We start from the raw sequence: 54,636 nt of genomic DNA, 5'->3' as shown, positions 1-54,636 counted from the left end.
GAAATGCGAAGGCCCTGCCGACCTGGACCGGGTGGCGCATTACCTGGCCGCCTTCGAGGCCACCCATGCCCTGCCGCCGACGCCGATCCTGGCCATCGTCACGGAAACCGCCGCCTCGCTGTTCACCATCGGTGACTATGCCAAGGCGGATCAGCGGCTTTGGGGCATGATGTGGGGCGCCGAGGATCTGGCGGCCTCGCTGGGGGCCAAGGAAAACGGCGCCAAGCAGGGCTATCACGAACCCTTCCGCCTGGCGCGCAACCTGTGCCTGGCGGGCGCGGCGGCGGCGGGCGTGGTGGCGGTGGATTCCATCTGCGCCGTGCTTGACGATCTGTCGGTGGTCGAGACAGAGGCCCTGGAGGCGCGGCGCGACGGCTTCGGCGCCAAGGCGGTGATCCACCCCAAGCATGTGGCGCCGGTGAACACCGCCTTCACCCCGGGCGAGGAGGAGCTGGCCTGGGCACGGAAGGTGCTGGACGCCTTCGCCGCCGATCCCGCCGCCGGGGTCGTGCGCATTGATGGCCAGATGATCGACAAGCCCCATGAACGGGCGGCGCGCAAGATCATGGCACTGGCCGGACAGACAGGCTGAGGGGAGGAGACCATGGCCGCACCGGGAGGAAACCAAGAACCACTGAACGCGCCATCCGCCTGGCTGGCGCGTCTGGAAACCGCGCTGGTCGTGCTGTCGGCCCTGTCGATGGCGGCGATCATGTGCATCGTCATGCTGGACGTGATCCTGCGCTATGTCTTTGCCGCCCCGCTGATCTGGTCCTTCGACCTGATCGGTCTGTATCTGGTCGGGGCGGTGTTCTTCTTCGCCCTGTCGGACACGATGCAGCAGCACGGCCATATCGCGCTGGACGTCTTCGTGCCGCTGATCCCGCACCGGCTGCGCCATGCGGGCCAGGCCCTGGGCTTTGCCGCGGGCACCGTGTTGTTGGCGGCGATCACCTGGCTGGAGTTCTGGCAGGCCGAAGAGGCCTTCATGGCCGATGACCGCATCGCGGGCGTCGTGCCCTTCCAGACCTGGGTGGCCCATGCGGTGCTGGCCCTCGGCATGGGGGTGCTGGTGCTGCGCTGCCTCTACCGCGCCCTGTTCCACGCGGCCTCGGCCGTCAGCGGCCGCGACATGGTCGAAACACCCCCGCCGCCGGTCACCGCGCGGCCCGCAACGGAGCACGCAGAATGACCGTGACCATCGCCCTTGTCGTTCTCGTTGCCATGCTGGTCTTCGGGCTGCCGGTCGCCCTGGCCATGGGCGTGTCGGGTGCCGTCGGCCTGTACCTTTTCGGCGGCTGGCCGATCCTGCGCGGCATCCTGGAAACCACGCCCCTGTCCACCGCCAATGATTACGAGATCATCACCATTCCGATGTTCCTGCTGATGGCCGAGTTCGTCATCATCTCGGGCGTGGCCAATGACCTCTTTCGCGCCGCCACCGTCTGGGTCGGGCGGCTGCGCGGCGGCGTCGCCATGGCCACCGCCCTGGCGGGGGCGGGCTTCGGCGCCATCTCGGGTTCGTCCACGGCGGCGGCGGCCACCCTGGCCTCGACCTCGATCCCGGCCATGCTGAAGGAAGGCTACGAGCCCAAGCTGGCCTGCGGCGTGGTCGCCATCTCGGGCACGCTGGCCATGCTGATCCCGCCGTCGATCGCGCTGATCCTCTATGGGATCATCGCCGATATCCCGATCGGATCGCTTCTGGTGGGCGGCGTGATCCCCGGCATCATCGTCACCCTGACCATCATCCTGACCATCGCCTTCCTGGTCTGGCGCGACCCCGAGGCAGCCCCGGTCGGCAAGTCCTATTCCTTCGGCCAGAAGTTCGCCTCGCTGAAACGGGTCTGGCTGGTGCTGGTGCTGTTCTTCGCCGTGACCGGCACGATCTATTCCGGCATCGCCACCCCCACCGAGGCGTCGGGCATCGGCGCCTTCTGCGCCATGCTGATTGCCGCCTGGGAACGGCAGCTGACCCCGGCCAATACCCTGCGCGCCCTGCGCTCGGCGGCGCAGACCACCTGCATGGTGCTGTTCATCATCCTGGGCGCCCATATCTTCGGGTATTTCTTCACCCTGACCCGGGTGACCAACGACATCACCATGTGGGTCGGCGGCCTGGAAACCTCTCGCTGGGTGATCCTGGCGGTGATCCTGCTGGGCTATCTGATCCTGGGCTTCTTCATGGATCAGATCGCCATCCTGATCCTGACCGTGCCCGTGGTCCTGCCGCTGATCCTTCAGATGGGCTATGACCCGATCTGGTTCGGCGTGCTGGTGGTGGTGACCGCCGAGGTCGGCATGGTCACGCCCCCCCTGGGAATGAATGTCTTCGTCGTGGCCCGCTACACCGGCCGCCCCCTCGGAGAGCTGTTTCGCGGTGTCGCCCCGCACGTCTGGGCGCATCTCATCGTCATTGCCCTGCTCGCCGCATTCCCGGCGATCACCCTGTGGCTGCCATCCACGATGCACTAGCCACGTCACCTGTTCGACTGAGGAGGAACGAACAATGACCAAGACGACGACCAAACGGGGCCTTCTGGCCGCCCTGCTGCTGGCCACAACCGCCGCGCCCCTGGCCGCCCAGGACATCACCCTGCGCCTGGCCGACAGCCTGCCCGTGGGCCACTACATGACCACCGGCGTGGGCCAGCCGCTGATGGACGGCACGGTCGAGGCGACCGGCGGCGCCGTGGCCTTCGAACATTTCCCGGCGCAACAGCTGGGCAAGGCCAAGGACATGCTGTCGCTGGTGCAATCGGGCGTGGCCGACATCGCCTATGTCGGCGCATCCTATTCCGCCGACAAGCTGCCGCTGAGCTCGGTCGCGGAACTGCCCGAGGCCTTTACCAATTCCTGCGAGGGCACCATGGCCTTCTGGGAAATCGCCAAGCCCGGCGGCGCCCTGGACCAGGCCGAACTGGCGCCCGAGGGCATTCGCGCCCTGGCCGTGCTGGTGCTGCCGCCCTATCAGCTGTTCTCGGCGAAAGAGATCACCAGCCTGGCCGATGTCGAGGGCTGGAAGGTCCGCGTGACCGGCGCCCCCAAGATCGCGGGCATCCAGAAGCTGGGCGGCGTGCCCGTCTCGATCTCCAGCCCGGAAACCCGCGAGGCCCTGTCGCGCGGCACCGTGGATGCCATCGCCTTCCCGATCGGCTCGATCAAGCCCTATGACCTGGCGCCGCATATCGCCTCGGCCACCCAGGGCACCAACTTCGGCTCTTTCGTCGCCACCTGGATGATCAGCCAGAAGAAATACGACAGCCTGCCGGCCGAGGTGCAGCAGGCCCTGACCGAAGCGGGCGAAGCCGCGACGCGCAACGGCTGCGAGGTGACCGATGCCTCGGCCGCCGCCGACAAGGACTTCGTCGCCAGCGAGGGCGTCGACTTCATCGACCTGCCCGCCGAGGACATGGCCAAGCTGGAACAGCTGATGGCCGATGTGGGCGACGAATGGGCCGCCGATCTGGACGCGCGCGGCAAGCCGGGCACCGAGATCCTGACCGCCTTCCGCGAGGCCCTGGCCAAGGGCATGTAAGCCCCGCCCGACCCGTACCCGACCAGAAAGGGGGCGTCCGCCGGACGCCCCCTTTTCGTTGCGCCCCCCTTTGCCTTGCGACCCTTTGCCTTGCGTCCCCCGCACCCCCTGCCCCGGACCGGCATTGATACATCTTCGAACCTTGTTTTTTCGCCACGCGTGATAAGCTGACCCTGCGTCAATAGCGCGCAGCCACCGCAGACACGCTCGACAGGTATCGGAGGAAGCCCATCCATGCGTATGCCCAGCCAAAGCCTATCCACCCTCGCCGGGGCCCTGGCCCTTTCCGCAACCGGCCTTGCGGCCGAAACCCCGCTGGACCGCGGCGCCTATCTTGTCGAAGGGCCCGCCGCCTGCGGCTCTTGCCATACCGCGCCCATGCCCGGCGCCGCGCCCCTGGCCGGGCGCACCCTGGTCGAACCGGCCTTCACCGCAGAGGTGCCCAACATCACCCCCGGTTCCCGCATCGCCAGCTGGACCGACGCCGAACTGGTCCGTGCCATCCGCGAGGGCATCCGCCCCGACGGCTCGGTCATCGGCCCGCCGATGCCGATCCCACTCTACCGCCAGCTGTCCGACAGCGACGTCACCGCCATGGTCACCTACCTGCGCACCGTCCCGGCGGTAGAGACCGAGTTCAAGGCCTCGACCTATCCCTTCCCCCTGCCCCCGGCCTATGGCCCGCCCATCGACAGCGTGGCGGATGTCCTGCCCGAGGTCAGCGTCGCCTACGGCGCCTATCTGGCCGGGCCGGTGGCCCATTGCCTGGAATGCCATTCGTTGAAGGACGGAATGCCCGATCTTGCGGGGCATCTGGGCGGCGGCGGACATGCCTGGGAAGGGCCCTGGGGCGTCTCGGTCGCGGCCAACCTGACCAGCCATGAGGACGGACTGGCGGGCTATAGCGATGCCGAGATCGCGACGATGATCACCCAAGGGATTCGCCCCGACGGCTCGGCGATGTCTCCGCCGATGTCCTATCGGCACTATGCCAATATGACCGAGGACGACGTGGCGGCCCTCATCCTCTACCTGCGCAGCCTGCCGCCGATCCCCGACGGCGGCTGAGGCGCGCGAACCGCTGGCCTTCGCCCCGCCGCCTGTCCTATAGCGGCGGGGACCCCAAGGAGGCCCGCCCATGTTCACCGTCACCCTGCTGACCGCCCCCAGCTCGCCCAGCCTGGAAACCGCCCTGGTCACCGCCCTGCGCAATGCCTGGGGCGGCGGCGAGATCCGTGTGCTGGCCGATGGCGAGGCGGTCGAGTTTCCCGTCGACACCGCCCCCGCCAATTTCGAAGAAACCTGGGCCGAGCTGCAACAGCAGGGCGTCGACCTGTGCCTGCAAGCGACCGCAGGGCGGCGCAAGAAGATGCTGCTGGCGGATATGGATTCGACCATGATCCAGCAGGAATGCATCGACGAGCTGGCCGACGAGGCAGGCGTGGGCGCCCGGGTCAAGGACATCACCGCCCGCGCCATGAACGGCGAGCTGGATTTCGAAGGCGCGCTGACCGAACGGGTGGGCCTGCTGAAGGGCCTGCCGGTCTCGGTCGTCGACCAGGTGCTGGCGACGCGGATTACCCTGATGCCCGGAGGCCCCGAGCTGCTGGCCACGATGAAGGCCGCTGGCGCCTATTGCGCGCTGGTTTCGGGCGGTTTCACCATGTTCACCGCCCAGGTGGCGGCCAAACTGGGCTTTGACGAGAACCGCGCCAACACCCTGCTGACGACGGGCGACACCCTGTCGGGTGAGGTCGCCCGCCCGATCCTGGGCCGCGAGGCCAAGGTCGAGGCGCTGGTCGAGATCACCGCCCGTCTGGGCCTCACCGAGGCCGAGGTGCTGGCCGTGGGCGATGGCGCCAACGACCTGGGGATGCTGACCCGCGCGGGCGCGGGCGTGGCGCTGCACGCCAAACCCTCGGTCGCGGCGCAATGCCAGCTGCGGGTAAACCACGGCGACCTGACCGCGCTGCTGTACCTGCAAGGCTATTCGCGCGAAGAGTTCGTCGCCCTCTGATCCTGCCCTCTGATCCCGGCGCCGCCCCGCCTCTTCGGCGGGGCCCGGCCCGCGACCTTGCCCGAATCGCGCAAACCGCGTCCCCTTTGCCTGCGCATCGCAAGGGAGGACGCCATGCCCCGCTACCTGCTGATCTACAAGGCCGAGACATCCCAGGTTCCGCAGACACCAGAGGCCGCCACCGAGGCCATGGCCGCCTGGGGCGCCTGGATCGAGCGACTGGGCCCCAAGCTTGTCGATCCGGGCAATCCTGTCGGCAAAAGCTGGACCGTGACCGCCGCGGGCGCGCGTGAGGGCGGGAACAACCCGCCGATCATGGGCTATTCCATCCTCGACTGCGCCACCCTGGAAGAGGCCTGCGCCCTGACCGCCGACAATCCGATGGTCGCGGGCGGCGGCGAGGTCGAGGTCACCCCGCTGGTCGAGATGGAGATCTAGGCGCCTTGTTCCGGTCACCGCCCAAAGCCGCGCCGCCCGGCCCGCCAGGGGCCCTGCCGGGGCGGCCCTGTCATTGCGGCCCGCCGCCCCAGGGCCTACCCCTTGGCGCAGATTTGACCGAACGGACAGGACCGCCGCCATGGCCGCCGACATCTCCCTTACCTCCGGGACGCTGACCGCCCGTGTGGCCGCGCGGGGCGCGGAACTGCAAAGCCTGTGCCATGAGGGCGCCGAACTTCTGTGGCAGGGCGATCCGGCCTATTGGTCGGGGCGCGCGCCGCTGCTCTTTCCCATCGTCGGCCGCGCGCCGGAGGACCAGATCGCGGTGGACGGGGCGCTGGCCCCGATGAAGCAACACGGCTTTGCCCGCCGCGCCGACTGGATCCTGGCGCGGCGCTGCGAAAGCGCCTGTACCCACATGCTCAGCGACAGTGCCGAGACCCGCGCGGTCTCCCCCCGGGCCTTCCGCCTCAGCCAGACCCATGCGCTGGCGGGGGCCACCCTGTCGGTCACGGTCGAGGTGGCCAATACCGGCGATGCCCCCCTGCCCTTCGGCCTGGGGTTCCACCCCGCCTTCGCCTGGCCCCTGCCCGGCGCCACCGGCCCCGCCGAGATCCAGCTGGACAATGGCGCCGAACCCGCCCTGGCGCGGCTCGATGGCGCGGGTTTGCTGGCACCCCAGACGCTGCCCTCGCCCTTCCGCGCCGGGCGGCTTACCCTGGCACCCGATCTGTTCGAGGCCGATGCGATGATCTTTCCCGAAGGGGCGGGCCCGGGCCTGAGCTATTCCGCCCCCGGGGCGCCACGCCTGGCCTTCACCTTCGACAACTGCCCGGCCCTGGGGATCTGGTCGAAACCCGGCGGCGCGCCCTTCGTCTGTGTTGAGCCCTGGCACGGCATGGCCGCCCGCCAGGGCGCCGGCCCCGAGATCGCCGAACGCCCCCTGTCGCAGACCCTCGCCCCGGGCGAGGCGACGCGGTTCGGCTGGTCGGTGACGGTGGGCTGATACGTCTACCTGCAAATGAGACGCATTTTTAACCACATGTTTTTGTTTGACTTTCCCGGCCTGCACCCCCATCTGACGCCCCACGGGGAGTAGCAACCGCCGGGCCCGGCCCGGCGCGCGGCGCGTCAACATTCTCGCGGCTCATCCGCGTGGCGTGACCGGCCCAGTGCGGGGCTTGCGAGACCGTGGCGCGGCGATCCGAAAGGGCGGGATCGTGGTGCCGCCGGCCTGTCCGGCACTCTCCCCGTCCGCGCGAAAGTCTGATCTCATGACTCCGATCACCATCGGCATCCTTGCCGTTTCCATGTCCGTTGACGCCTTCGTTGCCTGCCTGGGCAAGGGCGCCGCGCAAAGCCGCGCGGGCCTCGGCCAAGCGCTGCGCACCGGTGCCATCTTCGGCGCGGTCGAGGCGATCACCCCGCTGATCGGCTGGGGCGCAGGCGTTGCCGCCAACCGCTATGTCGAAGCGGTGGATCACTGGATCGCCTTTGCCCTGCTCACCGCCGTGGGCCTGCATATGCTGTTCCAGGCCCTGTCGCGCGACACCGGGGCCGCCCCCGCGCCCTCGACCCTGTGGCGCACGCTGCTGACGGCCATCGGCACCTCGATCGACGCCATGGCCGTTGGCGTGTCGCTGGCCTTTCTTCAGGTGAACATCCTGTGGATCGCCCTGGCCATCGGGGTGACCACCATGACGCTGAGCACCTCGGGCCTGCTGGCCGGGCGCCTGCTGGGCCGCCGTTTCGGGCGGATCGCGGAAATGTTCGGAGGGGCTGCACTGATCGGCCTGGGCGGCTCGATCCTGCTGCGGCATCTGGGCGCCGCCTAGGCGGCACCCAGTCTTTAGATCGGGTCGGGGCGCCGCCTGAACGGCGCCCAGAAGTCTTTCAGATCAAATCACGCGCCGTAGGGCACCCAGACCGTCTTTACCTCGGTGGCCTGTTCCAGGAAGGCGCGGCCCTCGGCGGTCTCCCAGTCGGTGGCCAGGCCGTTGTTGACCCAGGTGCGTTTCAGGCTGGCGGCGCTGCCCGCCTCGATTTGCGCGCTGATTTCCGAGGCAGAGAAGCTCCAGACCGCGTCGATGTCGAAATGCTGCGCCATGGTGGGCGCCAGTTCGGCGTGCGACCCGGTCAGGATGTTGACCACACCGCCCGGCACGTCCGAGGTGTCCAGCACCTGGTAGAAGTCGGTGGCGGTCAGCGGCGCGGCCTCGCCCGCCACCAGCACCACGCGGTTGCCCATGGCGATGGCGGGCGCCAGGACCGAGATCAGGCCCAGCAGGGGCGCCTCATCCGGGCAGAAGGCGCCGATCACCCCCACGGGTTCGCGCACCGCAAGGGCCATGCCCCGCATCGGCACCTGCCGTAGGTCGCCGCCGAACTTGTCGGCCCAGGCGCCATAGCTGAACAAGCGGCTGACCGCGGCCTCGACCTCGGCCTTGCCACCCTTGCCGGTGACCGCGTCGATACGCGCGGCGAACTCCTCCGCCCGGGCCTCCAGGTTCTCGGCGATGTAGTAGAGGACCTGGGCGCGGTTATGCGCCGTGGCCCCCGCCCAGCCCCCGGCGCCGCGCGCCGCCTCGACCGCGTTGCGCAGATCCTTGCGGTTGGCGATGCCCACCTGGCCCAGGGCCTTGCCGCCCTTGCCGTAGACATGGCGCACATAGCCGCCATCGGGCCGCGCCTGCTTGCCGCCGATATAGAACTTCGCGGTGCGGTCCAGCCCCTCGGGCAGTTCGGGTTCGCCGACCACCGGGGTGGCAGCCTTCAGCGCCTTCCGCTTGCCCGTGGGCTTGGTGTAGGCCTGAAGCCCTTCCCAGCCGCCCTCGCGGCCAAAGCCGCTTTCGCGCACCCCGCCGAACCCGGCGGCGGCGTCGAACATGTTGGTTCCGTTGATCCAGACGACCCCCGCCACCAGCTTGGGCGCCACGTCCAGCGCCACGTTGACGTTTTCCGACCAGACCGAGGCCGCCAGCCCGTAACGGGTGTTGTTGGCCAGCTGCACCGCCTCCGACGGCGTGCGGAAGGTGGTGGAGACGAGGACGGGGCCGAAGATCTCTTCCTGCATCAGCGGATCGGCGGGCTCCAGCCCCTCGATCAGCGTCGGCGGGTAGTAGCAGCCCTCGGGCGCCGTGCCTTGCGTCACCACGCCGCCCGATCCGGCGACCAGCCCCTTGATGCGGGCCAGCTGCTCGGGGTGGACGATGGCGCCGACGTCGATGCATTTGTCCAGCGGATTGCCGACGCGCAACGCCTGCATCCGCAGCTTCAGCTTCTCATGGAACCGCTCGGCCACGCCCTCCTGCACCAGCAGGCGCGAGCCCGCGCAGCAAACCTGCCCGCCGTTGAACCAGATGGCATCCACCAGCCCCTCGACAGCCGAATCCAGATCCGCATCCTCGAAGACGATGAAGGGCGACTTGCCGCCCAGCTCCAGCGTCAGGCCCTTGGCCTGGCCTGCGGTGACTTCGCGGATCTTGCGGCCCACCTCGGTGGAGCCGGTGAAGGCCACCTTGTCGACCCCTTCATGGGCGACCAGCGCGGCCCCCACGGCCCCATCGCCGGTGACGATATTGACCACGCCCTTGGGCAGACCGGCCTGACGGCAGATGTCGGCAAACAGAAGGGCTGTCAGCGAGGTCCATTCGGCGGGTTTCAGAACCACTGTGTTGCCCATGGCCAGGGCGGGCGCAATCTTCCAGGCCAGCATCAGCAGGGGGAAGTTCCAGGGCACCACCTGGCCGCAGACGCCCATGGCGGCGCGGCCCGGCAGTTCCGCCTCCATCAGCTGGGCCATGCCCGCGTGATAGTAGAAATGCCGCGCCACCAGGGGCACGTCGATGTCGCGCGCCTCGCGGATGGGTTTGCCCGAGTCGAGGCTTTCCAGCACGGCGAAGAGGCGGGCGTGTTTCTGCACCAGTCGTGCCAGGGCGTAGAGGTGCCGCGCACGGCCCTTGCCGCCCAGCTTCTCCCAGCCATCCTGCGCCTTGCGCGCCGCGGCCACGGCGGCGTCCACATCGGCGGCGCTCGCCTGGGTCACCTCGGCCAGTACCTCGCCGGTGGCGGGGTTGAAGGTTTCGAAGGTGTCGCCGGGGGCGGTGAAATCGCCATTGATGAAGGCGCCGAACCGGCTGCCTTGATCGACGATCCAGGCCAGCGCATCACCGGCGGCTTCGGGGGCGGGGCCATAGTCCATGGTCTCGAAGATACTCTTGATGCTCATGCCAAAGCCCATTTTCTGCCGGACAGTTTCAAGCGGTTTTGTTTTCTCAACCACTCTGCCGCCCAACGCATGTCGTACTGCCAAGTGTAGAAAAGATCTCCAGAGCTTCTCAGATCCGCTTCATGCTTTTCCCAGATTACTTTCGCAACTTCAGCCACCGATGCCTCACCGTCGAGCTGTTTCACTGCGTCAAAAACCCAGTCCTGCAGATCAGTTTTCACCGCCATAGCACCCTCCACTCTGTTTGGATCGAAAGTTTCATATCCCAGCCCTCAGCTTGCGGCGTGGCGCCAGGCGGCCGAATAGGCGCCGGTCACGTGATGTTCCAACTGCCGCTCGATATCGCCAAGCAGCGAAGAGGCCCCGAAACGGAACAGGTCGGGCCGCAGCCAGCGGTCGCCCAGCTCTTCCTTGATCAGCGACAGGTAGACCAGCGCGTCCTTGGCCTTGCTGATCCCCCCGGCGGGTTTGTAGCCGACGTGGATCCCGGTGCGCTGATGGTAGTCGCGGATGGCGCGGATCATCACCAGGCTGACGGGCAGCGTGGCGTTGACGCTTTCCTTGCCGGTCGAGGTCTTGATGAAATCGGCGCCCGCCATCATGCAGACCAGGCTGGCGCGGGCGACGTTTTGCAGAGTGCCCAGCTCGCCGGTGGCCAGGATCGCCTTCACATGGGCCTCGCCGCAGGCGGCGCGGAAGGCCTTCATCTCATCATACAGCGCCTGCCAGTTGCCTTGCAGCACGTGGCGGCGGGTGATGACGATGTCGATCTCCTCGGCCCCGGCTTTCACGCTTTCGCCGATCTCGGCGACGCGCAGGTGGAAGGGCGAAAGGCCTGCGGGGAAGCCGGTGGAGACGGCGGCAACCGGGATGCCCGAACCCGCCAGCGCGTCATGCGCCGTGGCCACCATGTCGTGATAGACGCAGACAGCGCCGGTGGTCAGACCGGGCAGGCCGAGCGCCTCCAGCAGGTCGGCGCGCACCGGCTGGCGGGCCTTGGCGCAGAGGCGCCGCACGCGGCCCTCGGTGTCGTCCCCCGCCAGGGTGGTCAGGTCGATACAGCTGATGGCGCGGGCCAGCCAGGCCGCCTGATAGTCCTTCTTGACCGACCGCCGCCCCGGCAGCGTGGCCGCGCGGCGTTCGATGGCCGAGCGATTGGCACGGGCCGACATCACCCAATCCATGTCCAGCTCCATCCCCGGATTTCGGGGCAGGGCGTGGGTGTCTACGGTCTGGGGCAGCTGCGCCGCGTCGGCGCGCACCCCCTCCTGGCTGATCTGCATGGCGGCTCTCCTGATCTCGCGCGGACCTTTCCACGGGCGCTGCTGCCGCGCAAGCGGCTCCCGACTCTGGCGCATGGGAAAATAGACCAAATGGTCAAATTTTGTGCCATCCCCTGCGGACAGACGGCAGGCCTCCCCCACCGGAGGGCACCGCGTGGCGCAATCGCTCAGGCGGCGGGCAGAAATTTCCGCGCCAGCGCGCGGAATCCCTCGCGCAGAAGGGCGTCCTCGGCGGTTTCGGTCACCGGCACGTAAAGGCCCTGAAGCGCGGCCAGATAGGCGCGCGACAGGGGCACCTGGCCCACCAGAACCGCCTGCTGGCCCAGCCAGAGGCTTTTGGCGGCGGCCATCTCGGCGCCCAAGAGCAGGCCAAGGGCCTGGGCCGGGGCGGCCTCGGCCAGCTCGAAGGGCAGCGCATCGGCCCGCGCCATGGCCTCATCAAGCCCTTGCGGTTTCTCTTCGGCGCAGCCCAGGGCCTTGGCCAGGCGCGGCGTGGCGCTGGCGCGCAGGTGGATCGCCTCGCCCGCCGACAGGGTGACCCAGAGGGTCTCCCGCACCCCCGGCAGCACCGCCAGCCCGTCCCAATGGGGGTTCAGGGTCTGAAACCCCAGCAGGCGCAGGCGCTGGCCCGCGCTGAGGGCACCCAAGGGCGGCAGGTGGATCCCGTCGGGGGCCTGCTGCATCTGCTCGGGCATCAGCTTGCCCGGCAGGTTGTCGCCCGGCACGCCGGGGGCCCCCACCAGGATCCGCGCCTCGGGGGCGCAGGGGTGGTCTGCGGTCGCCCCGTCCGGGCCCCAGGCACGAGGGGTGCCGATTTCCTGTCCGATCCAGCTCATGCCCCCGTGATAGGGCGCGCCGGACCGAATGGTCAATCAATTGCAAGGGGCCTGGGCCTAGCCCTCGCCCAGATAGCGGCGCAGCCCCGGCGGCGGGTCGGCCAGAAGCGGCCCCGTGGGCGCGGGCGGCGCCGCCCGGCCCTCGTCCACCAGCACGATCTGCCCGGCGATCCGCGCCGCATCGCCGGGGTCGTGGCTGACCATCAGCAGGGTGGCGCCGGTCTCGTCCAACAGCTCGGCCAGCAGGTCCAGCATCTCGGCCCGCAGCGCCGGGCCAAGCGCGGCAAAGGGTTCGTCCAGCAACAGCAGCGGGCGCGCCTGCACCAGCACCCGGGCCAGGGCGGCGCGGCTTTGCTGGCCGCCCGACAGCTCGGCCGGGCGGCGCGCGGCCAGGCCCGTCAGCCCCACCCGGTCCAGCGCGCGGTCGATCCGCGCCCGCCCCGCCGCATCGACCCGCCCCCGGGGCGAGATCCCCAGGGCGAGGTTGCGCGCCAGATCCAGATGCGGAAACAGGTTGCCGTCCTGAAACAGCATCCCCAGGGGCCGCGCCCCCGGGGCCAGCCGGTCGATACGCGCCCCATCCCACAGGATCTGCCCCGCCACCGGATCGAGGAACCCGGCGATGGCGCCCAGCAGGGTGGACTTGCCCGCCCCCGAGGGTCCCAGCACCGCGACCCGCGCCCCTGCCTCCAGGGTGAAATCGGCTGACAGGTGAAAGTCGCCCTGCATCAGCTCCAGCTTGCGCAGCTGCAATCCGCGCGTTTCAGGCATCGCGCCCTCCCATCCGGTCGAACATGGCAAAGACCCCGAAGGACAGGACCAGCAGGACCAGCGCCGCGCCCCAGGCGGCCTCGGTCCGGTAGGCGCCCATCAGGCGGTACATCAGCAGGGGCAGCGTCTCGCGCTCGGTACTGCCGAACAGGGTGATGACACCCAGATCGCCCATCGACAGGGCGGCGGCGATCCCGGCGGCAAAGCCCAGGGGGCCGCGGATGCGCGGCAGGATCAGCCAGCGCAGCCGCGCCCGCCCCCGCAGGCCCAGCTGATCGGCCAGGCGGCCGTGATCGGCCTCGGCCCGGGCCCAGGCGGGGGCGATGACCCGCAGGCAGAAGGGCAGCGCCATCAGCACGTTGACCAGCAGCGTCACCGGCAGGGCGGCACGGGCGGGCGGCATATAGGGGTTCAGGATCAGGAAGACCCCCGTGCCCAGCACCAGCGAGGACAGGGCCAGCGGCATCAGCCCTGCCCCCTCGGCCCAGCGGGCCATGGGCGCTGCCAGGGCCGAAGCCAGGGTGACGGTCAGGCCCGCGCAGCCCAGCGACACCGCCAGCGAGTTGCCCACGGCGGGCCAGGTCCGCGCCGGCAGATCTGCCAGCCCCGGCAGCCCCTTCAGCACCAGCGCCACCAGCGGCAGCACCACGAAGAGGCCCGCCAGCGCCAGCCAGACCGCATCCAGCCCCCGCCGCCAGCCCCCCGGCGCATCGCGCCGCTGGCCCGCGCGGTCCAGCCCGCTGCCCGACCCGTCCATCCGCGTCAGCCACAGCGACAGGGCGGCGGCCCCGGCCACAAGGCCCGCCTGCATCAGCGCCAGCACGGCGGCGCGGCCCAGGTCGAAGTCAAAGAGGAAGGCCTGATAGATCGCCAGCTCCAGCGTGGTGGCGGACGGCCCGCCGCCCAGGATCAGCGCCACCGAGAAACTGCCGAGGCAGATCGCAAAGATCGCCGCCAGCGCCCCGGGCACCGCCTGGCGCAGCATGGGCCATTCCAGCAGGCGGAAGACCTGGCCCGGCGGCAGGCCCAGGCTGGCCGCCAGGCGGAACCGTTCCGCCGGGATCGCCTGCCAGCCCTGCAACAGGATGCGCACCGCCAGCGGCATGTTGAAGAAAACATGGGCCAGCACCACCCCATGCAGCCCGTAGATGCGCCAGGGGCCAAGCCCGACGGTGCCCGCCGCCGCGTTCAGCCAGCCGCGCGCACCGAAGACTGCCAGCAGCCCCATCACCGCCACCGCCACCGGCAGCAGGAAAGGCGCCCCGGTCAGGGTGATGAAGAGCCGCCGCCCGGCGAAGCGCCGCCGCGCCAGCGCCCGGGCCACCGGCACCGCCAGCGCCACCGACAGCAGGGCCGACAGGCTGGCCTGTTCCAGGGTGAACCACAGCGCCGACAGATCGTCGGGGCCGGGGCGCACCCCGCCGCCCGCCGCGCGCAGGATCGCCCAAAGCGGCAGCAGCAGCATCACCAGGACCAGGGCGGCCCCGGCGATGCCCGCGCTGCGGCCTAGCGTGCCAGCGCCGCGCGCCATTCCGCCAGGGCCTCCTCGCGCAGGGCCTCGGCCTCGGTCGCGGGCAGCAGCAGCGCCTTGTCAGGGGTCACCACCTGGTGGAAGCCCTCGGCCAGACCGCCCTCGGGCAGCACGGCGGGGTACATCCAGTTGGTTTCCGGCAGCACCCCCTGGGCCTCGGCCCCCAGCAGGTACTGAAGGAAGGCCTCGGCCAGCTCGGGCTGGTCCGAGGCGGCCAGACGGCCCGCGATCTCGACCTGCATGTAGTGGCCCTCGTCGAAGGGCAGCGCGACCTTGCTGTCATCCCCTTCGGCGATGATGTGATAGGCGGGCGAGGTGGTGTAGCTGAGGACCAGATCCGCCTCGCCATCGAGGAACAGGCCATAGGCCTCGGACCAGCCGGGCGTCACGGTCAGGATATTGTCCGCCAGCCCTTCCCAGATCTCGCCCGCGCGGTCGCCATAGGCGGCCTTCACCCACATCAGCAGCCCCAGCCCGGGGGTCGAGCTGCGTGGGTCCTGGATCACCACCGACAGGTCCGAGGCCGCCAGCGCCTCGAAATTGGCGGGATGGGCGTCCCCGGCATTGCCGACAAAGGCGAAATAGCCCCAGTCGAAGGGCACGAAATCGGGATCCTCCCAGGGGATCGGCAGGTCATAGGCGGCGCTGGCCTGGGTGGGCGCGAACAGCCCCGTTTCCCGCGCCCGGGCCATCAGGGCGGTATCCAGCCCCACCACCACGTCAGCCTCGGAACGGTCGCCCTCCAGCCGCACCCGCGACAAAAGCGCGGCGCCGTCGCCGATGCCGGTGAAGACGACATCGCAGCCGCATTGCGCCTCGAAGCCGCTCTCGATCTGCGGACCCGGGCCCCACTCGGAGGTGAAGCTTTCATAGGTGTAGACGTTCAGAACGGGGGTCTCTGCCACGGCTTGCGTGGCCAGAAGACAACCCGTGGCAAGTGCAAGATGCTTCATCGCATCCTCCTTTCTGCTACGGGCGGAGTTTGTTCAGCGACACCGGGGCGCGCGACCCGCGCGTGCCTTGGCTGTCTGACCATCCCTCCGCCGGTATTAACCGGATCAGGTTCAACGGGTTCGCAGGACGCATCTCAGCCCGGCACATGGCCTGGCACCCCGAGGTAAGGCCGACCCTAGCCCCCCGCGCGACGGGCCGCAAGCGGGGGCTGTCGTCGGGGGTGGAGAGGGCCGCCACCACGGGACGCGTGGCCCCGGCGCGCAATTGCACGGGGGCACGGGATCGGGTAACCGAGGCACAACCAGCCCCGGAGAAGCCCCATGTCCCTGAACACTTTCGGCCACCTGTTCCGCGTCACCACCTGGGGCGAAAGCCACGGGCCGGGCCTGGGCGCCACCGTCGATGGCGTGCCCCCGGGGATCGACGTCGACCCCGAGCTGCTGCAATTCTGGCTGGACCGCCGCAAGCCCGGCCAGTCGAAATACACCACCCAGCGACGCGAGCCGGACCAGGTCGAGATCCTGTCGGGCACCTTCGAGGGCAAGACCACCGGCACGCCGGTGCAGCTGATGATCCGCAACACCGACCAGCGGTCGAAGGATTACGGCGAGATCGCCGAGAAGTTCCGCCCCGGCCATGCCGACATCACCTATTTCCAGAAATACGGCATCCGCGACTATCGCGGCGGTGGCCGCAGCTCGGCCCGGGAAACCGCGGCCCGCGTGGCGGCTGGCGGCCTGGCCCGCGCCGCCCTGGGCGCCCTGGCACCCCAGGTCGAGATCAAGGGCTACATGACCCAGGTTGGCCCCCATGGCATCGACCGGGCCAATTTCGACCCCGAGCAGATCGAGCAGAACCCCTTCTGGTGCCCCGACGCCGAGGCCGCCACCCTTTGGGCCGACTACCTGGACGGGCTGCGCAAGTCGGGCAATTCGGTCGGCGCCATCTGCGAGATCGTGGCCCGCGGCGTGCCCGCAGGCCTCGGCGCGCCGATCTACGGCAAGCTGGACACCGACCTGACCGCCGCGATGATGTCGATCAACGCCGTCAAGGGCGTCGAGATCGGCGAGGGCATGAACGCCGCCTGCCTCACCGGCGAGGAAAACGCCGATGAGATCTTCCTCGGCAACGATGGCCAGCCGGTCTACAGCTCGAACCACGCCGGCGGCATCCTGGGGGGCATCTCGACGGGGCAAGAGATCGTGGTGCGCTTCGCGGTCAAACCCACCTCGTCGATCCTGAAGACCCGCCAGACGATCACCAAGACGGGCGAGCAGACCGACATCATCACCAAGGGTCGCCACGACCCCTGCGTCGGCATCCGCGCGGTGCCCGTGGGCGAGGCGATGATGGCCTGTGTCCTGCTGGATCACCTGCTGCTGCATCGCGGCCAGGTCGGCGAGGCTGGCGGTCGGATCGGCCCGCAGCTATAGCAACGGCACGGGAGGGGACGAACAGGCACGAAAGACGACATGCTGGCGATTCTCTCCATTACCTTCCCGATCTTCGCCCTGATCGGGCTGGGCTACCTTCTGACCTCGCTGAAGGTCTTTGCCGCGCGCGACATGGCGGTGCTGGGCAAGTTCGTCATCCTGATCGCCCTGCCCGCCCTGCTGTTCCATGCCACCGCCACGCGCAGCTTCTCGTCGCTGGTCGACCCGGCCTTCATGGGGCTGCTGGTGCTGGCGGCCTTCACCACCCAGGCGCTGATGTGGACGGCCCTGCGCCTGCGCGGCGTCGGCCCCGGGCGGCGCGCCATCGGGGTGCTGGGGGCGGCCACGCCGAACTCGGCCTTCCTGGCCTTCCCGATCATGCAGATGGTCTATCCCGAACAGGCGCCTTCGATCCTGGCCATGTGCCTGCTGGTGGAAAACTTCCTGCTGCAACCCTTCGGCCTGACCCTGATCGAGGCGGTGAACCCGCGCGCCGAGGGCACCTCGGCGCTGCGCCAGATCGGCCAGGTGGCCCTGTCGGTGCTCAAACGCCCCTTCATCATCGCGATAATCCTGGGCACGGTGTTCTCGGTCTTCGCCCTGCCGCTGCCCACCGGGCTGGATCGGGCGCTGGACCTGCTGTCGCGCGCCGCCTCGCCGGTGGCGCTGTTCTTCATCGGCGGGTCGCTGGTCGGGCTGCCGATGAAGGGCAACCTGGGCCTGGCCGGGGCGATCGCGGCCTGCAAGCTGCTGTTGCATCCCACCATCGCCTTCCTGTGGCTGTCGGTCTTCACCCTGCTGGCCCTGCCGCTGCCGCCGGGCGACCTGCCCCATGCGCTGATCCTGGCCACGGCGATGCCGGTCTTCGGGATCTTCCCGATCCTGGCGCAGGGATCAGGCCACGAGGGGGCGGCGGCGCTGACAGTGACGATCTCGACCGCCGCGGCATTCATCACCCTGACCAGCCTGCTGGCGCTGCTGGCCTGACCGGCCCCGGGCCGAAGTTTGCGCAATCTTAACACTTCCTGACCAGCATCGGGGGAAAGCCCCCCGCCGCGCCTTGGCCGAGGACGCGGGGCGCCTGAGAACAGGAAGAGGAGATCGCCAATGTCCGCAGAGACCCGTTCCGGCCCGCAGGCCAGGCGCGCCGAAACCGCGCGCCTGGCCGCCCATGGGTTTTTCGACGACCTGGCCCCCGAGGGCGACCGCCCCCTGGGGATGGGTCTGGCCGGGGTCGCGCTGCTGGCCGGTCTGGTGGGCCTCAGTTCCGGCTGGTTCGGCGCCCCGCCACCGGGGCGCGACGCCCTGCTGCGCCCCCAGGGCGAGCTGCGCGGCGCCGAAAGCACCGCCGCCATCGCCACGCTGCGCCCCTAGAGGCTGCGGTCACGACGCCCGGCCCGGGGCAGATCCGGCACATCCGATGGGCGGCGGCCCCAGGGGTCAGCCCGCCGTGGCGGCGGCCAGGGCGGTGTCCATCAGGGCGCGGATCTTCTCTTCGCGGGTATCGGCCACCAGGCGGCCCAGCTCGTCATCGCCCTTCAGCACCACCAGGGTAGAGCGGCGCGGGATGCGCATCCGCCCGGCCATCTGCGAGCGACCGTAGGTGTCCCAGTCGATCTTCATGAAGGTGACATTCTCCAGATAGGCGGGGTTTTCCGCCTTCAGCTTGTCCATCACCCGGCTTTGCGCGGCGCAGGTGGTGCACCAGTCGGCCTTGAAATCCAGAAAGACCGTCTCGCCCGCCCGCAGATGCTCGGTCAGCAGGCCGGGCTTGTATTCGATGGGCGCCGGAACCGCCTGCGCCAGCAGGGCCGAGGGGGCCAGCGGCAGGGTCAACAGCGCCGCCCCGGCAGAGATGAAATGACGTCTTTTCATAAGGTTACCTTTCCTCAGAACGCGACCGACAGGTCCAGAAGCCAGGGCGGCAGGACGGACAGCGCCCAGGCCTCGGCCAGATGATGCAGCCGGAACAGGATCGCCGTTCCGACCAGGATGAACAAGCCGCCCAGCAGGGGGCGCGCCACATTGGCCAGGGCCTGCATCGCCCCGCGATGCCGCGCCAGCAGCCCGCGCGCGCCATAGCCCAGCCCGATGATCAGGGTCGAGACCCCGGCGGCGAACCCGATCATGATCACCGTGGCCCGCAGCAGCCCCTCACCCGAGGCCGCCAGCGAGATGGCGCCCCCCAGGGTCGGGCCGACGCAGGGCGACCAGACCGCGCCCAGCAGAAGCCCGCCCAGAAACTGCCCCCGCGCGCCCCCGGCCTCGAGCCGCCCGATGCGGGCATCGGCCCCGGCGGCCAGACCGCCCGTGGCGCTGGCGAAGGCAGACGAGAAACGCGGCACCAGCAGCACGGCGCCGAAGGCGATCATCAGCACGGCGCCCGCCTGGGCCACGACCTCTTCGGTCAGGCCGAGGGCATAGCCGAAGCCCGCCACGCTGACCCCCAGCCCGACGAAGGACAGGCTCATCCCTGCCGCCAGGGCCAGGGGGCCGCGCGGGCTGGCCTGAAGGGCGCTGCCCAGGACGATGGGCAGCACCGGCAGAACGCAGGGATTAATCAGGGTCAGCAGACCGGCGAGATAGGCGAACAGAATTTCCATGGCGCATCCTGTCCGCGCGCGCCGCTCACTGTCACCCGAACTTCGCGTGAGATCCGGGGGGCGATTTGTTACAGCGCCGCGCGAGCCTCAGCCCTTGCCGGGCGCCTCGGTCACCGGCACGGACGCCGGGGCGGGCGCCTGTTTCGACAGCTGCACCGCCAGGATACCCGCCGCGACGATGGCCACGCCGACCATGTCCAGCGGCCCGATCTTCTCGCCCAGGACCACGGCCGCCACCAGCACGCCGAAGAACGGGTTGAGGAAATGGAAGGTCGCCGCCTTCACCGCGCCGATCCGTGCCACCAGCACGAACCACAGGAAGGTCGCGGCGATCCCGGGGATCAGCACCGTATAGGCGAAGGCCAGGATCAGCGCGCTGTCCCAACGCACTTCCCAGACCTCCAGGAAGGGCGATACCGCGCCCAGGCATAGCGCCCCCACCATCATCTGCAAGCCCACCACCATCAGGACGTTGCCCCCCGACGAGGCGCCCCGCGCCGACAGGGTCGCCACGCTGAGGGCCGCGGTACCGAGGATGCACAGGGCCACGCCGCCCAGATCGGCGCCGCCCGAAATGCGGGTGCCCATGATCAGGCCCGCGCCGATCACCCCCAGCACCAGCCCGGCCATGGCCATGGGCCGCAGCTTTTCCCCCAGGGCCAGCCAGCCGAACAGGCCGACCATCAGCGGCATGGTCGAGGCGATGATCGAGGCCAGACCCGCCTCGATCCACTGCATGGCGATGAAGAACAGGCCCAGGTAGAGGGCGTTCTGGCAGACCCCGAAGATCACCGTGGCGCGCCACTGGCCCCGGGTCAGCCGCAGTTTTTGGCCCATGGCCGCCGCCAGCCCCATGGCGATCACCCCCGAGATCAGGAAACGCGCGGCCAGCGACATCATTGGCGGCGCGTGTTCGACGATGATCCGCGCCGAGGTAAAGGCGCTGGACCACATCAGAACGAACAGGACTCCCATCCCGATGGCGCGAAAATCCATGATGACCTCCCGTAAACTGCTGCCTTCGGGGATAGAGGGATCGCGGCGCCCGGGAAACCCCCGCCCGGCCCGTCAGCCATGCGCGCGGCGCGACCCGGCCATGCCCGCCTGCCCCGCGCCGCCCCCAGGCCCCAATGAAAAAGGCTGCCCGAAGGCAGCCTTTCCGTAACTCGGGTCGGGGGCAGATCCCCCTGGACCGTCGCCGCCGATCAGGCGTTGACGCTATCCTTCAGAGCCTTCGCAATGGTCATCTTGACCACCTTGTCGGCTTCTTTCTTGATCTGCTGGCCGGTGGCGGGGTTGCGCACCATGCGCTCGGGGCGCTCACGGCAGTAGATCTTGCCGACGCCCGGCAGGGTCACTGCGCCGCCTTCGGACACTTCCTTGGTGATGACAGCAACCACGGCGTCCAGCGCGGCGGAGGCGGTCTTCTTGTCTTCGCCCATTTCCTCGGCCAGTGCGGCCACGAGCTGGGTCTTCGTCATCGGCTTTGCCATTCAAGGTCTCCTTCTTGTGCCCGATGTCCTGGGCCTCATTCACTGCCCGATGTCTTGGGCCTCGTGCGCCGCATATAACCGGATGTAGAGTCCGGGCACAACAAATAGAGTAAGTTTTCTTGCCTTTTTCGCTGGTCGCGCGGCTTTTGACCTGCGCGGCAGTTTTTCTCACAAGAAGGCAGTTTCGTCGAAGCTGCGCAACTTCCGGCTGTGCAGCCGTTCCAGCGGCATATCGCGCAGCGCCTCCATGGCGCGGATGCCGATCATCAGGTGGCGACCAACCTGGGTGGTGTAGAAATCCGTCGCCATGCCGGGCAGCTTCAGCTCGCCATGCAGGGGTTTGTCCGAGATGCACAGCAAGGTGCCGTAGGGCACCCGGAAGCGAAAGCCGTTGGCGGCGATGGTCGCGCTTTCCATGTCCAGCGCCACGGCGCGGGACTGCGACAGGCGCTGCACCGGGCCGCGCTGGTCGCGCAGTTCCCAGTTGCGATTGTCCAGGGTGGCGACGGTGCCGGTCCGCATAATCCGTTTAAGATCATAGCCTTCCAGCTTTGTCTCTTTCTCGACCGCCTCTTCCAGGGCGACCTGGATTTCCGCCAGCGCCGGGATCGGCACCCAGACCGGCAGGTCGTCGTCCAGCACCTTGTCCTCGCGCAGATAGGCGTGGGCCAGGACGAAATCGCCCAGGTTCTGGCTGTTGCGCAGCCCGGCACAGTGGCCGACCATGACCCAGGCATGGGGTCGCAACACCGCGATATGGTCGGTCGCGGTCTTCGCATTGGACGGCCCGACGCCGATATTGACCAGGGTGATCCCGCCGCCGCCGGGCCGTTTCAGGTGATAGCTGGGCATCTGCGGCATCTTTGGCGAGGGCGGAATCTCGGCCTTGGGGTCGGTGATCTCGACATTTCCGGTCGACACGAAGCTGGTATAGCCGCTGTCCGGATCGGCAAGCATCCGCCGGGCGTAGGCCTCGAACTCGCTGACGTAGAACTGGTAGTTGGTGAACAACACGTGGTTCTGGAAGTGTTCGGCATCGGTGGCGGTGTAATGCGACAGCCGCGCCAGCGAGTAATCGACGCGCTGCGCGGTGAAGGGCGCCAGGGGGCCTGCGCCATCGGGGCCGGGTTCGAAGACGCCGTTGACGATGTCGTCATTGGTCGTCGTCAGGTCCGGCACGTCGAAGACATCGCGCAGGATGAAACTGGCCGCGCCTTCCTGCGGCACGGTGATCCCGGCATTGGCGACGGCGAAATGCACCGGCATCGGCGTATCCGAGGGGCCGATTTCCACGTGGGTTTCGTAGTTCTCGATCAGCTGGCCGATCTGTTGCAGCAGGTAGTTGCGGAACAGGTCGGGGCGGGTGATCGTCGCCGCATAGACCCCGGGCATCGGCACATGGCCAAAGCTGAGGCGGCTGTCGATCTGGGCAAAGCTGGTCGTGGTCAGCCGCACCTCGGGATAATAAGCGCGGATGCGGGTCGCCGGGCGCCCCTCGGCCATGGCCGTCAGGAAATGCTCGCGCAGAAAGGTGGCGGCCTGGTCGTAAAGGGTGGCCAGATGGGCCACAGCCTTCTCGGCATCGGTGAAGGATTGTGCCGGGCCGGTCTTCGGGCTGAGGATCTGGTCGGTCATGCGGGAACTCCTTTCCGCCCTTTCTGCGGGGAGGCGCGCGCCCTTGCAACCCGCATCCGTCCGGGGGCCGGGATGACAGGCCCCTTGCGTCGTGGCCGTCAAAGCCGCATCTCTTCGCCATGACCCGTCTGCTTTTGTCCTTCGGCCACGGCTATTCGGCCCGCGCCCTGACCCGCCTGCTGACCGCCCAGGGCGGCTGGCAGATCCATGGCACCACCCGCAGCGCCGAGAAGGCGCAGGCGATCGCCGCCCGTGGCGTCACCCCCCACCTGATGCCGGGCGAGGATCTGACCCCGCTTCTGGATCGGGCCACGCACCTGCTGATCTCCGCCGGGCCCGATGCCGAGGGCGACCCGGTGCTGCGCCACTATGGCGAGGTGATCGGCCGCAATGCCGCGCGCTATGACTGGGTGGGCTATCTGTCCACCACCGGGGTCTACGGTGACCATCAGGGCGGATGGGTGGACGAGGCGACGCCCCTGACCCCCTCGACCCGGCGCGGACGCTGGCGGGCCGAGGCCGAGGCCGCCTGGCGCGCCATCCCCGGCCTGCCCCTGCATATCTTCCGCCTGGCGGGCATCTATGGCCCGGGCCGCGGCCCCTTCGCCAAGGTGCGCGCGGGCCGCGCCCGGCGGATCGTGAAACCCGGCCAGGTCTTCAGCCGCACCCATGTCGAGGATATCGCCCAGGTGCTGGCCGCCTCCATCGCGCGGCCCAATCCCGGCGCGGCCTATAACGTCTGCGATGACGACCCGGCCCCGCCGCAGGACGTCATCACCCACGCGGCCGCTCTGCTGAACCTCGCCCCGCCCCCGGTCGAGGAGTTCGCCACCGCCGAGCTGACCCCCATGGCCCGTTCCTTCTACGCCGAGAGCAAGCGGGTGCGGAACGACCGCATCAAGGACGAGCTGGGGGTGCGCCTGCGCTACCCCGATTACCGCGCCGGGCTGGCCGCCCTGCTGAGCGAGGAAGAGGCCGGGGCCGATGACCGGCCATCCCCTGCCGACGGGGACGCGGCGCAATGAACTTTCCCGTCCCGCCCGCGTTAGGAAGGCATGACAAGCATGGCTGAACAGATGGACGGGACAGATCCCCAGGGCGAGGCGCAGCGGCTGCGCAGCCTCACCGATATCCTCGACGCGCTGAAGAACGCACCCCATGACGGGCGGGTGTCCCTGGGCGACGTGGTGGACGAGGTCGGCACCCGCGCCTTCGCCCCCATCATCCTGGTGCCCGCGCTGATCCTGGTCTCGCCCCTGTCGGGCATCTTCGGCCTGCCGACCATCGGGGCGATCTTCATCTTCCTGATCACCATCCAGAAGGCCATGGGCCGCGCGAATGTCTGGATCCCCGGCGTGTTGCGCCGCCGCGAGGTGGGCGAGGACAAGCTGCTGAAGGCGCTGCGCTGGCTGCGCAAACCCTGCGCCTGGGTCGACCGGCGCACCCATACCCGGCTGACCGGGCTGGTGTCGCGCCCGGCGAACCTGGTGACGATCCTGGTGATCCTGGCCATCTGCCTGGTGATCCCGGCGCTGGAGCTGCTGCCCTTCGTCACCTCGTTCTTCGCCCTGGCGATTTCCTTCTTCGCCGTGGGCCTACTGACCCGCGACGGAGTCTTTACCCTGATAGGCTATATCTGGGTCGGCCTCAGCGCGACGCTGATCCTGTGGCTGGTGACGGGCGGCGCGGGCGGGTGATCCGCCCGTCGGGCGTCAGACGCCGGCGCGTTTGCCCAGCCTCTCGACCCCCAGCACGTCCAGAACCTTGGCCTCGATGTCCTCGGCGTTCAGGCCGGCGGTGGCGTACATGTCGGCGGGGCTGGACTGGTCGATGAAGGTATCGGGCAGCACCATCGAGCGGTATTTCAGACCCTTGTCAAAGACCCCCTCGTCCGCCAGCAGCTGCGCCACATGGCTGCCGAAACCGCCCACGGCGCCTTCCTCGATGGTGATCAGCGCCTCATGCTCTGCCGCCAGGCGCAGGATCAGATCGCGGTCCAGCGGTTTGGCGAAACGGGCGTCGGCCACGGTGGGGGCGATGCCGCGCGCGGTCAGGGCGTCGGCGGCCTCTTGCACCTCTTTCAGCCGGGCGCCGAAGGACAAAAGCGCCACGCGCCCGCCTTCCCGGATCATCCGGCCCTTCCCGATCTCCAGCGGGACGCCCTTGGCGGGCATCTCGACGCCCACCCCCTCGCCGCGCGGATAGCGGAAGGCAATGGGGCCCTCGTCATGGGCGGCGGCGGTGGCGACCATGTGTTTCAGCTCGGCCTCGTCGGCGGCGGCCATGACCACCATGCCCGGCAGGTTGGCCATGAAGGCCACGTCGAAACTGCCCGCGTGGGTGGCACCATCGGCGCCCACCAGACCGGCGCGGTCGATGGCGAAACGCACCGGCAGGCGCTGGATCGCCACGTCATGCACCACCTGGTCGTAGCCCCGTTGCAGGAAGGTCGAATACATCGCGCAGAAGGGCCGCAGCCCCCCCGCCGCCAGGGCGGCCGAGAAGGTGACCCCGTGCTGTTCGGCGATGCCTACGTCGAAGGTGCGCGAGGGGAAGCGTTCGGCCATCAGCTGCAACCCCGTCCCATCGGGCATGGCGGCGGTCACCGCGCAGATACGGCTGTCTTCAGCGGCCAGGCGCACCAGTTCCTCGCCGAAAACGGAGGTGTAGCTGGGGGCGTTCGAGGGGGATTTCTTCTGCTTGCCCGAGACCACGTCGAATTTCGCCGTGGCATGGCCCCGGTCGCTGGCCCGTTCGGCGGGGGCATAGCCCTTGCCCTTTTGCGTCACCACATGGATCAGCACCGGCCCGTCGGCGCGGGCCTTCACCGTGCGCAGCACCGGCAGCAGCTGGTTCATGTCATGGCCATCCAGCGGCCCGATATAGCTGAACCCCAGCTCCTCGAAGAGGGTCCCGCCCACGGCCATCCCCTTCAGCATTTCCTTGGCCCGCTTGGCGCCTTCCTGGAAGGGCGGCGGCAGCATCGAGACCGCGCCCTTGGCCGCCTCCTTGAAGCTTTGGAACGGGTCGCCCGCATAGAGGCGCGACAGGTAGTTCGACAGGGCACCCACGGGCGGGGCGATGGACATCTCGTTGTCGTTCAGGATGACGATCATCCGCTTTTTCAAATGGCCCGCGTTGTTCATCGCCTCGAAGGCCATGCCCGCCGACATGGCGCCGTCGCCGATCACCGCGATGGCATCGCCCAGCCCCTCGGGCACCTGGCCGCCCAGGTCGCGCGCCACGGCAAAGCCCAGGGCGGCGCTGATCGAGGTCGAGCTATGGGCCGCGCCGAAGGGGTCATAGGGGCTTTCCGATCGCTTGGTGAAGCCCGACAGCCCGTCCTTCTGGCGCAGGGTGCGGATGCGGTCGCGGCGCCCGGTCAGGATCTTGTGCGGATAGCTTTGGTGGCTGACGTCCCAGATGATCTTGTCGCGCGGCGCCTCGAAGATGGCGTGCAGCGCCACGGTCAGTTCCACCACGCCCAGCCCGGCGCCCAGGTGGCCGCCGGTCTCGCTGACGGCGGCGATGGTCTCGGCGCGCAACTCATTGGCCAGGCGCCGCAGCTCGGCATCCGACAGGCCCTTCATGTCCGAGGGCGTGACGACGCGATCAAGAAGCGGGGTCTCGGGGATCTGGGTCATGGTCTGGCTTTCGGGCTCGGGCGGGGATCGGGGCAGAGGCCCCGCGCGTTCAGCTTTGGCGCGAGATAACGAAGCGGGCGGCCTCCCGCAAGTTCCCGGCTGCCTCACCATATGGGGCCAGGGCGTCGCAGGCCAAGGTGACAAGGTGCTGCGCCTCGGCGCGCGCCCCCTCCAGACCCATCAGCGAGACGAAGGTGGCCTTGCCCGCAGCGGCGTCCTTGCCGACGCGTTTGCCGGTCTGCGCCTCGTCCCCTTCGACGTCCAGGATGTCATCGGCGATCTGGAAGGCCAGGCCGAAGGCGGCGGCATAGCGGGCCAGCGGCGTGGGATCGGCGCCCGCCATGACGGCCCCCGCCGTGGCCGACCATTCGAACAGCACGCCGGTCTTCAGCGCCTGCAAGCGCTTGATCTGATCCAGGGTCAGCGGCGTGGCGGCGGTTTCGGCGGCAATGTCCAGTACCTGGCCCAGGACCATGCCGCGCCCGCCTGCGGCCCGCGACAGCCCGCGCAGCAGGTTCAGCCGTGCCAGATCGGGCAGATCGGCATCCGACAGCAGGTCAAAGGCCAAAGCCTGAAGGGCATCGCCGGTCAGCACGGCCATGGCCTCGTCCCATTTCACATGGACGGTGGGCAGCCCGCGCCGCAGGTCGTCGTCATCCATGCAGGGCATGTCGTCATGCACCAGCGAATAGGCATGAACCGCCTCGATCGCCGCCGCCGCGTCCAGGGCAGGCGCGCGGCCCACGCCATGCAGGCGCGCCCCTTCGATCACCAGGAAGGCCCGCAGCCGTTTGCCGCCACCGCAGGCATAGCGCATGGCCGCGCCCAGCTCGCCCTCGAAGGGGGCCAGCACCTCGGTCAGATGGTCGGAAACGGCGGTGGCCGCCTCGGCCAGAGCGTCCTGGAACAAGATCAGAGCCCTTCGACCGGCTTCAGCCCGGCGGGGTTGCCCTCGCCGTCCAGGGTGATGGCCGCGACCTTTTCCTCGGCCTCTTTCAGCTTGGTCTCGCAATGCTTCTTCAGGTCGGCGCCACGCTCATACAGCTTGATCGAGGCCTCCAGCTCGACATCGCCACGTTCCAGCTGGCCAACGACGGCTTCCAGCTCTTTCATCGCGGCTTCGAAGGACATCTCGGCGATCGGGGTCTCGCTCATCTCGGGCTCCTGTGGGCAGCGTTCGCGCGCACCTTACCGCCCTCTCTCGGGCGGTTCAATTCGGCTTCTGGCGCGTTGACGCCCCCCGGCGGAGAGGCGCAGGATGGCGCCCATGAACGCGCTGCTGGAAAACACCGCCCAGGCCGACCCCGCCATGGCTGCCCGCGCCGCAGGTACGCTGGAGGACCTGCTGGCGGGGCTGGACGCGGCCCCGGAGGCGATCCTGCGCCTGGTGCCCGGGCGCCGCGCGGTCTTTGCCGGGCAGTGGCTGGGGCGACGGGTGATCTTTCACCTGGCCCTTGATCCCGCCGAGGCGGCCGAGTTCCGCAGCCGCCACGACGAACAGACCCGCGTGCATGGCTATATGCAGGCCGGCCCCTACCGGGTCCCCGAACCGATCCGCCTGATCGCGGGCGACCGGGTGGCCGCGACCGAGGCCGTCAGCGGCACGCCGCTGCTGGATGCGCTGTGGCAGGCCGAAAAGCCCAACCGCCCCGCCTTGCAGGACAGCGGCGCAGGCTGGCTGGCCGCCCATGCCGCGCCCACGCTGGAGGATCGCCCGGTGAACCGGGGCCCCTGGCGCAAATGGGCCGAGGCGGGTGTGGCGCGTCAGCCCCATGACCGGCTAAGGCCAATCGAGGCGCGGGTGCTGCAAAAGATGCACGCCCTGTCGCGCCGCCTGCGCCCCGTCACGACCTGGCGCAGCGCCCTGGGCCATGGGGATTTTCACCCCAACAACCTGATGCGCGACGCGGGCGGCGTGACCTGGGGGATTGATCTCGGCGCCTCGACCCGGGCGCCGATCTACCGCGACATGGCGCGTTTCCTGGTCCATGCGGCACGGCGCGGGATGCTGCCCTCGGGGCGGCGCCGCTTTGGCGTGGATGCGGGCGGGGTCGAGGCCTTCGCCCGGGCCTTTGCCCTGACCGAGGCCGAGCTGACCGGCGATCTGCCGTTTTTCCTGTGTCACGAATTGCTGGTGAGGGTGGAACATCCCGACATGCCGGGGCCGCGCATCCGCCACACCCTGGCCCTGTCCGAGGCGATGTTCGAAGACCTGCGCGCCCTGCTGGCCGACTAGCGCCCCGCCGCGCAGCGCCGGATCAGTCCGGCGCCAGCATGTAGCCCGCGCCGCGGATGGTTTGCAGATAGCGGGGCTGCTTCGGGTCGGCCTCGATCTTGCGCCGCAGCCGGGTGATCTGCACGTCGACGGCGCGTTCCTGCGCCCCGCCCTGATCGCCCGACCCGCCCCGGCCCAGCTCTTCGACCAGTTGCAGCCGCGACAGGGGCTCGCCCGGGTGGGCCGAGAAGATGCGCATCAACTGCACCTCGGTGGCGGTCAGCCGCACCGGCTGATCCCCGGCCCACAGCTCGCCCCGGTCGATGTCGTAACGCACCTCGCCCAGATGCAGCACCTTGGGCAGCACCCGCTGCACCGGCACATCGGGCACCCGGCGCAAAATGGCGTTGATCCGCAACAGCAGCTCGCGCGGCTCGAAGGGTTTGACCAGGTAATCATCCGCCCCGGCCTCCAGCCCGCGAATGCGGTCTTCGGTCTCGCCCCGGGCCGTCAGCAGCAGGACGGGCGTGCGCAAGCCCCCCGCGCGCAGACTTTCGGTCAGGGTGATTCCATCCTCGCCCGGCATCATCACGTCCAGCACGATCAGATCGAACTCTAGCCCCGCCAGAAGGCGCCGGGCATGAGCAGCATCGCGGGCGGTCGAGATCAGGAACCCGTTGCGCTTGAGGAACCGCGCCAGCAGGTCGCGGATGCGCTCGTCATCATCGACGATCAGCAGGTGCGGATCCGGGTCGCTCATGCGCCGGCCTCGCGCAGGGCGTTGTAGGATTTGCGGATCTCGCCATCCATCAGCGCCTCCAGCACCTGGCGGAACCCGGCCACGGCGTCGGGCCCGGCCTTGCGGTAGGCGTCGCGCATCCACTTGCGCTGCGCCTCCGACAGCTGCCCCTCCAGCGCCGCGCCCTTCTCGGTCAGGTACAGATGGCGCTCGCGCTTGTCGGCGCGGCCAATGCGGCTTTCCACCATCTCATCGGCAATCAGGGTACGCAGAACCCGGTTCAGGCTTTGCTTGGTAACACCCAGGATCGCCAGCAGGCGGTTGACGTTCATCCCCGGCGCCCGGGCGATGAAATGCAGCGCCCGGTGATGCGCACGGCCATATCCCGTCCCCTCCAGCAGGTGGTCGGGACCGGCGGTAAACCCCCGATAGGCAAAGAACATCGCCTCGATGCCCTGGCGCAGCTGCTCATCCGTCAGAAACAGCAGCGAGTCCCCGACCTGACCTTCCGACATTGTGTCTCCCTCACCGATACGGGCGCGACGATAGGCGGTCCGGCGCGTTTAGCCAAGACACCCGCCGCCCCGCCCGGCCCCGCCTGTTCGCAGCTGATCCCCTCGGGGGGCCAGGCTACCTTGGGCGAAACTACGTCAGACTTGTTGACATTCCAAGAATCAAAAGTTACCTGTGCCATGCTGCGACGAAATTTTATGTCCGATGCGGACCATTTCGACGCAACATATGGAAAAAATCTGATGTCAGGAGGTTCGCGATGTCCAGCTATGAAGACCGCGACGGCAAGATCTGGATGGATGGGAAACTGGTGGACTGGCGCGATGCCAACGTACACCTGCTGACCCATGCGCTGCATTACGCCTCCTCCGTCTTCGAAGGTGAACGCTGCTACAACGGCAAGATCTTCAAGGGGGTGGAGCATTCCGAACGGCTCAAGAAATCCGCCAATCTGCTGGATTTCGAGATCCCCTACTCGGTAGAAGAGATCGAGGCGGCGAAATACGCCATGCTGAAGGCCAACGGCTGGACCGACGCCTACGTGCGCGCGGTGGCCTGGCGCGGGGCGGGTGAAGACATGGGCGTCAGCTCGATGAGGAACCCCGTGCGCCTGGCCGTCGCCGGTTGGGAATGGGGCAACTACTATGGTGACGCCAAGATGAAGGGCGCCAAGCTCGACATCGCCAAGTGGAAGCGCCCCTCGCCCGAAACCATCCCCGTGCACGCCAAGGCCGCCGGTCTCTACATGATCTGCACCATGTCCAAACACGCGGCCGAGGCCAAGGGCTGCTCGGATGCGCTCTTCATGGATTACCGCGGCTACGTGGCCGAGGCGACCGGCGCCAACATCTTCTTCGTCAAGGACGGCGAGGTGCATACGCCCCTGCCCGATTGCTTCCTCAACGGCATCACCCGCCAGACGGTGATCGACCTGCTGAAGCAGAAGGGCATCAAGGTCTACGAACGCCATATCGAGCCCTACGAACTGGAAGGCTTCGAGCAGTGCTGGCTGACCGGCACCGCCGCCGAAGTGACCCCGGTGGGCCAGATCGGCGACTACACCTTCGAGGTGGGCGCCCTAGCCAAGGACATGGTCGAAACCTACGAGAAGCTGGTCCGCGCCTAAGCCGGGCCGCCATCGCCAGACACCCCGAAGGGCCCCCGCGCAAGCGGAGGGCCCTTTGCCTTGGATCCCGCGCCGTTTATCGCCCGTGCCGGGCGATGCCTCCGGCGGGGATATTTTTGGCAATGAGAAAGGTAGGGGGGCACCCGAAAGCATCGACCGCCCCCCGGCTGCAAAGTCGGGCAACGGGCGCGGATGACCCCGTTGGCGGACTTTTCAGCCGGGCGCCGCCGCCCGGGCTTTGCTGTGCCTCCCCCCTCTCTATTTGTTGGCCAAAAATATCCCGGGGGGAATTGAGCCGCAGGCTCAAGGGGGGCAGAGCCCCCGCCCCCTCTACGTATCGCGCGCCGAGGCACCCCCGTCACGCGGGCGTCATCATCGGGGCCTAGGCAGGCGGCGATGACGGCCCGCGCGCCGCCTCTCCCCCTCCCTTGCCAAGGATGCCGGACATGAGCTTTCACGCCACCTTCGCCCTCAACCGCCGCCTGATGCTGCAAGGCGCCGCCGCCTCTGCCGCGCTGGCCGCCCTGCCGCTTGCCGCCCGCGCCCAGACCGAGGGCGCAGCGGCGCTGCTCTTCACCCTGGCCGATCTGCATTGCGCCTATGCCCGCCTGCCCAAGCTGCTGGAGATGATCCGCGCCGAGCGTGACGCCGCTGGCCTGCCCGCCGCCGTGCTGATCAACGGGGATCTTTTCGAGACCGGCAACGTGGTCGGCCTGCGCTCGGGCGGGGCGGCCGACTGGGCCTTTGTCGCGGCCCTGGCCGCCGAGATGCCGGTGATCCTGAACCTCGGGAATCACGAGCCCGACTTCACCCTCGACATGGCCGAGACCGTGCGCCTGGCCCGCGACGCCGGGGTCACCGTGATCTCGAACCTGACGGACACCCGCAGCGGCGCGGGCTTTGCCGATCCCGCCACCCGGCTGAAGCTGGGCGGGCTGACCCTGGGCGTCATGGGTCTGGGGGTCACCGCCCCCTTCACCTATCCCAAGGAAACCCGCGAGACCCTGGGTTTCACCGAGGCGCCCGACACCGTCGCCGCCGGTTTCGGCCCGGCCACCGAGGGCACCGACCTGGCCGTCATCATGACCCATGCGGGCGTCACCCCTGACAAGGCCTATATCGACAGCCTGCCCGAGGGCACCGTGATGCAGGGTGGCCATGACCACCTGAGCTTCGACATGGATGTCGACCATGTCACCTATTTCCACGGCGCCTGCTGGGGGACCGAGCTGGGCGTCGTCACCCTGCGCCGGGACGGCGGCGCGATCCGTGCCGATTACCGCGCCCTGCCGGTGGCGGCAGGGGGCGGCGACGCCACCCTTCTGGGTCTGATCGAGGATCTGAAGGCCACCCACCTGTCGCCCGAGGACAGCGCGGTGATCGCCCAGATCCCCGAAAGCCTGGACATCCACGGCTCTATCCTGCTGGCCGCCGAGGCCGTGCGCGCCGCCGCCCAGGCCGATGTGGCCATGCTGGGCCATACCACCTTTGGCGCCCCCCTGGCCGCCGGGCCGCTGACGAAATACGACTTTGACGCCTTCGTGCGCTTCGGCGGCGGCATTTCGGTCACCGAGGTCACCGGCGCCCGTCTGCGCGAGATCCTGACCCTTGCGAACCAGTTCCGCGCCGCCGATCTGGACGCGCGCACCGGCGATTACATGCATGTGGCCGACCTGGATCTGGACGACAGCGCCACCTACCGCCTGGCGATGAACGGCTGGTCGGCGATGAACCAGGAGACCTATCTGGGCACCACCGATCTGGTCTTCGAGACCGTCGAGGGGCTGGAGCTGAAGGCCCTGGTCACCGACTACCTGGCGCAGCTCTAGGCAGCCGCGCTGCGGCAGGCGCGCCGATGCGCCGCCTGCCGCCCGCTCGCGCAGCTGTGACGACCCGTGGGCTGGCCAAGCGCCCTTCGGGGCGGTTGATCCTGGTGCGGCGGCATCTGGCCGCCCGAGACAGGAGCCCCGCCCATGACCGATGCCCACCCCCTCTCCCCGCGTCATGCGGGACACGACCCAGAGCATGGCCCAGAACATGGCCCCGTGCATGGCCTGGCCCGCGACCTGCCGCGCCTGATGGACCGCCGCCGCCTGCTGACCATACTGGGCGGGCTGGGCCTGGGGGCCACGGCGCTACCGGCCGCGGCTGCGACCTGCACCGTCGCGCTACCCTGGGAAACCGCCGGGCCCTTTCCCGCCGATGGCACCAATGCCCGCGCCGGGCAGACGGTGAACGCCCTGGCCCAGCAGGGCATCCTGCGCCGTGACATCACCGCGTCCTTCGGCGCCTTCACCGGCCAGGCCGAGGGCGTGCCGCTGGAGCTGGAGATGCATTTGGCGGACGCCCGGGGCTGCACCCCTCTGGCGGGTCATGCGATCTACATCTGGCATTGCGACGGCGCCGGGCGCTATTCGCTTTATAACACCCCCGAGGCCAACTGGCTGCGCGGGCTGGGCGTGGCCGATGCCCAGGGGCGGGTGCGGTTCACCACCATCATTCCGGGCTGCTATCCGCGCCGCTGGCCGCATATCCATTTCGAGCTCTTCGACAGCCCCGAGGCGGCGATCACCGGGCGCGCCTCGCGGCTGACGGCGCAGCTGGCTTTTCCCGAGGCCGAGGTGACAGAGGTCTATCAAACCCAGGCGGCGCGCTATCCCGGGGCGCTGCGCAACCTGGCCGGGATCCCCCTGGCGCGCGACAGTATCTTTCGCAACAACAGCCCGGCGCAACTGGCACAGCAGACCCTGGCGATGCGCGGCGGGGCCGAGATGGGCTATGCCGCGACGGTGACCATTCCGGTGGATCTGAGCGCCGGGCGGTAACGCATCGGGGCCTAGGACGGCGGGGGGAATCCCCGCCCTACGGGGTCAGGCGAAGGCGGCCTCGGTGGCGGCGGCCAGCAGCATGGCATCGGTGCCCTGCAAGACGAACTGCGCCCAATCAAGCGCCGCATCCCCCGCCGCCCGGTCGGCGGCGAAGATCCCCAGCGGCATATGGGCGGAGGCGCAGGCGCGGCGCACCTGGTCGATGGCGGCCTCAAGCGACAGATCGGGCCGCCCGGCGCGCAGCGCGAGGCCCAGATCCGCCGGGCCGATCATCAGGTAATCCAGCCCCTCGATCGCCAGGATCTCCTCCAGGCTGTCAAGCGCGCCCAGGGTTTCCACCTGCACCCCGATCAGCGGCGCGGGCGCCTCGATGACCTGCGTCATGCGATAGCCATAGCCCGCCCCGCGCCCCGGCCCGGCGCCGCGCACGCCCTCGGGCGGGAACCGCGCGGCGGCGACGCAGGCGCGGGCGGTGGCGGCATCGCTGACGCGCGGCACCATGACGCCCGCGGCGCCGGCATCCAGCGCCTCGGCGATCAGATGCGGCAGGGCATCGGCCACCCGCACCAGCACCGGCACGCCCTGACAACCCGCGGCGCGCAGCACGTTAGACAGCAGCTCGCCCCGGAAACTGGAATGCTCGCTGTCGGCACAGAGGAAATCGACCCCGGCCAGGCACAGCACCTCTGTCACCGCCGGGCTGGGCAGATCCTGGAAAATGCCGCGCAGGCGGGCGTCGGGGGCGGTCAGGCGGTCACGCAGGGTCATGGGCAGGTCTCCTCTTGCGCCGCGATCATGCCCCGCCGCGCGGCCAGAGGAAACCGCGAAGGCGCCCGTAGGGTGGGGGGCACCCCACCGTCCGCTGCCCCGCCCTCAGGGCACGCGGGTCAGCCAGGCCTCGGTCTCGAACTGCTCGGCGGCCAGGGCGCGGGCGCGGGTCAGCTCGTCGGCGCTCAGCGCGCCGGGGGTGGCGCCGTACATCGTCTGGAAGGTGCCGATCATCCGCGCGATCACCTCTTCGCGCGGCAGGCCGGTCTGGCTGCGCACCGGGTCCACCCGCTTGGCCGCCGAGGCGATGCCCTTGTCCGAGATCTTTTCCCGCCCGATCCGCAGCACCTGCATCATCTTGGCCGCGTCCATGTCGTAGGACAGGGTGGCATGGTGCAGCACCATCCCCCCGGCATAGCGTTTCTGCGCCGCGCCGCCGATCTTGCCCTTGGGCGAGGCGATGTCATTCAGCGGCTTGTAGAAGGCGTCGATGCCGACCCCCTTCAGCCCCTCCAGCGCCCAATTGTCGAGGAAGGCATAGGAGGCGGCGAAATCCATGTCGCCCACCAGTTCGGCGGGGGCGTAAAGGGAATAGGTGATGGCCGAGCCCGGCTCGACGAACATCGCACCGCCCCCCGTCACCCGGCGCACCACCTGCACGCCCAGGCGCTCGCAGGCCTCCAGGTCGACCTCGTTCTTCAGCGACTGGAAGTTGCCGATGATGATCGCCGGGCGGTCCCATTGCCAGAAGCGCAGGGTGGGCGGGCGTTTGCCCGCCGCCACGTCGCGGGCCAGGATGTCGTCCAGCGCCAGGTGCATGGCAGGCGCCATCGGCTCGGTGTCGATCACCTGCCATTCGAAATCGCGCCAGGACTTGGCCACCCCCAGGGCGCGGCGCACGGCGATGGCGATCGCCTCGACGCTGAAGCCCACCAGGGCGGTGCCGGCGGGGATGCCCTGATCCAGCGCGGTGATGATCTCTTCGCTGGTCGAGGCGGCGGGCAGCCCCTCCAGCGCGGCGGTGATGTCGGTCAGCGCCTCGGCGGGTTCGAGGAAGAAATCCCCCGAGATCCGCACATCGGCCAACTTGCCCTCGCGGACCTCCAGATCGGCGACCACCATCTTGCCGCCCACAACCTTGTATTCACCGTGCATCTGATGCCCTCCGTCTGGCCTGTCCTGTGCCCCGGTGATGCGCCCCCGGGGCGGCAGGTGCAAGGGGCCCTCCCACGGAAGAGATCAGCGGTTGCGCGGGCTGACCTTGTCCTCGACATCGGCGCGCACCTGGGCATGGGCGATCAGGGCAAAGATGAAGGTGCCGCCGATGACGTTGCCCAAAAGCGTGGGCAGCCAGAATTCCAGCACCGCCGCGCCCAGCCCCGCCTGGCCCAGGAAGACCAGGTAGAGAACCTCGGTCGTGCCCGCGATGACATGGGGGAAATCCCCCACCGACACCAGCCAGGTGGCCAGGAAGATCAGCGGTAGCCGCGCCTGCGGCGAGGCGGCCATGGCCCAGACCAGCGTGGCGATCAGCCAGCCAGAGATCACCCCGCCCGCGAACATCTCGGGCGCGGGCTTGCCGATCAGGTGGCGGCCGATCTCGACAAAGGCCGCCGTGGTGTCCCCGTCGAAGACCGGCATATAGGCCAGCACCGCCGCGGCAATGGCCCCGCCCGCGGTATTGCCCGCCAGCACGATCCCCCACAGCCGCAGCACCCGCGCCACGTTGCGCCGCGTCGGATCGGACATGACCGGCAGAACCGGCGTCACGGTGTTTTCGGTGAACAGCTGCTGCCCGGCGCAGATGACGAAGATGAAGCCCAGGGTATAGCCCATGGATTCCACCAAAAAGGCGATGTCGGTATCGGGCAGATGCGCGTGCAACAGCCCCCGCGCCATATAGGAGGTGGCCATGGTGATTCCCCCGGCGATCGCCGACCACATCAGCGCCCGCCCGTCCCGGGCCATCTCCTTGTCACCCTCGCGGCGGATCACCTCATGCACGGCGGCGGCGGTCGAGGGCAGCTTCTCTTCCAGATCCTCCAGGTCGGGTTCATGGGCCGGGGCACCCTGGGGCGCCGTCACGGTCGCGGCATGATGGGGATGGGTCGGCTTGCTCAGATCGGTCACGGGGGAAGGTCCTGCGGCTTCGGATCAGGACGAACGCTGACCCGCCGGTCAAGGTTCCCCCCGGGGTCAGCCCGGCCTCTTGGCCCGCCGCATCGCCCCGACCAAAGAGGCAGGACCGGGGGAAACCTGCCCGATTCTCCATCATCTGCCCGGCTTTTGGCGCGATTTCCCCGGCCCCACCCGGCTGCCCGCGCAAAATAATTGACTTTTTGGTCAAAAATGGCGGTCCTAGGATCAAACACAACGGGGAAACGCCATGCCAGTTGATCTGACGACCGAGTTCACCGGTCTTAAATTCGTCAATCCTTTCATCCTTGCCTCGGCCCCGCCGACGGAAAGCAAACGCAAGATCCTGCGCGCCTTCGAGGCCGGTTGGGGTGGCGTGGTCACCAAGACCATCGGCCTGCACCCGGTGGAAAACGTCGCCGGGCCCAAGACGATCTACCAGCGCACCAGCGAGGAAAAGCCCTATGTCTCGCGGATGAAGCGGCCCGATACCGTGTCGCATTCGTCCTGGAACTGGGAACTGATCTCGGACCAGCCGCTGGAACAGTGGCTGCCGGACCTGAAAGAGATCAAGGAAACCTACCCCGACCGCATGGTCATCGCCTCGATCATGGCCGGTGCCGATGGCGAGGAAGAGATGCAGAACTGGCGCAAGCTGGCCCGCGCCGTGGTCGACGTGGGCTGCGACGGGATCGAGCTGAACATGTCCTGCCCCCACATGGACCGCAAGGACATGGGCGCCCATATCGCCAATGACGAGGACATCATCCGCAACATCCTGGCCGCCGTCACCGATGAGGTGGACGTGCCGATCTGGGTGAAGCTGACGCCCGCGACCTCCACCCTGGTGGATGCGGCCGGCGCCGCCTACGCCGCCGGGGCCGCGGCGATCTCGCTGTGCAACACCTTCCCCTCGCTGCCGCTGATGGACCCCGAAACGATGAAGTTCGAGGCCGAGGTCGACGGGCTGGTCTCTTCCGGCGGTCAGGGCGGTCTGGCGATCCTGAACCAGGCGCTGCAAAAGGTCTCGGAAATCTCGCGCGCCTACCCCGAGGGGGCCATTTCCGGCATCGGCGGCATCAAGGGCTGGAACGAGGCCTTCAACTTCATCGTGCAGGGGGCGGGCAACCTTCAGATCTGCACCGCGGCGATGGAAGAGAAAGGCAGCGGCGGCGTCGGCGTGAAGATGATCCAAGAGCTGTGCGACGATCTGAGCGACTATCTGGAGCGCAAGGGCTTTGCCTCGATCGAAGAGTTCCGCGGCCTGGCCCGCGAGCGCATCGTCGAGCATTCCAAGATCCGCCGGAAGAGCGAAGAGTACAACGGCGGCTATCAGCAGTCGGCGTGAGGGTTGACACGAGACCCCACAAAAAGAGCCCCCGCCAATCGGCGGGGGCTTTCTTCATTCCAGCGACAAGGTCCAACCCCTCACCCCTTCTCCCACAGCCCCTCGGCTTTCACCTGTTCCATGGCCTCGTCCAGGCTCAGCCAGGCGCGCTCTGCCAGCGTGTCGATCTCTTCCTTCGAGATCACCAGCGGCGGCGAGATGATCATGCGGTCGCCCACGTGGCGCATCACCAGGTTGTTGGCGAAGCAGCGCTCGCGGACCATGTAGCCGACAGTGCCCGCGGGGGCCTTGAACTTGGCGCGGGTCTCGGCCTCGGGGGTCAGCGCGAGAGAGCCCATGCCGCCGACGATCTGCGCCTCGCCCACCATCGGATGCGCGGCCAGGCCCTCGAACTTTTCCTTCAGATAGGGGGCGATGTCGCGGCCGAAGGTCTCGACCACGCCTTCCTCGTCGAGGATGCGCAGGTTCTCCAGCGCCACGGCAGAGGCGACGGGGTGGCCCGAGTAGGTATAGCCGTGGTTGAACTCGGTCGCGCCGATCACCGCGGCCACCTCGTCCGACAGGATCGAGCCGCCGATCGGCTGGTAACCCGACGACAGACCCTTGGCGATGGTCATGATGTCGGGGCGGATGCCCACGGCCTGGCTGCCGAACCAGGCGCCGGTACGCCCGAAGCCGCAGATCACCTCGTCGGCGATCAGCAGGATCTCGTATTTGTCGCAGATGCGCTGGATCTCGGGCCAGTAGGTGGCGGGGGGCACGATGACCCCGCCCGCGCCCTGGATGGGTTCGGCGATGAAGGCCGCGACCTTGTCCTCGCCCAGCTCCAGGATGGCCTTTTCCAGCTGCTGCGCGCGTTCGAGGCCGAAATCCTCGGGGGTCATGTCGCCGCCTTCGGACCACCAGTCGGGCTGGTCGATATGGTGGATGCCGGGGATCGGCAGACCGCCCTGCATATGCATCCCCTTCATGCCGCCCAAGGAACCCGAGCCGACGGAGGAGCCGTGATAGGCGTTCCAGCGGGAGATGATGATCTGCTTCTCGGGCTTGCCCTTTTCGGCCCAGTAGGTGCGCACCAGCCGCAGGTTGGTATCGTTCGCCTCGGAGCCGGAGGAGGAATACATCACCTGGTTCAGCCCCTCGGGCGCCAGCTCTGCCAGCTTCCTGGACAGGGCGATGACCGGGGCGTGGGTGGTCATGAAGAAGGTGTTGTAATAGGGCAGTTCCTTCATCTGCCGCGCCGCCACCTCGGCCAGCTCATCCCGGCCATAGCCGATGTTGACGCACCACAGCCCCGCCATGCCGTCGAGGATCCTGTGCCCCTCGCTGTCGGTCAGCCAGCAGCCCTCGGCGCCGGTGATCACCCGGGCACCACGTGCGGCCAGTTCGGTCTGGGTGGTGAAGGGGTGGACGTGGTGCGCCGCGTCCAGCGCCTGAAGCTCTGCCGTGGGCAGGTGGTTCGAGATCTTGGTCATGACGATATCCTTGGCTGTCCGCCCGGTCAGGGGCGCTTGGGCAAAGGATATGATCAAATCCGGCGCTGTCAATCGAATCGCGGGGACCCTCAGAGGGCGCGCAGGATCATCTCCATTCCCTGTTCCAGGTCGCCCTGCATGGCCCGGGCGGCCCCCTCGGAATCGCCTGTTTTCAGGGCGACGATCAGATCCTTGTGCATGTCGGGCAGGTTGCGGGTGCCGAAGGCGCCGCAGACCACCCGCAGCGAGGGGCCAAAGCGCAGCCACAGCCCCTCGACCAGCCCCGCCAGGATCGGCGCCTCGGCGGCGGCGTTCAGCCGGGCATGGAACTTGTGGTTCTCGACCAGGTAGTCGTGCACATGGCCGCGGCGGATGGAATCATCCAGCGCCGCGTCGATCCGTTCCATCGCCGCGATGTCCTCGGGCGCGATGCGGGCACAGGCGCGGCGGGCCAGCTCGGGTTCCAGCGCGCGGCGGGCGACCAGCAGCTGTTCGATCTCGGCCGCGCCCAGCAGGGGCACGGAAATGCGGCGGTTGCCCTGAAACTCCAGCGCGCCCTCGGCCATCAGCCGGCGCAGCGCCTCGCGCACCGGGGTCATGCCCGCGCCCAGCTCGGCCACCAACCCCTGGATGGTCACCGCCTGGCCCGGTTCGAACTGGCCATACAGCACCCGGGCGCGCAGGGTGCGATAGACCACCTCATGGGCGGGCAGCCCGGCGCCCTGCTTCTCGGTCTCCGACCGCCCGTCGCCCGGGGCCACCGCCCCGCCCGCGCCGCCCTGCGTGCCCGCTGCCTGCAAAATAATCACCTCACGTTGACCCACCCGTGCTCTGCGCCATCTTGCACGGCTCGGGCGCCCATGAAAACATCTACATGTTGCCAGGTTCCCGGCCTTTTGATCAAATCGGGGATCAAGGGGCGAAAGACCCCAGGCGAAACAACGGGAGTGCATTCATGAAACGTTCCATCCTCGGCCTGACGGCCGCGACCCTCGCCCTTGGTGCCGGCATGGCCCAGGCCGAAGAGGTCCACGTCTACAACTGGTCCGACTATATCGACGAAAGCCTGCTGGAGAAGTTCGAGGCCGAAACCGGGATCGACCTGGTCTATGACGTCTTCGACAGCAACGAGTTGCTGGAAACCAAGATGCTGGCTGGCGGCTCGGGCTATGACGTGGTGGTGCCCACCGGCACCTTCCTGCAACGCCAGATCATGGCGGGCGCCTTCCAGCCGCTGGACAAGTCCAAGCTGCCCAATATCGAAAACCTGTGGGACGTCATCCAGGACCGCACCGATGTCTATGACCCGGGCGGCGACTATTCGATCAACTACATGTGGGGCACCACCGGCATTGGCGTGAATGTCGACAAGGTGGCCGAGGTTCTGGGCGAAGACGTGGCGCAGAACTCGCTGTCGCTGATCTTCGATCCGGCCAATGCCGAGAAACTGGCAGAGTGCGGCATCTACATGCTGGACGCCCCCACCGAAACCGTCCCCGCCGCCCTGACCTATGCCGGTTGGGACAACCCCGACGACAAGTCGGAAGAGGCCCTGGCCAAGGCCGAAGAGGTGCTGAGCGCGATCAGCCCCTACATCACCAAGTTCCACAGCTCGGAATATATCAACGCGCTGGCCAACGGCGACATCTGCGTGGCCTTCGGCTGGTCCGGTGACGTTCTGATCGCCCGCGACCGCGCCGCCGAGGCCGACAACGGCGTCAACGTCGAATACTACATCCCCTCGGAAGGGGCGCTGATGTGGTTCGACCAGATGGCCATTCCGGTGGATGCGCCGAACCCCGACGCGGCGCATAAGTTCCTGAACTTCATCATGGATGCCCAGAACATGGCGGCGGCGTCGAACTACGTCTATTACGCCAACGGCAACAAGGCCTCGCAGGACTTCCTGAACGAGGACGTGATCGGCGACGGCGCCATCTACCCGGATGAGGCCACGCTGGACAATCTCTATACCGTGACCCCCTTCGGGCCCAAGGAACAGCGCCTGCTGACCCGCCTGTGGACCCGGGTGAAATCCGGCACCTGACCCCTGCCGCAACGCCACCCCGCGCCGCGCCATCCGCGCGCGGCGCGGGCCTTGTCACGCCCCGGAGTCCGCGCCGCCCATGCCCCAGACCGTCTTTGCCCCCTGGGAAGATCCCGACGAGAAACCGCTGATCCGGTTCCAGAACGTCACCAAGAAATTCGGTGAGTTCACCGCGATTCAATCCATCGACCTGGACATCTACACGCGCGAATTCTTCGCCCTGCTCGGCCCCTCGGGCTGCGGCAAGACCACGCTGATGCGGATGCTGGCCGGGTTCGAGACGCCGACCACCGGAAAGATCCTGCTGGGGGGCGAAGACATCGCCGCCACGCCGCCGAACAAGCGCCCGGTGAACATGATGTTCCAAAGCTATGCGCTGTTTCCGCATCTGTCGGTCTGGGAAAACATCGCCTTCGGCCTGAAACGCGAAGGCCGCCAGAAGGACGAGATCGCCACCCGCGTGGCCGACATGATGCGCCTGACGCGGCTGGACAAATTCGCCAAGCGCAAGCCGCACCAGCTGTCTGGCGGGCAACGCCAGCGGGTCGCGCTGGCGCGCTCTCTCGCCAAGGCGCCGAAACTGCTGCTGCTGGACGAACCCCTGGGCGCGCTCGACAAGAAGCTGCGCGAAGAGACGCAGTTCGAACTGATGGATATTCAAGAGAAGACCGGCACCACCTTCGTGATCGTCACCCACGACCAGGAAGAGGCGATGACCGTCGCCTCCCGCGTGGCGGTGATGGACGAAGGGCAGCTGGTGCAGGTTTCGACCCCCGACCGGATCTACGAGAACCCCAATTCCGTCTACGTGGCCGACTTCATCGGCGACGTGAACATCATCGAGGGCACGGCCAGCCAGTCGGGCGACAAGGTGCTGGTCACCTGGGCCGAAGGCGCCTCGCCCCTGGTCGCCACCTCCTCTGCCCTGTTGCAGAAGGACCAGCGCTGCTTCCTGGCCATCCGCCCCGAGAAGATCACCATCACCGCCGAGGAACCCGAGACCACCAACAAGGTCCGGGGCGAGATCATCGACATCGGCTATCTGGGTAATATCTCGACCTATCACGTGAAACTGCCCACCGGGCATATGGTGAAGGCGCAATCGACCAACACCCGCCGCATCGCGCGGCGCAACTTCACCTGGGAAGACAAGGTCTGGCTCAGCTGGTCCGACACCGCCGCCGTCCTGCTGGAGCGTTGAGGATGAGTGCGGGGATCCAGCCGGGCGACCGGCACGCCGGCCGGCGGGGGCTCTGCCCCCGGTCGGGCAAGCCCGACTCCCCCGGAGGTATTTTCGGCCCGGTGAAAGAGCGGGACAAAGCCCCCCATGCCCCCCTCGCGCGGGCTTTGAGCCCTGCACACTCCCAGGCGCAACGTAGGCCAAGCCGGGGGCGCCCCTTGCTCTCTCACTGGGCCAAAAATACCTCCGGGGGGACTCTCCGGAACGGAGAGGGGGGGCAGCGCCCCCCTGCCCCCCTTGCCACATGCGCCCGCGGAGGCCAGCCATGCGCCGCCTGATCCTGATCCTTGTTCCCTACCTGTGGCTGCTGGCGCTCTTCCTGGTGCCCTTCCTGATCGTGGTGAAGATCTCGCTGTCGGACGTGGCCCTGGCGCGCCCGCCCTATTTCCCGCAGCTGGACATCGCGGGCGGCTGGTCGGCGATCCGCGAGTTCTTCAGCGAACTGGATTTCGAGAATTTCGCCTTCCTGACCAGCGACGATCTGTATTGGAAGGCCTATCTCAGCTCGCTGCGCATCGCCGCCATTTCAACCGTGCTGACCCTGCTGATCGGCTTTCCCGTCGCCTATGCCATGGCCTCGGCGCGGCCCGAATGGCGCCCCACCCTGATGATGCTGGTGATCCTGCCCTTCTGGACCAGCTTCCTGATCCGGGTCTATTCCTGGATGGGGATCCTCAGCCAGAACGGCCTGCTGAACACCTTCCTGATGTGGACCGGGGTGATCTCGGAGCCGCTGAACATCATGAACACGGAAACGGCGGTCTATATCGGCATCGTCTACACCTACCTGCCCTTCATGATCCTGCCGATCTACGCGACGCTGGAAAAGCTGGACGGCTCGCTCTTGGAGGCCGCCGAGGATCTGGGCTGTTCGCGCGCCTCGGCCTTCTGGCTGGTCACCGTGCCGCTGTCGAAACCGGGCATCATCGCGGGCTGTTTCCTGGTCTTCATCCCCGCCATCGGCGAGTTCGTCATCCCCTCGCTTCTGGGCGGCTCTGGTACGCTGATGATCGGCAAGGTGCTTTGGGAAGAGTTCTTCAACAACCGCGATTGGCCCGTCGCCTCGGCGGTAGCGGTGGTGCTTTTGCTGATCCTGATCGTCCCCATCGTGCTGTTCCAGCGCAATGAGCAGAAAAACCGGGAGGCCGGCCAATGAGACGGATGAGCGGCTTCAACATCGTGTCCCTGACCTTCGGGCTGGCCTTCCTTTACCTGCCGATGGTCATTCTGGTGATCTACAGCTTCAACGCGTCGAAGCTGGTGACGGTCTGGGCGGGCTTCTCGACCCAGTGGTATGGCGAGCTGATCCGCAACGAGGCCTTCCTGGATGCGGCCCTGGTGACGCTGAAGGTGGGCGTGATCTCCTCCACCATCGCCACGGTTCTGGGCACCATGGCGGCCTGGATCCTGGTGCGCTCGGGGCGATTTCTGGGGCGCACCCTGTTTTCGGGGATGATCTATGCGCCGCTGGTCATGCCCGAGGTGATCACCGGGTTGTCGCTGCTGCTTCTGTTCATCGGGATCGGGCTGGATCGCGGTATCCTGACCATCGTGCTGGCCCATACCACCTTCTCGATGTGCTATGTCTCGGTGGTGGTTTCCTCGCGGCTGGCCTCTTTCGATACCTCGCTGGAGGAAGCCGCCCTCGATCTGGGCTGCACGCCCTGGCAAAGTTTCCGCCTGGTCACCCTGCCGATCATCGCGCCGGCGGTGATCTCGGGCTGGCTTCTGGCCTTCACCCTGTCGCTGGACGACCTGGTGATCGCCTCTTTCGCCGCCGGGCCCTCGTCGACCACGCTGCCGATGAAGATCTTCTCGGCGGTGCGCCTGGGCGTCTCGCCCGAGATCAACGCCCTGTCGACGATCATGATCGGCATCGTCGCCTCGGGGGTACTGATCTTCTCGGTGATGTCGAAACGCGCCGCCCTGCGCCAGACCCAGGAAGAGCGTGACGCCGCCCGCGCCGAGGCGTAGGAGGCGGGCATGACGACCAAACAACCGCGCCGGATCTACCCGGACTATACCTATTCGCGCGCGCCCATTCAGGGCTGCTACTGGGCCGAGGATGTGCCCGAGGCGGCGCTGATCCAGCCGCCCCTGCCCGGCCCCGCCCGGGTCGAGGCGCTGGTGATCGGGGCGGGTTACACCGGCCTCAACGCGGCGCTGACCCTCGCGCAGGCGGGCCGCCAGGTCACGCTGATCGACGCCGATTTCCCCGCCTTCGGGGCCTCGGGGCGCAATGGCGGCTTCTGCTGCCTGGGCTCGGCCCGGGCCAGCGACGGCCAGCTGCTCCGCCGCTTCGGCCCCAAGGCCCCCGCCGATCTGCGCCGCGCCGAGGCCGCCGCCATCGCCCATGTGGACCGGCTGACCCAGGCCCACGGGATCGACGTCGACCGCCATTCGACGGGCGAGACGATCCTGGCCCATTCGCCCCGCGCCATGGCGAAACTGGCCGCCAGCGCCGAGGGCTACAGCGCCGATTACGGGGTCGAGATGCGGGTCCTGTCCAAGGCCGACCTGGCCGCCGAGGGGCTGGACGGGCCGACCTGGCACGGCGGGCTGCACAACCCCCTGGGCTTTGCCCTGCACCCCCGGAAATACGCCGCGGGCCTGCTGCGCGCGGTGCTGGCCGCCGGGGTCACGGTGCAGGGCGACACGCCCGCCCTGTCGATCGAACAGACCGGCCCCAGCCTGCGCGTCACCACCCCCCGGGGCGAGATCACCGCCGACCGCGTGCTGGTGGCCACCAATGGCTATACGGCGGAAAGCCTGGCGCCCTGGTTCCGGGGCCGTACCCTGCCCGCGCAAAGCTCTGTCATCGCTACCCGGCCGCTGACAGAGGCCGAGATGCAGGCCCAGGGCTACTGGTCGCGGCAGATGGCCTATGAGGACCGGAGCCTGCTGCACTATTTCCACCTGACCCCCGACGGGCGGATGGTCTTTGGCCAGCGCGGCGGGCTCTTGTCGTCGCCCGCGACCGAGGCCAAGCTGGCAAAGCTGGTGCGCGCCGATTTCGACCGCGCCTTCCCGGCCTGGGCCGATGTGGAAACGCCCTATTACTGGTCCGGCATGGTCTGCCTGACGGCCTCGCTTACGCCCTATTGCGGCCCGGTGCCCGGCCTGCCCGGCGCCTTCACCGCCTTTGGCTATCACGGAAACGGCGTGGCCATGGGCAGCTACCTTGGCGCCCGCATGGCAGAGCTGGCCTCGGACCAGGAGCCCAGCCAGATCCTGCCCGCCGCCTTCCGCGCCCCGCCGCCGCGCTTTCCGCTGGGCCGCTTCCGGCGGCTGTTCCTGGCCGCCGAATATACCCAGGCACGGCTCTTCGATCGCTGAGAATGGGGATCGCCCGGACGGGCGATGCTCCCCCTCAGCTTTCGATCGACTTCGCCGCCCGCGCCTTGCCGCGCTTCAGGCCCAGGTGACGTTCGCGCAGGATGATGATCACCCCCGCCAGGATCACGATCCCCGCCCCAAGCAACATCTGCGGCGTCGGCACCTCGGCGAAGACGAAATAGCCGATCCCCAGGGCGAACAGCATCGAGGCATAGTCGAAGGGCGCCACCACCGAGGCATCGGCGAAGCGATAGCAGGAGGTCAGGAAGATCTGCCCCAGCCCGCCCAGCAGGCCCGCCACGATCAGCATCGCCGCCTCTGGGGCGCGCGGCATGACCCAGCCGAAGGGCACCGTCAGCAGCGACAGCACGATCGAGGTCACGCTGAACCAGAAGACGATGGCCGAGGTCTGTTCCTCGCGCACCATGTTGCGGATATGGACCTGGGCCAGGGCCGCGCAGGTGGCGCCGAAGATCACGATCAGCGCGCCCACGGCCTCGGTCATGGCCACCGTGTCGCTGCCCAGGGTGGTCACCCGCGGCTCCAGCACGATCAGCACGCCCACCATGCCCAGACCCACGGCGCTCAGGCGGAAGACGCCGACCTTCTCGTTCAGGAACATGCCGGCGAAGACCACCACCAGGATGGGCGTGGCATATTGCAGGGCCGTCACCTCGGGCAGGGGCAGGAAGGCCAGCCCGGCAAAGCCGCAGCCCATGGCCGTGGTGCCGATCAGCCCGCGCCAGACATGGGCCATGGGCCGCTGCGTGCGCCAGCCGGTGGCCAGATCGCCGCGCAGCGCCAGCCAGCCCAGAATCACCGGCAGGGCAAAGACCGAGCGGAAGAACACCGCCTGGCCCGGCGGCACATGCCCGGCGCTGGCCTTGATCAGCGAGGTCATGGTGATGAAGCAGATCACCGCCACCAGTTTCAGGACGATCCCCTTGAGCGGCTGCATCTTTTCACCTTCGGTTGCGCGGGCCGGACCTGGCCGCCCCGGTGTTCTCGCCCGGGGCTGTCGCCGCGTCAACGGGCCGCACCGCGCCGCATGGGGGACCTGCGCGCCACGCAGGGGCGCGGCCCGCGCTGCGCGCCAAACGGGCAAAGCCGGGCGGCAGGGCGCGACAATGGCCCCCGGGGCGGCCCGGCGCCCGCGCCGCGCTGGCATTCGCCATCGGCCCACGTATAGTGAAAAGGCTCCCGCGCCAGGGTCCCTGCGACCTCCGCCCGCTTCGGGACCAGCCCCGGTTAAGACCCTTGAAAGGACCCGCCATGCCCCGTCTTTCGCGCTCTGCCCTGCGTTCTGTCTCTCTGTCGCTGCCGCTGCTGCTGGTGGCCGCCGCGGCCCAGGCCCATACCGGCGCGGGCCCCATGGGCGGCTTTGTCAGCGGCTTTACCCACCCGATCTTCGGCTGGGATCACGTGGTGGCCATGGTGGCCGTGGGCCTGTGGGCCGCGCTTCTGGGGCGCCCGGCAATCTGGGTCCTGCCGCTGGTCTTCCCGCTGCTGATGGCCGTCGGCGCGGCCATGGGCATTGCGGGCCTGCCCGTCCCTGCCGTCGAGACCGGCATCGCCCTGTCCGGCGTGGTACTGGGCCTGGCGGTGGTGCTGGCCCTGCGCGCGCCGCTTTGGGCCGCAGGCGCCGTGGTCGGCGTCTTCGCCATCTTCCACGGCCATGCCCATGGCACCGAACTGCCCCAGAACGCCAGCGCGCTGACCTATGGCCTGGGCTTCCTGGTGGGCACGCTGCTGCTGCACCTGGGCGGCATCGCCCTGGGCCTGCTGGCCACCCGGCCCCTGGGCCAGATCGCCGTGCGCGCCGCAGGCGGCGTGATCGCCCTGGTGGGCGGCGCCTTCCTGGCGGGCATCGCCTGATCCCCGCCCCGGCCCGGCGGCGCCCCGCCGCAGGACCGGACGCGAGACATGAAAAACCCGGCGCCCCCTGGGACGCCGGGTTTCTCTTTCTCTATCGCTGCCTCTTTCGCCGGGATCAGCCGTGCGGCGGCAAGACCCAGTCGGGGCGCGGGAAGTGGCAGGTATAGCCATTGGGCACCCGCTCCAGATAGTCCTGATGCTCAGGCTCGGCCTCCCAGAAATCACCCACAGGTTCAACCTCGGTCACCACCGGCCCCGGCCAGAGGCCCGAGGCGTTCACATCGGCGATCGTCTCTTCGGCCACGGCCTTCTGCCCCTCGTCGATGTAGTAGATGGCCGAGCGGTAGGACAGGCCGATGTCGTTCCCCTGCCGGTTCGGCGTCGTCGGGTCGTGGATCTGGAAGAACACCTCAAGGATCCGCCGATAGCTGATCCGCGCGGGGTCGAACCAGATCTCGATCCCCTCGGCATGGGTGCCATGGTTGCGATAGGTGGCATGGGCCACGTCGCCGCCGGTATAGCCGACCCGGGTCCGCAGCACCCCGGGCAGACGCCGGATCAGATCCTGCATCCCCCAGAAACAGCCACCTGCCAGAACCGCACGCTCTTCGGTCATCCCAGATCCTCCACCTTGTCCAGATAGGCGCCGTAACCCTCGGCCTCCATCTCTTCCTTCGGCACGAAACGCAGCGAGGCCGAGTTGATGCAATAGCGCAGCCCGCCCCGATCGGTCGGCCCGTCGGGGAAGACGTGGCCCAGATGGCTGTCACCATGTTTCGAGCGCACCTCGACCCGGACCATGCCGTGGCTTTCGTCGCGCAGATTGACGATGTTTTCGTCCTCGATGGGTTTGACGAAACTGGGCCAGCCGCAGCCGCTTTCGTATTTCGCGGCGCTGGCAAACAGCGGCTCGCCGGACACCACGTCGACATAGATCCCCGCCCGCTTGTTCTCCAGCAGGGCGCCGGTAAAGGGCCGCTCGGTGCCGCTTTCCTGGGTGACGTGATATTGCTCCGGGCTCAGTCGGGCGACGGCCTCATCGGTCTTGCGATACTCGGGCATGATGTCCTCCGTTGTTGCCCCTTTATGTGGGCAGCCGTGGCGGAAAGGAAAGGGGGCGACCCGTTCCCGCCCCGGGCACAAGGGCGAGAGCGAAAGGCGAAACCCGGGCACGGGCGACAATCCACGGCACCGGGCGGGCAAAGTTTCACGCGATTTCCGGTCAGCCCCGCCCGGCGCAGCGGATCGGCGGGCGGGCGCCGCAATACGGGCCCGTAACCGGCAAGGCCACGCCCGTTTCGCCCGGCCCACACGGCGGCGAAACCCCGGGGCGCGGGCTGCGTGTCTGTGATCGGTCCCGACCGACGGGGCCGCAAAGAAAATCGCAGGAGATGCACATGACGTTTCAACCCCGTTCCTTCGCCCTGGCCGCCCTTCTTGCCGCCGCCACCACCGGCGCCGCTTCGGCGCAACTGTCGCTGGGGGGTGGCCTGGATGTCTCGACCGGGGGCGGCTCGACCAGCGCCAGCGCCAATGCCAGCGCCGACGCTGACACCGGCGGGCTGACCGATGGGCTGGGCGATACCGTGGCCTCTGTCGGTGGCGCGGTGTCGGACGGCGTTTCCGGTGTGACTGACACCGCGGGCGATGCCCTGGGTGGGATCACCCAGGCCGCGGGCGAGACCGTCGCCACCGCAACCGGCACGGTGTCCGACAGCGTGACGACCCTGGGCAACACCGCCACCGGCACCGCCAACGCGGCCACCGGCACGGTCAGCACCACCGCCACCGCCTCCGCCACCACCGCAGGCAGCCTTCAGGACGAGGGCCGGGTGATCCTGTCGGGCGTCGTCGGCCCCGAGGGTCTGGCCACCACCACCGTGTCCCAGCTGCTGGCCGATGGCACCATCGACCTGGCCGGGATCGACGGCAGCATCGCCGCCAATGCCGATGTCATCGCCACCATGCAGGACGGGATTTCCGCCAATGCCAGCCTGTCCGCCGCGCTGGCCGCCCAGGGCTTCGGCCCCGAGGATGTGATCGGCGTTCAGGCCATGGCGGATGGCTCGACCCAACTGGTGATCGACGACCGCGGCTAAGCGCCGCCCAGCCCCCGCCACCGCCCCCGGTGGCCCCCGAAGGGATCCGCGCCGCGGGTCCCTTTTTCGTTCCGAAAGGGCATCTCACAGCCCCGACGCGGGAAAAAGGCCGAGAGAAGTTTCCCGCACCGGCAGGTTCCCGCCCAGGCAACTTAGTTGTTGATTCAAGAGGATCTTTCAATCCAAACCCCTATTTTGCAAGGCCAGAATCTCGTTTGAACGCCACCAATCCCGCAAAAAACTCGCCCAAAACGTGCAACTTGAATCACATACTCACGTTTCTTTTCCCATAGGCCAGCCCCCGGGCCGGTCGGTTGAGAGAGAGGAGGATTAATCTCATGACCATGGAAAGGATGAAGAGAACGACCGCCCTGATCGCCACCCTGGCGCTGATCGGCCCGGCCTCGGCGCAGGCGCAACTGGGGCTGGATGTGGATCTGGATGTGGGGATCGGCGGCGGAGACGGCGTTAACGTCGGCGCCGATGTGGATGTCGGCCTCGGGGGCGATGACGGCATCAACGCAAACGCGGATGCCGACGTGGGTATCGGTGGTGGCGATGGGATCAACGCGGACGCGGATGCCGACGTGGGCATCGGCGGCGGCAATGGGATCAACGCGGATGCGGATGTCGATGTCGCGGTTGGCGGCGGCAATGGCGTCAATGCCGATGTCGATGCCGATGTCAGCTTCGGCGGCGAGACCCTGGCCGATATCGGCGCTGACCTGGGGGTCGGCGGCGGCTCTGGGGGCGGCTCCGGCTCCGGTGGTGGGGGCACCGGCGGTGGCGGAACCGGCGGCGGTGGCTCGGGCACGGGCGGCGGCTCGGGCACCGGGGGCTCCGGTGGCGGCGCTGGCACCGGGTCCGGCACGGGCGCCAGCGGCGACAGCATGGCCTTTGCCGCCAGCGGCCTGTCGCAGCTCGGCACCCTGCCGCCCCGCGCCTTCGGCCTGGTGACGGTCAGCCAGCTGGAACGCCGTGGCCAGATCGACCAGCCCGCCTTCGACCGGCAACTGGCCCGCTCGGGCGGCTGGATCGCCAAGCTGCGCGCCCGCCTGTCCAGCAACCAGCCCCTGACCCGCTGGCTGTGGAGCCGCGGATACGACACGCCCGATGTCGTGGGCTTCTTCCGCAAGACCGATGGCAAGCTTTGGCTGATCGTCGACGACCGGGTCTGACGGCCAACGGGTGTGTGTGTGATCGGCGCGCTGCAAGGCCGCGCCACGACGACAGCAAGGCGACGCCCGGGAGAGATCCCGGGCGTTTTGCCCGGGCCTAGAGGGCGCGCAGCCGCGCCACCGCCCATGCGGCCGCCTCGGCCACCACCGGATCGGCATCATCGGTCAGCGCCTCGACCGCGCCCAGCAGATCGGGCCGCCCGGAATTGCCGATGGCATAGGCCACGTTGCGCACGAAACGGTCGCGCCCGATGCGCTTGATCGGGCTGCCCGAGAATCGGGCCCGGAAGGCGGCATCGTCCAGCGCCGCCAGCTCGGCCAGGGGCGGGGCCAGCAGGTCGTCGCGGGCATGATATTTCACCTCTGCCGCGCGTTCGGCGAACTTGTTCCAGGGACAGACCGCCAGGCAATCGTCGCAGCCATAGATGCGGTTGCCCAGCTTGGTGCGCAGATCCAGCGGGATGGCGCCCTTGTATTCGATCGTCAGATAGGAAATGCAGCGCCGCGCATCCAGTTGATAAGGCTGCGGAAAAGCATCCGTCGGGCAGGCATCCAGGCAGCGGCGGCAGCGCCCGCAATGGTCCCCCTCTGCCGCGTCGGGGGGCAGCTCCAGCGTGGTGAAGATGGCGCCCAGGAAGAACCAGCTGCCCATCTCGCGGCTGACAAGGTTTGTATGCTTGCCCTGCCAGCCCAGCCCGGCGGCCTGGCCCAGGGCCTTTTCCGGCACCGGGGCGGTGTCGACGAAGACCTTCACCTGCACCTCGGCCCCGTCCGCCTGCGGCCCAGCCTCGGCGATCAGCCAGCGGGCCAGGCGTTTCAGCCGTTTCTTGACCACGTCATGGTAATCGCGGTTCTGGGCATAGACGGTGATCGCGGCGCGGTCGGACTGCTCCAACACCGCCAGCGGGTCGTGATCGGGGCCATAGTTTTCCGCCAGCATCAGGATCGAGCGCGCCTCGGGCCACAGCGCGGCCGGGTCACCGCGCCAGTGACTGCGCTCGGCCAGCCAGGACATCTGCCCGTGATAGCCCGCCTCCAGAAAGGCGCCCAGACGTTCCGCCACCTGCGGCACGGCCTCGGGGGTGCACAGACGGGCGGCAGAGAATCCCTCTGCCTCCGCCTGGTCCAGAAGTTTGCGTTTCAGCGCCTCGGTCATGGGGGCCTTCATGCCAGAAAACGGGGGATGGGGGAAAGGCGGGGGCGCGATCCCGAAGGCCTGCACCGGTCTGTAGGCGTCAGGCACAGCCATGCGCATGGCTGTGCCGTCGTACTGTCCCACGCCGCCCATCGGGTCGTGCCGGTGGCACGGCCTGCGCCCGTCCGCCCCCTCGGGCGGGCGCAAACGCCCACCCGGCAGACGGGCACCGGCCTTAGGTCGGATACCCGTGCCCTCAGAAATCCAGATCGGCGTAATGGGCGGGCGGCGGGAACCCCGGCACCTGATCCATCAGGATGGCGCGGAAGGCGGGGCGCGACTTGATCTTGGCGTACCAGTCCTTCACCTGCGCGTTCCGGTCCCAGTCCACATCCGAGATATAATCGAGCGAGGACAGATGCGCGGCGGCGGCGAAATCCGCCAGGCTCATCCGGTCGCCCGCCAGCCAGCGCCGATGGTCCAGCAGCCAGCCCATGTAATCAATGTGGAACTTGATCGCCCGAAGACCGGCCATCACATTGGTGGAATTGGGAAATCCCTGGCCGGTCAGCTTCTTGTTCACCCGCTCGTAAAGCAGTTTCGTCGTCACCTCGTGATGGAACTTGTCATCGAACCAGCTGACCAGGCGGCGCACCTCGTGCCGGGCCAGCGGGTCGGCGGGCATCAGCGAGGGGTCGGGATAGAGCTCTTCCAGATATTCGCAGATCGCGGCGCTTTCGGCCAGGGCATGGCCGTCAAGACGCAGCACCGGCACCTTGCCCGCCGGGTTGCGGCGCAGGAAATCGGTGTCCTTCTCCCAGTAACGCTCTTCGATCAGCTCGACCGCGATCTTCTTCTCGGCCAGCGACAGGCGCACCTTGCGGCAGAAGGGAGACAGGGGAACGTGGTACAGCTCGGCAGAAGTCATCATCGTGTCCTGGTACTGGGGCCCGGCGCGGCAGATGCGCGGGCCAACGGGCCCCGGCCTGAAATGAAACCTGTCTTGCCGCCTAAGGCCCGGAATTTCAATCCTCGAAACAGGCGGCCCGCCCGTCGCGCGCGATCGTCGCCGCCCCGTCGCGGATTGCCGCCGAACGGCGGGTGACGAAGTCCCCGGGCGCGCTGGCCGACCAGCTTTGCGGCGAGGGCAGCACGGCGGCCAGCCGCGCCGCCTGTTCGGCGCTCAGATCCTTGGGCAGGGCCTGGAAGTAACGCCAGGCGCCCGCCTCGATGCCAAAGGCGCCCTCGTCGAACTCGGCCACGTTCAGATAGACCTCCAGAATGCGCCTTTTCGACCAGGTCAGTTCCACCACCGGGGTGATCAGGGTTTCCAGCGCCTTTCGGACATAGCTGCGCCCGTGCCAGAGATAGACGTTCTTCACCACCTGCTGGGTGATGGTGGATCCGCCCCGCGCCGCGCCATCGGCGATGGCGTCGCGAATGGCGGACATATCAATCCCCCAGTGCAGGCAGAAATTGGCATCTTCGGCGGCCACCACCGACCGGGCCATGACCGGGGCGATCTCTTCGATCGGCACCCAGGTGCGGTCGATCTCGCCCAGGCGCAGCCGTTCGCGCAGCATGTAGGCGCCGCCCCAGGGGCGGATCACCGAATGGGCGATCACCGTCAGCAGCAGAAGACCCACCAGCCCCGCCAGCCCGCGCAACAGCCAGCGGCGCAGCCAGCGCAGGGGCTGCGGACCACCGCGCGCCGCCCCCTTGCCCTTGCGGGCCGGGGTTTTTCGCCGAGTCGTCTTGGATTTTGTCTGCTTTGCCACGGCCCCAGCTATACGCAAGCGGGCCAGGCAGGCAACGCCCTTTGCCCGGGCCGGGCGCGGGGCCGCCGTTCGGGCGGCGCAAAAGAAAACCGGCCCAGGGGGCCGATTCACGCGGGTATCAGTCTTCGTAGGCGCCTTGCCAGGTGGCGCGCCAGGGGCTGCCCGCCGGGCGGTCGGCCCGGCCAACCTCGCGGCGCACCCGATTCTCCTGGCTCAACGCGCCAAAGCCGGACCGCAGGGAGAAATTGTCGAGGCGGTATTCCTCGATCCCGCGCGGTGCGGCGGCGGCGCCAGGCTGCGGCAGGATAGAGAATCCCTCGTCGCTGTCGGCAAGGCCGGGCGTCGCGGTCAGCGCCGTCAGGGCCAGAACAAGGGCGGGGGCAAAAGCGGCAATTC

Annotated in this window: 56 protein-coding genes and 1 riboswitch (2 of these 57 only partly in view); of the genes, 27 read left to right on the top strand and 29 right to left on the bottom strand. The window is 68.4% G+C overall.

Translation table 11 applies throughout. From position 1 onward, the window contains the following. From ACRARE_RS06530 to ACRARE_RS06490, 9 genes are all read left to right on the top strand, one after another. Positions 1 to 592, top strand: the 3' portion of a protein-coding gene (locus tag ACRARE_RS06530) for an HpcH/HpaI aldolase/citrate lyase family protein (protein WP_432655601.1). It extends 266 nt beyond the left edge of the window; 592 of the gene's 858 nt are visible here — the last part of the coding sequence; the start codon falls outside the window, past its left edge; its stop codon occupies positions 590 to 592. Positions 593 to 604: 12 nt separating this feature from the next. Continuing rightward, the gene (locus tag ACRARE_RS06525) at positions 605 to 1,192 is read left to right on the top strand and encodes a TRAP transporter small permease (protein WP_432655600.1); all 588 of its coding nucleotides are present in this window, start codon (positions 605 to 607) and stop codon (positions 1,190 to 1,192) included. Next, the gene (locus tag ACRARE_RS06520) at positions 1,189 to 2,475 is read left to right on the top strand and encodes a TRAP transporter large permease (protein WP_432655599.1); all 1,287 of its coding nucleotides are present in this window, start codon (positions 1,189 to 1,191) and stop codon (positions 2,473 to 2,475) included. Before ACRARE_RS06525 ends, ACRARE_RS06520 begins: the two co-directional genes overlap by 4 nt. 34 nt (positions 2,476 to 2,509) lie before the next feature. Next, positions 2,510 to 3,538 carry a TRAP transporter substrate-binding protein gene (locus tag ACRARE_RS06515; protein ID WP_432655598.1) on the top strand — a complete coding sequence of 343 codons (1,029 nt, stop codon included), beginning with the start codon at positions 2,510 to 2,512 and terminating at the stop codon, positions 3,536 to 3,538. Positions 3,539 to 3,772: 234 nt separating this feature from the next. Continuing rightward, positions 3,773 to 4,606, top strand: coding sequence for a c-type cytochrome (locus ACRARE_RS06510; protein WP_432655597.1), 834 nt, complete (start codon positions 3,773 to 3,775; stop codon positions 4,604 to 4,606). A 70-nt stretch (positions 4,607 to 4,676) separates the two neighbouring features. After that, positions 4,677 to 5,555: a phosphoserine phosphatase SerB gene (serB, locus tag ACRARE_RS06505; protein WP_432655596.1), complete on the top strand. Its 879-nt coding sequence runs from the start codon at positions 4,677 to 4,679 to the stop codon at positions 5,553 to 5,555. Between the two features lie 114 nt (positions 5,556 to 5,669). Then, positions 5,670 to 5,993: a YciI family protein gene (locus ACRARE_RS06500; protein ID WP_432655595.1), complete on the top strand. Its 324-nt coding sequence runs from the start codon at positions 5,670 to 5,672 to the stop codon at positions 5,991 to 5,993. 139 nt (positions 5,994 to 6,132) lie between these two features. Further along, positions 6,133 to 6,999 carry an aldose 1-epimerase family protein gene (locus tag ACRARE_RS06495; RefSeq protein ID WP_432655594.1) on the top strand — a complete coding sequence of 289 codons (867 nt, stop codon included), beginning with the start codon at positions 6,133 to 6,135 and terminating at the stop codon, positions 6,997 to 6,999. A gap of 268 nt (positions 7,000 to 7,267) precedes the next feature. Beyond that, positions 7,268 to 7,828: a manganese efflux pump MntP gene (locus ACRARE_RS06490; protein WP_432655593.1), complete on the top strand. Its 561-nt coding sequence runs from the start codon at positions 7,268 to 7,270 to the stop codon at positions 7,826 to 7,828. A gap of 68 nt (positions 7,829 to 7,896) precedes the next feature. On the opposite strand, the gene ACRARE_RS06485 is transcribed toward ACRARE_RS06490, so the two are convergent. From ACRARE_RS06485 to thiB, 7 genes are all read right to left on the bottom strand, one after another. Beyond that, complete coding sequence (locus tag ACRARE_RS06485; RefSeq protein ID WP_432655592.1) at positions 7,897 to 10,221, bottom strand: aldehyde dehydrogenase family protein; 2,325 nt, start codon at positions 10,219 to 10,221, stop codon at positions 7,897 to 7,899. Next, positions 10,218 to 10,448, bottom strand: coding sequence for a hypothetical protein (locus ACRARE_RS06480; RefSeq protein WP_432655591.1), 231 nt, complete (start codon positions 10,446 to 10,448; stop codon positions 10,218 to 10,220). The genes ACRARE_RS06485 and ACRARE_RS06480 overlap by 4 nt, the downstream gene beginning before the upstream one ends. 45 nt (positions 10,449 to 10,493) lie before the next feature. Further along, the gene (gene deoC / locus ACRARE_RS06475; protein ID WP_432655590.1) at positions 10,494 to 11,504 is read right to left on the bottom strand and encodes a deoxyribose-phosphate aldolase; all 1,011 of its coding nucleotides are present in this window, start codon (positions 11,502 to 11,504) and stop codon (positions 10,494 to 10,496) included. 167 nt (positions 11,505 to 11,671) lie between these two features. Continuing rightward, the gene (locus ACRARE_RS06470; protein ID WP_432655589.1) at positions 11,672 to 12,340 is read right to left on the bottom strand and encodes a 2-dehydro-3-deoxygalactonokinase; all 669 of its coding nucleotides are present in this window, start codon (positions 12,338 to 12,340) and stop codon (positions 11,672 to 11,674) included. A 57-nt stretch (positions 12,341 to 12,397) separates the two neighbouring features. Then, positions 12,398 to 13,111 (bottom strand): thiamine ABC transporter ATP-binding protein, encoded by a 714-nt coding sequence (locus ACRARE_RS06465; RefSeq protein ID WP_432655588.1) that lies wholly within the window; start codon positions 13,109 to 13,111, stop codon positions 12,398 to 12,400. Further along, the gene (locus ACRARE_RS06460) at positions 13,104 to 14,642 is read right to left on the bottom strand and encodes an ABC transporter permease family protein (protein ID WP_432655587.1); all 1,539 of its coding nucleotides are present in this window, start codon (positions 14,640 to 14,642) and stop codon (positions 13,104 to 13,106) included. The genes ACRARE_RS06465 and ACRARE_RS06460 overlap by 8 nt, the downstream gene beginning before the upstream one ends. Next, a complete protein-coding gene (gene thiB / locus ACRARE_RS06455; protein ID WP_432655586.1) occupies positions 14,618 to 15,595 on the bottom strand; it encodes a thiamine ABC transporter substrate binding subunit in 978 nt (325 codons plus the stop codon). The genes ACRARE_RS06460 and thiB overlap by 25 nt, the downstream gene beginning before the upstream one ends. A gap of 65 nt (positions 15,596 to 15,660) precedes the next feature. Further along, positions 15,661 to 15,767: riboswitch (TPP riboswitch) on the bottom strand. A gap of 149 nt (positions 15,768 to 15,916) precedes the next feature. Here thiB and aroC point away from each other — a divergent pair. The 3 genes from aroC to ACRARE_RS06440 all read left to right on the top strand — a co-directional run bounded on the left by aroC (position 15,917) and on the right by ACRARE_RS06440 (position 18,403). Further along, positions 15,917 to 17,029: a chorismate synthase gene (aroC, locus tag ACRARE_RS06450; RefSeq protein WP_432655585.1), complete on the top strand. Its 1,113-nt coding sequence runs from the start codon at positions 15,917 to 15,919 to the stop codon at positions 17,027 to 17,029. A gap of 39 nt (positions 17,030 to 17,068) precedes the next feature. After that, the gene (locus ACRARE_RS06445) at positions 17,069 to 18,016 is read left to right on the top strand and encodes an AEC family transporter (RefSeq protein ID WP_432655584.1); all 948 of its coding nucleotides are present in this window, start codon (positions 17,069 to 17,071) and stop codon (positions 18,014 to 18,016) included. Positions 18,017 to 18,136: 120 nt separating this feature from the next. Beyond that, positions 18,137 to 18,403 carry a hypothetical protein gene (locus tag ACRARE_RS06440; RefSeq protein ID WP_432655583.1) on the top strand — a complete coding sequence of 89 codons (267 nt, stop codon included), beginning with the start codon at positions 18,137 to 18,139 and terminating at the stop codon, positions 18,401 to 18,403. A gap of 66 nt (positions 18,404 to 18,469) precedes the next feature. Here ACRARE_RS06440 and ACRARE_RS06435 read toward each other — a convergent pair whose 3' ends face one another. The 5 genes from ACRARE_RS06435 to ACRARE_RS06415 form a co-directional block, all read right to left on the bottom strand. Continuing rightward, the gene (locus ACRARE_RS06435; RefSeq protein ID WP_432655582.1) at positions 18,470 to 18,904 is read right to left on the bottom strand and encodes a thioredoxin family protein; all 435 of its coding nucleotides are present in this window, start codon (positions 18,902 to 18,904) and stop codon (positions 18,470 to 18,472) included. Between the two features lie 14 nt (positions 18,905 to 18,918). After that, positions 18,919 to 19,632, bottom strand: coding sequence for a cytochrome c biogenesis CcdA family protein (locus tag ACRARE_RS06430; RefSeq protein WP_432655581.1), 714 nt, complete (start codon positions 19,630 to 19,632; stop codon positions 18,919 to 18,921). An 87-nt stretch (positions 19,633 to 19,719) separates the two neighbouring features. Beyond that, positions 19,720 to 20,628, bottom strand: a complete 909-nt coding sequence (locus ACRARE_RS06425; protein WP_432655580.1) for a DMT family transporter — start codon at positions 20,626 to 20,628, stop codon at positions 19,720 to 19,722. Between the two features lie 209 nt (positions 20,629 to 20,837). Further along, positions 20,838 to 21,125: an HU family DNA-binding protein gene (locus ACRARE_RS06420; RefSeq protein WP_010141693.1), complete on the bottom strand. Its 288-nt coding sequence runs from the start codon at positions 21,123 to 21,125 to the stop codon at positions 20,838 to 20,840. A gap of 168 nt (positions 21,126 to 21,293) precedes the next feature. After that, a complete protein-coding gene (locus ACRARE_RS06415) occupies positions 21,294 to 22,760 on the bottom strand; it encodes an AMP nucleosidase (RefSeq protein ID WP_432655579.1) in 1,467 nt (488 codons plus the stop codon). A gap of 119 nt (positions 22,761 to 22,879) precedes the next feature. On the opposite strand from ACRARE_RS06415, the gene ACRARE_RS06410 reads away from it, so the two are divergent. Further along, positions 22,880 to 23,785 carry an SDR family oxidoreductase gene (locus ACRARE_RS06410; RefSeq protein ID WP_432655578.1) on the top strand — a complete coding sequence of 302 codons (906 nt, stop codon included), beginning with the start codon at positions 22,880 to 22,882 and terminating at the stop codon, positions 23,783 to 23,785. A 39-nt stretch (positions 23,786 to 23,824) separates the two neighbouring features. Then, positions 23,825 to 24,457, top strand: coding sequence for an exopolysaccharide biosynthesis protein (locus tag ACRARE_RS06405; protein WP_432655577.1), 633 nt, complete (start codon positions 23,825 to 23,827; stop codon positions 24,455 to 24,457). 15 nt (positions 24,458 to 24,472) lie between these two features. On the opposite strand, the gene dxs is transcribed toward ACRARE_RS06405, so the two are convergent. Genes dxs through ACRARE_RS06390 form a run of 3 tightly spaced genes read right to left on the bottom strand, consistent with a single transcriptional unit; the run spans position 24,473 to position 27,559 of the window. Continuing rightward, positions 24,473 to 26,404: a 1-deoxy-D-xylulose-5-phosphate synthase gene (gene dxs, locus ACRARE_RS06400; RefSeq protein WP_432655576.1), complete on the bottom strand. Its 1,932-nt coding sequence runs from the start codon at positions 26,402 to 26,404 to the stop codon at positions 24,473 to 24,475. Positions 26,405 to 26,453: 49 nt separating this feature from the next. After that, positions 26,454 to 27,317 (bottom strand): polyprenyl synthetase family protein, encoded by an 864-nt coding sequence (locus tag ACRARE_RS06395; RefSeq protein WP_432655661.1) that lies wholly within the window; start codon positions 27,315 to 27,317, stop codon positions 26,454 to 26,456. Next, on the bottom strand, positions 27,317 to 27,559 hold the full coding sequence (locus tag ACRARE_RS06390) for an exodeoxyribonuclease VII small subunit (RefSeq protein WP_432655575.1): 243 nt from the start codon (positions 27,557 to 27,559) through the stop codon (positions 27,317 to 27,319). Before ACRARE_RS06390 ends, ACRARE_RS06395 begins: the two co-directional genes overlap by 1 nt. A 112-nt stretch (positions 27,560 to 27,671) precedes the next feature. Between ACRARE_RS06390 and ACRARE_RS06385 the strand changes: the two genes are divergently transcribed. Then, on the top strand, positions 27,672 to 28,640 hold the full coding sequence (locus tag ACRARE_RS06385; protein WP_432655574.1) for a phosphotransferase: 969 nt from the start codon (positions 27,672 to 27,674) through the stop codon (positions 28,638 to 28,640). A gap of 22 nt (positions 28,641 to 28,662) precedes the next feature. Here ACRARE_RS06385 and ACRARE_RS06380 read toward each other — a convergent pair whose 3' ends face one another. Both ACRARE_RS06380 and ACRARE_RS06375 read right to left on the bottom strand, forming a co-directional pair. Next, positions 28,663 to 29,379 carry a response regulator gene (locus ACRARE_RS06380; protein WP_432655573.1) on the bottom strand — a complete coding sequence of 239 codons (717 nt, stop codon included), beginning with the start codon at positions 29,377 to 29,379 and terminating at the stop codon, positions 28,663 to 28,665. Continuing rightward, positions 29,376 to 29,873 (bottom strand): MarR family winged helix-turn-helix transcriptional regulator, encoded by a 498-nt coding sequence (locus ACRARE_RS06375; protein ID WP_432655572.1) that lies wholly within the window; start codon positions 29,871 to 29,873, stop codon positions 29,376 to 29,378. The genes ACRARE_RS06380 and ACRARE_RS06375 overlap by 4 nt, the downstream gene beginning before the upstream one ends. 257 nt (positions 29,874 to 30,130) lie before the next feature. Here ACRARE_RS06375 and ACRARE_RS06370 point away from each other — a divergent pair, with 257 nt between their 5' ends. From ACRARE_RS06370 to ACRARE_RS06360, 3 genes are all read left to right on the top strand, one after another. Beyond that, positions 30,131 to 30,997 (top strand): branched-chain amino acid aminotransferase, encoded by an 867-nt coding sequence (locus tag ACRARE_RS06370; RefSeq protein ID WP_432655571.1) that lies wholly within the window; start codon positions 30,131 to 30,133, stop codon positions 30,995 to 30,997. Between the two features lie 446 nt (positions 30,998 to 31,443). Further along, the gene (locus ACRARE_RS06365; protein WP_432655570.1) at positions 31,444 to 32,826 is read left to right on the top strand and encodes a 5'-nucleotidase C-terminal domain-containing protein; all 1,383 of its coding nucleotides are present in this window, start codon (positions 31,444 to 31,446) and stop codon (positions 32,824 to 32,826) included. Between the two features lie 144 nt (positions 32,827 to 32,970). Then, entirely contained in the window at positions 32,971 to 33,822 is an 852-nt protein-coding gene (locus ACRARE_RS06360; protein WP_432655569.1) for a dioxygenase family protein, read from the top strand. Between the two features lie 45 nt (positions 33,823 to 33,867). Here the strand turns inward: ACRARE_RS06360 and ACRARE_RS06355 are convergent, their stop codons facing one another. The 3 genes from ACRARE_RS06355 to ACRARE_RS06345 all read right to left on the bottom strand — a co-directional run bounded on the left by ACRARE_RS06355 (position 33,868) and on the right by ACRARE_RS06345 (position 36,723). Continuing rightward, positions 33,868 to 34,593, bottom strand: coding sequence for an aldolase/citrate lyase family protein (locus tag ACRARE_RS06355; protein ID WP_432655568.1), 726 nt, complete (start codon positions 34,591 to 34,593; stop codon positions 33,868 to 33,870). A gap of 105 nt (positions 34,594 to 34,698) precedes the next feature. Next, positions 34,699 to 35,748, bottom strand: a complete 1,050-nt coding sequence (gene lplAB / locus ACRARE_RS06350; RefSeq protein WP_432655567.1) for a lipoate-protein ligase LplAB — start codon at positions 35,746 to 35,748, stop codon at positions 34,699 to 34,701. 84 nt (positions 35,749 to 35,832) lie between these two features. Continuing rightward, positions 35,833 to 36,723 (bottom strand): formate/nitrite transporter family protein, encoded by an 891-nt coding sequence (locus tag ACRARE_RS06345; RefSeq protein ID WP_432655566.1) that lies wholly within the window; start codon positions 36,721 to 36,723, stop codon positions 35,833 to 35,835. Positions 36,724 to 36,979: 256 nt separating this feature from the next. Here ACRARE_RS06345 and ACRARE_RS06340 point away from each other — a divergent pair, with 256 nt between their 5' ends. After that, positions 36,980 to 38,077: a tRNA-dihydrouridine synthase gene (locus ACRARE_RS06340; RefSeq protein WP_432655565.1), complete on the top strand. Its 1,098-nt coding sequence runs from the start codon at positions 36,980 to 36,982 to the stop codon at positions 38,075 to 38,077. An 80-nt stretch (positions 38,078 to 38,157) separates the two neighbouring features. Here the strand turns inward: ACRARE_RS06340 and ACRARE_RS06335 are convergent, their stop codons facing one another. Continuing rightward, positions 38,158 to 39,552, bottom strand: coding sequence for an aspartate aminotransferase family protein (locus ACRARE_RS06335; protein WP_432655564.1), 1,395 nt, complete (start codon positions 39,550 to 39,552; stop codon positions 38,158 to 38,160). An 89-nt stretch (positions 39,553 to 39,641) separates the two neighbouring features. Continuing rightward, complete coding sequence (locus ACRARE_RS06330) at positions 39,642 to 40,313, bottom strand: GntR family transcriptional regulator (RefSeq protein ID WP_432655660.1); 672 nt, start codon at positions 40,311 to 40,313, stop codon at positions 39,642 to 39,644. A 194-nt stretch (positions 40,314 to 40,507) separates the two neighbouring features. Between ACRARE_RS06330 and ACRARE_RS06325 the strand changes: the two genes are divergently transcribed. The 5 genes from ACRARE_RS06325 (at position 40,508) to ACRARE_RS06305 (ending at position 46,175) form a co-directional block, all read left to right on the top strand. Continuing rightward, on the top strand, positions 40,508 to 41,599 hold the full coding sequence (locus ACRARE_RS06325) for a polyamine ABC transporter substrate-binding protein (protein ID WP_432655563.1): 1,092 nt from the start codon (positions 40,508 to 40,510) through the stop codon (positions 41,597 to 41,599). 79 nt (positions 41,600 to 41,678) lie between these two features. Next, positions 41,679 to 42,800, top strand: coding sequence for an ABC transporter ATP-binding protein (locus tag ACRARE_RS06320; RefSeq protein ID WP_432655562.1), 1,122 nt, complete (start codon positions 41,679 to 41,681; stop codon positions 42,798 to 42,800). A gap of 304 nt (positions 42,801 to 43,104) precedes the next feature. Next, entirely contained in the window at positions 43,105 to 43,995 is an 891-nt protein-coding gene (locus ACRARE_RS06315; protein WP_432655561.1) for an ABC transporter permease subunit, read from the top strand. Further along, positions 43,992 to 44,813 carry an ABC transporter permease gene (locus ACRARE_RS06310; protein ID WP_432655560.1) on the top strand — a complete coding sequence of 274 codons (822 nt, stop codon included), beginning with the start codon at positions 43,992 to 43,994 and terminating at the stop codon, positions 44,811 to 44,813. The genes ACRARE_RS06315 and ACRARE_RS06310 overlap by 4 nt, the downstream gene beginning before the upstream one ends. Before the next feature lie 9 nt (positions 44,814 to 44,822). Continuing rightward, positions 44,823 to 46,175, top strand: coding sequence for an NAD(P)/FAD-dependent oxidoreductase (locus ACRARE_RS06305; RefSeq protein WP_432655559.1), 1,353 nt, complete (start codon positions 44,823 to 44,825; stop codon positions 46,173 to 46,175). A 34-nt stretch (positions 46,176 to 46,209) separates the two neighbouring features. Here the strand turns inward: ACRARE_RS06305 and ACRARE_RS06300 are convergent, their stop codons facing one another. Next, the gene (locus tag ACRARE_RS06300) at positions 46,210 to 47,133 is read right to left on the bottom strand and encodes a DMT family transporter (protein ID WP_432655558.1); all 924 of its coding nucleotides are present in this window, start codon (positions 47,131 to 47,133) and stop codon (positions 46,210 to 46,212) included. A 314-nt stretch (positions 47,134 to 47,447) separates the two neighbouring features. Here ACRARE_RS06300 and ACRARE_RS06295 point away from each other — a divergent pair, with 314 nt between their 5' ends. Then, a complete protein-coding gene (locus ACRARE_RS06295; protein WP_432655557.1) occupies positions 47,448 to 48,050 on the top strand; it encodes a HupE/UreJ family protein in 603 nt (200 codons plus the stop codon). A 115-nt stretch (positions 48,051 to 48,165) separates the two neighbouring features. Here ACRARE_RS06295 and msrA read toward each other — a convergent pair whose 3' ends face one another. Together msrA and msrB are read right to left on the bottom strand one after the other, a co-directional pair. Then, complete coding sequence (gene msrA / locus ACRARE_RS06290; protein WP_432655556.1) at positions 48,166 to 48,666, bottom strand: peptide-methionine (S)-S-oxide reductase MsrA; 501 nt, start codon at positions 48,664 to 48,666, stop codon at positions 48,166 to 48,168. Then, complete coding sequence (msrB, locus tag ACRARE_RS06285; protein WP_432655555.1) at positions 48,663 to 49,112, bottom strand: peptide-methionine (R)-S-oxide reductase MsrB; 450 nt, start codon at positions 49,110 to 49,112, stop codon at positions 48,663 to 48,665. The genes msrA and msrB overlap by 4 nt, the downstream gene beginning before the upstream one ends. Before the next feature lie 335 nt (positions 49,113 to 49,447). On the opposite strand from msrB, the gene ACRARE_RS06280 reads away from it, so the two are divergent. After that, on the top strand, positions 49,448 to 50,149 hold the full coding sequence (locus tag ACRARE_RS06280; RefSeq protein ID WP_432655554.1) for a hypothetical protein: 702 nt from the start codon (positions 49,448 to 49,450) through the stop codon (positions 50,147 to 50,149). A 338-nt stretch (positions 50,150 to 50,487) separates the two neighbouring features. Further along, complete coding sequence (locus tag ACRARE_RS06275) at positions 50,488 to 51,327, top strand: hypothetical protein (RefSeq protein WP_432655553.1); 840 nt, start codon at positions 50,488 to 50,490, stop codon at positions 51,325 to 51,327. A 97-nt stretch (positions 51,328 to 51,424) separates the two neighbouring features. Here the strand turns inward: ACRARE_RS06275 and queG are convergent, their stop codons facing one another. The 4 genes from queG to ACRARE_RS06255 form a co-directional block, all read right to left on the bottom strand. Then, positions 51,425 to 52,483, bottom strand: a complete 1,059-nt coding sequence (gene queG / locus ACRARE_RS06270) for a tRNA epoxyqueuosine(34) reductase QueG (RefSeq protein ID WP_432655552.1) — start codon at positions 52,481 to 52,483, stop codon at positions 51,425 to 51,427. 235 nt (positions 52,484 to 52,718) lie between these two features. Further along, positions 52,719 to 53,390, bottom strand: a complete 672-nt coding sequence (gene fzlA / locus ACRARE_RS06265; protein WP_432655551.1) for an FtsZ-binding protein FzlA — start codon at positions 53,388 to 53,390, stop codon at positions 52,719 to 52,721. Between the two features lie 97 nt (positions 53,391 to 53,487). After that, positions 53,488 to 54,240 carry a monofunctional biosynthetic peptidoglycan transglycosylase gene (mtgA, locus tag ACRARE_RS06260; protein ID WP_432655550.1) on the bottom strand — a complete coding sequence of 251 codons (753 nt, stop codon included), beginning with the start codon at positions 54,238 to 54,240 and terminating at the stop codon, positions 53,488 to 53,490. Positions 54,241 to 54,358: 118 nt separating this feature from the next. Continuing rightward, on the bottom strand, positions 54,359 to 54,636 hold the 3' portion of the coding sequence (locus tag ACRARE_RS06255) for a hypothetical protein (protein ID WP_432655549.1). Its footprint extends 10 nt past the window's final position; only the last 278 of its 288 coding nucleotides appear in the window; the start codon falls outside the window, past its right edge — the gene reads right to left on this strand; the stop codon is at positions 54,359 to 54,361.

The sequence above is a fragment of the Pseudooceanicola aquaeponti genome (assembly GCF_050897975.1).
Taxonomy (GTDB): domain Bacteria; phylum Pseudomonadota; class Alphaproteobacteria; order Rhodobacterales; family Rhodobacteraceae; genus Pseudooceanicola.
The sequence above is the reverse complement of the archived record's forward strand: the minus strand, read 5'-3'. Positions and strand labels throughout refer to the sequence as shown.

Coding starts and splice junctions, on each gene's coding strand:
- ACRARE_RS06525 (WP_432655600.1), top strand. CDS start 605: ATGGCCGCACCGGGAGGAAACCAAGAACCACTGAACGCGCCATCCGCC.
- ACRARE_RS06520 (WP_432655599.1), top strand. CDS start 1,189: ATGACCGTGACCATCGCCCTTGTCGTTCTCGTTGCCATGCTGGTCTTC.
- ACRARE_RS06515 (WP_432655598.1), top strand. CDS start 2,510: ATGACCAAGACGACGACCAAACGGGGCCTTCTGGCCGCCCTGCTGCTG.
- ACRARE_RS06510 (WP_432655597.1), top strand. CDS start 3,773: ATGCGTATGCCCAGCCAAAGCCTATCCACCCTCGCCGGGGCCCTGGCC.
- serB (WP_432655596.1), top strand. CDS start 4,677: ATGTTCACCGTCACCCTGCTGACCGCCCCCAGCTCGCCCAGCCTGGAA.
- ACRARE_RS06500 (WP_432655595.1), top strand. CDS start 5,670: ATGCCCCGCTACCTGCTGATCTACAAGGCCGAGACATCCCAGGTTCCG.
- ACRARE_RS06495 (WP_432655594.1), top strand. CDS start 6,133: ATGGCCGCCGACATCTCCCTTACCTCCGGGACGCTGACCGCCCGTGTG.
- ACRARE_RS06490 (WP_432655593.1), top strand. CDS start 7,268: ATGACTCCGATCACCATCGGCATCCTTGCCGTTTCCATGTCCGTTGAC.
- ACRARE_RS06485 (WP_432655592.1), bottom strand. CDS start 10,221: ATGAGCATCAAGAGTATCTTCGAGACCATGGACTATGGCCCCGCCCCC.
- ACRARE_RS06480 (WP_432655591.1), bottom strand. CDS start 10,448: ATGGCGGTGAAAACTGATCTGCAGGACTGGGTTTTTGACGCAGTGAAA.
- deoC (WP_432655590.1), bottom strand. CDS start 11,504: ATGCAGATCAGCCAGGAGGGGGTGCGCGCCGACGCGGCGCAGCTGCCC.
- ACRARE_RS06470 (WP_432655589.1), bottom strand. CDS start 12,340: ATGAGCTGGATCGGACAGGAAATCGGCACCCCTCGTGCCTGGGGCCCG.
- ACRARE_RS06465 (WP_432655588.1), bottom strand. CDS start 13,111: ATGCCTGAAACGCGCGGATTGCAGCTGCGCAAGCTGGAGCTGATGCAG.
- ACRARE_RS06460 (WP_432655587.1), bottom strand. CDS start 14,642: ATGGCGCGCGGCGCTGGCACGCTAGGCCGCAGCGCGGGCATCGCCGGG.
- thiB (WP_432655586.1), bottom strand. CDS start 15,595: ATGAAGCATCTTGCACTTGCCACGGGTTGTCTTCTGGCCACGCAAGCC.
- aroC (WP_432655585.1), top strand. CDS start 15,917: ATGTCCCTGAACACTTTCGGCCACCTGTTCCGCGTCACCACCTGGGGC.
- ACRARE_RS06445 (WP_432655584.1), top strand. CDS start 17,069: ATGCTGGCGATTCTCTCCATTACCTTCCCGATCTTCGCCCTGATCGGG.
- ACRARE_RS06440 (WP_432655583.1), top strand. CDS start 18,137: ATGTCCGCAGAGACCCGTTCCGGCCCGCAGGCCAGGCGCGCCGAAACC.
- ACRARE_RS06435 (WP_432655582.1), bottom strand. CDS start 18,904: ATGAAAAGACGTCATTTCATCTCTGCCGGGGCGGCGCTGTTGACCCTG.
- ACRARE_RS06430 (WP_432655581.1), bottom strand. CDS start 19,632: ATGGAAATTCTGTTCGCCTATCTCGCCGGTCTGCTGACCCTGATTAAT.
- ACRARE_RS06425 (WP_432655580.1), bottom strand. CDS start 20,628: ATGGATTTTCGCGCCATCGGGATGGGAGTCCTGTTCGTTCTGATGTGG.
- ACRARE_RS06420 (WP_010141693.1), bottom strand. CDS start 21,125: ATGGCAAAGCCGATGACGAAGACCCAGCTCGTGGCCGCACTGGCCGAG.
- ACRARE_RS06415 (WP_432655579.1), bottom strand. CDS start 22,760: ATGACCGACCAGATCCTCAGCCCGAAGACCGGCCCGGCACAATCCTTC.
- ACRARE_RS06410 (WP_432655578.1), top strand. CDS start 22,880: ATGACCCGTCTGCTTTTGTCCTTCGGCCACGGCTATTCGGCCCGCGCC.
- ACRARE_RS06405 (WP_432655577.1), top strand. CDS start 23,825: ATGGCTGAACAGATGGACGGGACAGATCCCCAGGGCGAGGCGCAGCGG.
- dxs (WP_432655576.1), bottom strand. CDS start 26,404: ATGACCCAGATCCCCGAGACCCCGCTTCTTGATCGCGTCGTCACGCCC.
- ACRARE_RS06390 (WP_432655575.1), bottom strand. CDS start 27,559: ATGAGCGAGACCCCGATCGCCGAGATGTCCTTCGAAGCCGCGATGAAA.
- ACRARE_RS06385 (WP_432655574.1), top strand. CDS start 27,672: ATGAACGCGCTGCTGGAAAACACCGCCCAGGCCGACCCCGCCATGGCT.
- ACRARE_RS06380 (WP_432655573.1), bottom strand. CDS start 29,379: ATGAGCGACCCGGATCCGCACCTGCTGATCGTCGATGATGACGAGCGC.
- ACRARE_RS06375 (WP_432655572.1), bottom strand. CDS start 29,873: ATGTCGGAAGGTCAGGTCGGGGACTCGCTGCTGTTTCTGACGGATGAG.
- ACRARE_RS06370 (WP_432655571.1), top strand. CDS start 30,131: ATGTCCAGCTATGAAGACCGCGACGGCAAGATCTGGATGGATGGGAAA.
- ACRARE_RS06365 (WP_432655570.1), top strand. CDS start 31,444: ATGAGCTTTCACGCCACCTTCGCCCTCAACCGCCGCCTGATGCTGCAA.
- ACRARE_RS06360 (WP_432655569.1), top strand. CDS start 32,971: ATGACCGATGCCCACCCCCTCTCCCCGCGTCATGCGGGACACGACCCA.
- ACRARE_RS06355 (WP_432655568.1), bottom strand. CDS start 34,593: ATGACCCTGCGTGACCGCCTGACCGCCCCCGACGCCCGCCTGCGCGGC.
- lplAB (WP_432655567.1), bottom strand. CDS start 35,748: ATGCACGGTGAATACAAGGTTGTGGGCGGCAAGATGGTGGTCGCCGAT.
- ACRARE_RS06340 (WP_432655565.1), top strand. CDS start 36,980: ATGCCAGTTGATCTGACGACCGAGTTCACCGGTCTTAAATTCGTCAAT.
- ACRARE_RS06335 (WP_432655564.1), bottom strand. CDS start 39,552: ATGACCAAGATCTCGAACCACCTGCCCACGGCAGAGCTTCAGGCGCTG.
- ACRARE_RS06325 (WP_432655563.1), top strand. CDS start 40,508: ATGAAACGTTCCATCCTCGGCCTGACGGCCGCGACCCTCGCCCTTGGT.
- ACRARE_RS06320 (WP_432655562.1), top strand. CDS start 41,679: ATGCCCCAGACCGTCTTTGCCCCCTGGGAAGATCCCGACGAGAAACCG.
- ACRARE_RS06315 (WP_432655561.1), top strand. CDS start 43,105: ATGCGCCGCCTGATCCTGATCCTTGTTCCCTACCTGTGGCTGCTGGCG.
- ACRARE_RS06310 (WP_432655560.1), top strand. CDS start 43,992: ATGAGACGGATGAGCGGCTTCAACATCGTGTCCCTGACCTTCGGGCTG.
- ACRARE_RS06305 (WP_432655559.1), top strand. CDS start 44,823: ATGACGACCAAACAACCGCGCCGGATCTACCCGGACTATACCTATTCG.
- ACRARE_RS06300 (WP_432655558.1), bottom strand. CDS start 47,133: ATGCAGCCGCTCAAGGGGATCGTCCTGAAACTGGTGGCGGTGATCTGC.
- ACRARE_RS06295 (WP_432655557.1), top strand. CDS start 47,448: ATGCCCCGTCTTTCGCGCTCTGCCCTGCGTTCTGTCTCTCTGTCGCTG.
- msrA (WP_432655556.1), bottom strand. CDS start 48,666: ATGACCGAAGAGCGTGCGGTTCTGGCAGGTGGCTGTTTCTGGGGGATG.
- msrB (WP_432655555.1), bottom strand. CDS start 49,112: ATGCCCGAGTATCGCAAGACCGATGAGGCCGTCGCCCGACTGAGCCCG.
- ACRARE_RS06280 (WP_432655554.1), top strand. CDS start 49,448: ATGACGTTTCAACCCCGTTCCTTCGCCCTGGCCGCCCTTCTTGCCGCC.
- ACRARE_RS06275 (WP_432655553.1), top strand. CDS start 50,488: ATGACCATGGAAAGGATGAAGAGAACGACCGCCCTGATCGCCACCCTG.
- queG (WP_432655552.1), bottom strand. CDS start 52,483: ATGACCGAGGCGCTGAAACGCAAACTTCTGGACCAGGCGGAGGCAGAG.
- fzlA (WP_432655551.1), bottom strand. CDS start 53,390: ATGACTTCTGCCGAGCTGTACCACGTTCCCCTGTCTCCCTTCTGCCGC.